The sequence below is a fragment of the Pseudomonas sp. AU11447 genome (assembly GCF_001672555.2).
In the GTDB taxonomy this organism is placed as follows: Bacteria; Pseudomonadota; Gammaproteobacteria; order Pseudomonadales; family Pseudomonadaceae; genus Pseudomonas; species Pseudomonas nitroreducens.
Genome location: NZ_LZDG02000073.1, coordinates 1 through 55,551, shown reverse-complemented (window position 1 = coordinate 55,551; position 55,551 = coordinate 1). Strand labels below are relative to the sequence as shown.

Genomic DNA, 55,551 nt, shown 5'->3' with positions numbered 1-55,551 from the left:
TTCACCGACCGGCCGCTGTACCGTCCGGGTGACTGGGTATCGCTGAAGATTGTCGGCCGCGAGTTCAAGAACTCCCGCGAATCGCAGGCTCCGCAAGCTGCCCCGCTGCGCCTGTCGGTGATCGACGCCGCCGGCACCACGCTGCAGACGCTGGACCTCAAGTACGACGCGAAAAGCGGCACCAGCGGCCGCTTCCAGCTGCCGGCCAACGCCGTGGCCGGCGGCTACGAGCTGCGCTTCGATTACCGCGACCAGACCTATAGCAGCGCCTTCCGTGTTGCCGAGTACATCAAGCCGCATTTCGAGATTTCTCTCGACCTCGCCAAGCCGGACTTCAAGACCGGCGAGCCGGTGAAGGGCAACCTGATCCTGCTCTACCCCGACGGCAAGTTCGCCATCACCTTCGACAAGCCCGGCACCTACAGTGTCGAGTTGCGCGACAAGGCTGGCCAACTGCTTGGCGGTACTGGCCACTCGGTCAGCGGCGACGGCGTGAAGGCCGTGCCGGGCACCGTGGAAATCGTCCTCGACAAGGCCGAGTACAAGGCCGGTGAGGAAGCGCTGGCGCTGATCACCTTCCCCGAGCCGGTAGACGACGCGCTGCTGTCGCTGGAGCGTGACAAGGTCGAGGCCACCGCACTGCTGTCCAAGGGCGGCGACTGGCTGAAGCTGGAGAAGCTCAACCCGACCCAGTACCGCGCGCGCATTCCGGTGAAGGCCGAGTTCTCGCCGAACCTGACCTTCTCCGTGCTCTACACCCGCAGCGGCGACTACAGCTTCCAGAATGCCGGCATCAAGGTCGCTGTGCCGCAGGTGGAAATCGCCGTCAGCACCGACAAGGAACGCTACGAGCCAGGCGAGACGGTCACCGTCAATCTCGACACCACCTACGCCGGCAAGCCCGTCTCCAGCCACCTCACCGTGAGCGTGGTGGACGAGATGATCTACGCGCTGCAGCCGGAGATCGCGCCGGGCATCGACCAGTTCTTCTACCACCCGCGCCGCAATAACGTGCGCACCAGCGCCAGTCTGTCGTTCATCAGCTACGACGTCGCCTTGCCGGGCACGCCCAGTGCCCCCGGCCGCGCCAACCGCAGCGAGCGTGGCGTGAAGGTGCTGGAGCGCCCGCGCCGTGAGGAAGTGGACACCGCCGCCTGGGAACCCGAGCTGGTTACCGATGCCAACGGCAAGGCGCAGTTCAAGTTCCGCATGCCGGATTCCCTGACCCGCTGGCGCATCACTGCCCGCGCCATGGATGACGAAGGCCAGGTTGGCCAGAAGAAGCAGTTCATCCGCTCGGAGAAACCGCTGTACCTGAAGTGGAGCGGCCCGAAACGCTTCCGCAGCGGCGATGCGCCGGCCCTTGGTCTGTTCGTCTTCAACCAGGGCGAGCAGGACACCAAGGCCGAACTGCTGATCCGCGCCAATGGCGAGGAGCAGACCCAGGCGCTGGAACTCAAGCGCGGCGTCAACTACATCGCCCTGCCGAAGCAGCCGCTCAGCGACGGCGACTGGAACGTGGAACTGCGCCAGGACGGTCAGGTTCGCGACAGTCTCGGCGTGCACTTCAGCCTGGTCGCCGATAGCTGGCAGGTATTGCAGTCCAAGCCGTTGCAGGTCAACGCGCAGAACACGCCGCTGCAGCTTCCGGCGGATGCTCGCGATGTGAGCCTGCGCCTGGATGACAGCGCCCAGGCCCTGCTGCGCGGCAACCTGGATTCGCTGCTCGACTATCCGTGGGGCGGCGTCGAGCAGACAGCCAGCCAACTGCTGCCGCTGAGCGTTGCCTACCCGATGCTGGCCAGTGGCGAGCCGCGTGTACGAGATCGCCTGCGCCTGATCATGCAGACCAGCCGCCTGCGCCTGGTGCAGATGGCTGGCCCGGATGCCTACTTCACCTGGTGGGGCGGTGAAGACAACGACGCCTTCCTCACGGCGTATGCCTACTACGCCGACTGGCATGCCAGCCGTGCGCTGGAAATCCAGCTGCCGCCGGACCACTGGCAGCGCGTGCTGGAACTCTATTCCGCGCGTGCCAGCGCCACGCCGCTTCTACAGCGTGCGCTGATCCTGGCCTTCGCCCGCGACATGCAACTGCCGGTACAGACGCTGGTCAGCGGCCTGCTCACCGACCTGGAAAACGCCGGCAACGGCGAGGCAGCGAAGTCGGTGAACGACTTCGACAGCGACGACAGCCTGGTCATGGGCGAACCGGACTCCGAGCTGGGTCTGGCGGTGGCTCGCGTGCTGACCGCCAGCCTGGCCGAGCAGAACAAGGTCGCGCTGCCGCAAGGCTTCGCCAAGCAACTGGATGGTGCACGCCTGAAGCTGAACACCAGTGACCAGCCGTTCGCCCGCGCCGTGCAGCTCTACAGCGGTAGCGTGGACGCCAGTCGCGCCCGTGCACTACTGCTGAGCCTGGCGCCGCAGCAGTCCACCGTCGAACGCGCCCTGGCGCTGACCTGGATGCAGCGCGCCGTAGCCGAGGCCCCGGCCGCTGAGTTGCCCAAGCCGGTGGCGGACTGGAAGGAAAGCCACAGCACCACGGGTGACGCCTTCTGGCAATGGCAGGGCAAGGAGGTGCCAGCGCAGCTGGACCTGAGCGCCGCGCCGTCGCGTCCGCTCAATGCTTCGGTGACCTTCCGCAGCGCCGAAGCGCCGGCCAGCCAGTTGCCGGTGACCATCAAGCGGCGCCTGCTGCGCCTGGTTCCGGGCGAAGACGCCTTCGCTTTCAAGGCCGAGGAGCTGGGTGACAAACCGCTGTCCAGCGACGAGCTGTACCTGGACGAAGTGACCCTCACCACCGACCAGGCGCAAGCCCTGCGCTACGGCATGCTGGAAGTGCCGTTGCCGCCGGGTGCGGATGTCGAGCGCACCACCTGGGGCCTGCAGATCAGCGGCCTGGGCGGCGTCGAGGCGACCAGCCTGGAGCGCGCGCGCAACGAGCCGGGCGACCTGTTCTACGGCGTGCCGGTGGATACCCTGGGCGGCGAATTGCGCTTCCGTCATCTGGTCCGCTTCTCGCAGAAGGGCGAGTTCGTCCTGCCGCCGGCGCGCTACCAGCGCCTCTATGCGCCGCAGGAGCAGGCGCTGGAGCAGCAGCCGGCCCTGGCGAAGATCAAGGTCCAGTAATCCATGCGCGCACGCCTTGCCGGGCTGATCCTGCTGTTGCCGCTGAGCGCCCTCGCGGCGCCCGGCTCGCAAGAGCAGGCGCAGCTGGCCTGGCGCAGCGCGCAGGGCGATGAACTGTTGCGCCTCGGGCCGCAGCAGGTACTGGATCGCCAGCCCTTGCCGGCTGAGCTGAAGGCGCCGCTGGGCAGCCTGTGGAAGCTGTTCGTCTATGCCTGGCTGAACGACACCGGCCAGCAGGAGCCGGCCTATCAGTGCCGTGGCGAGAGCAAGGAAGAAGTCTATTGCTGCACGGCCGGGCAGAGCATCGAACGTGACGCCGCGCTGGTGAAGTCCTGTGGCCTGTACTTCGAGCCGCAGCGGTTGGGTATCGACGGCGCTGTCTGGCAGCAGTACTGGCAGGCGCGCCATGCGCCGGGCTGGATCGCCCAGCTGGACAAGTTGGCACCGCAAACCGAAGTGCCGGTCGCCGAGCTGCTCGATCAACTACAACACCTGCCCGCCCAGGAACAGGCGCAAAAGGTGCTGCTGGATGTCAGCCTCGCTGCCGATGAGGGGCGTGCCCCGGCCGCATTGGGTGGACGTCTGCGGGTGAAGACCTGGAGCTGGGACGAAAATGGCAAGCGCGAAGGCGGTTTTGCCGGTTGGCTGGTGGACGGTACGCCGCTCTGGGCGCGCGGACCGGGCACCAGCAAGACGGTGCTGGCGAAGTACGGCAATGCCATCGGCGCCGCACTGCCGGCGCCCTGGCCGCATGACCCGGGACGTTGCGTGGAGGTCAGCCTGTTCAGTCGCTACCCACTGAAGGAGGTCTACGACGCGCGCAATCAACCGGCTGCCGAGGGGTTGCTGGCAGGCCGGCAGAGCGTACTGTTCGCCAACGGGGTTCGCCTCGACGTGGACAGCAACGGTGATCTGTTCCTGGAACGCGGCCCCCAGGGGCCGCGCCTGACTGCCCGTCTTTCCCGCGAGGAATACGTTGCACGAGTGCTGGATCGTGAGGCGTCGGCCACGCCGCCGGAAGCCGCCAAGGCGCTGGCCGTGACCATCCGGACTTACCTGTTGCAGAACGGCGCTCCGCGCGGCGACTGCCTGAGCATCGACGACAGCAGCCAACGCCAGCGCGTGGCGCCGCGCCCTGCCAGCGAGGCGGCGCGGGGCATCGCCGCCTGGACTGCCGATCTGGTATTGGCTGGCGGCACCGTAACCTATCATTCGGACGAGGCGGGGCAGTCGAAACTCTCCTGGCGCGACGCCCAGGAGCAGGCCGCCAAGGGCCTGCGCTACGACGCCATTCTCGCCCGCGCTTTCCCGCGCACCAGCCTGAGCCGCTGGAGCAACCCGACCGCTGCCTGCCAGCCCCTGCCGGAGGCCGAGCGCTGGCTGCAGGCACAGCGCCGCAACTGGCGGACGCGGCTGGAAGCAGAGGCGGGTTATGAAGAATTGCAGTCCTTCGCCGTGTGCCGACTGAGCAGCGGCCGACCCTACGTCGACCGCGAACGCCAGCGCATCTTCGTGCGTGGTCTGTATTCCCAGCAGGACCGCCTCGACCTGGCTCACGAATACCTGCACCTGGCATTCCAGGCGCACCCCAATGGACAAGACGAGGGCTACGTGGAAAGCCTGGCCCGTCGCCTGATACTGGAATGATCGACATGAAACTTGCCCATGCGCTCCGCCTGTCTCTGCTCGCCAGCCTGATACCGCTGGGCGTGCAGGCCGCCGAATCGCCGATCCGCCTGGATACTCCGCTGGGCGGCTGGCGCGCGGGCGACGGCGACAAGGCCGACTTCCGGCAGACGGTGAACTACCCGGCGTCGTCGGTGAATGCGCGGGAGGACCAGTCCGATACCGCGCGCATCCGTGGCGAAATTCGTGGGTTGCCCAAGGACAGCAAGGAGCCGGCGCGCCTGGTGGTCAACGGCGTGGCCATGCCGATGCGGGTCGAAAACGATGGCAGGTTTGACCGTCCCTTCGCTTTCCCCGCGGGCTCCAACAGTGTCGAGGTCATCAGTCCGGACGGCCAGCAGCACAAGCGCGTGCAGTTCTACCACGGCGGTGGCGGCGGCGAGGTGGCGGCCAAGCTGCGGGTCATGCTGTCGTGGGACTCGGACAACACCGACCTCGACCTGCACCTGGTGACGCCCGATGGCGGGCATGTCTGGTACGGCAACCGCTCACTGCCCAACGGCGCGGCCCAGGACGTCGACGTGACCACCGGCTACGGCCCGGAAATCATCGCCAGCCCGACGCCGCTCAAGGGGCAGTATCTGGTCTACGTGAACTACTACGGCGGTGGCTGGAGCTCGGACGAGAGCTCCGGCGACGTGAACGCGGCCAAGCCGCTGACCACGGCGCAGGTGACCATCGTCACGGAGGAGGGCTCGGTGAACGAGAAGCAGGAGTCCTTCCTGATCCCGATGCGCCAGCCCGGTGAGCTGACGCTGGTGAAGCGGTTCAGTTATCCGTAATGCCCTTGTAGGAGCGAGCTTGCTCGCGAACCAGCCCAGCGGATCCATTCGCGAGCCAGCTCGCTCCTACAGTTGTTCCGGTCAGGCCTTCTGATCGGCCTGCCAGGCGTCGATCACTTCCTGCGCCGCGCGGAAAGCGTCGATGGCCGCCGGGACGCCGGCATACACCGCGCAATGCAGCAGCGCTTCGCGAATCTCTTCCACCGTGCAGCCATTGTTCAGGGCACCACGCACGTGGCCTTTGAGTTCCTGCGGGCATTTCAGTGCGGTCAGCGCGGCCAGGGTGATCAGGCTGCGGGTTTTGCGCGGCAGGCCTTCGCGGTTCCAGACACCGCCCCAGGCGTGCTCGTTGACGAAGTCCTGCAGCGGCTGGGTGAACTCGGTGGCATTGCCCAGGGCACGGTCGACGAAGACGTCGCCCATCACTTCGCGGCGAACCTGCTCGCCGGCCTTGCGGTTGTCGTTGCTCACTTCTGGCTCCTTCAGAGACCTTCCAGGCGCACCCGGGCGGTGCCGGAGCGCAGCATGTTGAGTTGTTCGGCGGCGGCTTTCGACACATCGATGATGCGCCCGCGGCCAAATGGCCCGCGGTCGTTGATGCGCACCACGACGCTGCGGCCGTTGTCGAGGTTGGTGACTTTCACCCGCGTACCGAAGGCGAGCGTGCGGTGCGCGGCAGTCAGGGCGTTCTGGTTGAAGCGTTCGCCACTGGCGGTGCGCTTGCCATGGTGGGCCTTGCCGTAATAGGACGCGGTGCCTTCGGCGCGGTAGCCGCGGCCGGAGACTTCCGAGTCGCTGTCGTAAGACGTGGTGCTACAGCCGGCCAGCAGGGCCAGGCAGCCGACGAGGGCCATGGGTCGCAGCATCGAACCTCCGGACGAAAAAACGCCGGGCAAGCCCGGCGTCGTTGAAGTGTGGGCTCAGGCTTCGAGCTTCTTCTTCAGCAGTTCGTTCACTTGCGCCGGGTTGGCCTTGCCCTTGGCCGCTTTCATGGCCTGGCCGACGAAGAAGCCGAACATCTTGCCGCGCTTGGCTTCGTCGCTGGCGCGGTACTGTTCGACCTGCTCGGCGTTGGCTGCCAGCACGTCGTCCAGCAACTTCTCGACCGCGCCGCTGTCGGTGTTCTGCACCAGGTCCTTGGCCTTGATGATCTCGTCCGGCGAGCCCTCACCTTCGGCCATGGCGGCGAATACGGTCTTCGCGGCCTTGCCGTTGATGGTGCCGTCCTTCAGGCGCAGGATCATCTGGCCCAGGTGCTCGGCGGAGACCGGCGACTGCTCGATCTCCAGGCCGTCCTTGTTGAGCAGGCTGGAGAGCTCGCCCATCACCCAGTTGGCGGCCAGCTTGGCGTCGCCGCAGATGGTCTGAACCTTCTCGAAGTAGTCGGCCATCTCGCGGCTGGCGGACAGCACGCTGGCGTCATAGGCGGACAGGCCGTACTGGCTCTCGAAACGCTCGCGCTTCTGGTCCGGCAGTTCCGGCAACTGGCCGCGCAGGTCGTCGAGGAAGGCGCGCTCGATCACTACCGGCAGCAGGTCCGGGCAGGGGAAGTAACGGTAGTCGTTGGCTTCTTCCTTGCTGCGCATGGAGCGCGTTTCGTTGGCCGCTACGTCATACAGGACGGTTTCCTGGACGATCTTGCGGCCGGACTCCAGCTCGTCGATCTGCCAGGCAATCTCGGTGTTGATAGCGCGCTCGATGAACTTGAACGAGTTGACGTTCTTGATCTCGCGACGAGTGCCGAACTCGGTTTGGCCCTTCGGGCGTACCGATACGTTGCAGTCGCAGCGCAGCGAGCCTTCGGCCATGTTGCCGTCGCAGATGCCGAGGTAGCGCACCAGCGCGTGGATCGCCTTGGCATAGGCTACGGCTTCTTTGGCGCTGCGCATCTCGGGCTCGGAAACAATCTCCAACAGAGGCGTGCCGGCTCGGTTCAGGTCGATGCCGCTCATGCCGTGGAAGTCTTCGTGCAGGCTCTTGCCGGCGTCCTCCTCCAGGTGTGCGCGGGTGATGCCGACGCGCTTGACGGTGCCGTCTTCCAGGGTGATGTCCAGGTGGCCCTTGCCGACGATGGGGTGGTCCATCTGGCTGGTCTGGTAGCCCTTGGGCAGGTCCGGATAGAAGTAATTCTTCCGGGCGAAGACGTTGCGCTCGGCGATCTCGGCGTTGATCGCCAGGCCGAACTGGCAGGCCATGCGCACCGCTTCCTGGTTCAGCACCGGCAGGGTGCCGGGCATCGCCAGGTCGATCAGACTGGCGTGGGTGTTCGGGGCTGCGCCGAAAGTGGTGGCGCTACCGGAGAAGATCTTCGATTGGGTGGAGAGCTGTGCGTGGATTTCCAGCCCGATCACGGTTTCCCATTGCATGTGTGTCGTCCTCAGAATCCAGCCGGTGCTTGTTTATGCCAGTCGGTTGCCAGTTGGTACTGGTGCGCGACGTTGAGCAGGCGGCCTTCCTGGAAGTACGGCGCGAGCAGCTGGACACCTACCGGCAGGCCGTCGACGAAGCCGGCAGGCATGGACAGGCCCGGAATGCCGGCGAGGTTGGCGGTGATGGTGTAGATGTCTTCCAGGTACTGGGCGACCGGATCGTTGTTCTTCTCGCCCAGTTTCCAGGCCGGGTTCGGCGTGGTCGGGCCAAGGATCACGTCGACTTCGGCGAAGGCGCTGGTGAAATCGTTCTTGATCAGGCGGCGAATTTTCTGAGCTTTCAGGTAATACGCGTCGTAGTAACCAGCGGAAAGCGCGTAGGTGCCGACCATGATGCGGTTCTTAACCTCGGCGCCGAAGCCTTCGGCGCGGGAGCGCTTGTATAGGTCCTGCAGGTCCTTCGGGTCTTCGCAGCGATAGCCGTAGCGCACGCCGTCGAAGCGCGACAGGTTGGAGCTGGCTTCTGCGGGCGCGATCACATAATAGGCAGGGATCGCGTGCTGCATGTTCGGCAGGGAGATCTCCTTGACCACCGCGCCGAGCTGCTTGAGCTGCTCGACCACGTTCATCACCGCGTCGGCGATGCGGCTGTCGAGGCCAGCGCCGAAGTATTCCTTCGGCAGGCCGATGCGCAGGCCGGTCAGCGGCTTGGCCAGGGCGGCCAGGTAGTCGTCCACCGGCTGGTCGACGCAGGTGGAGTCCTTCGGGTCGAAGCCGGCCATGGCGCCGAGCATCAGTGCGCAGTCCTCGGCGGTGCGGGCCAGCGGGCCGCCCTGATCGAGGCTGGAGGCGTAGGCGATCATGCCCCAGCGCGAGACGCGGCCGTAGGTCGGCTTGATGCCGGTGAGGTTGGTCAGCGCAGCCGGCTGGCGAATCGAGCCTCCGGTGTCGGTGCCGGTGGCCGCCGGAATCAGGCGCGCGGCCACGGCAGCGGCGGAGCCGCCGGAGGAGCCGCCCGGCACGCGGGAGGTGTCCCAGGGGTTCTTCACCGCGCCGTAGTGGCTGGATTCGTTGGCCGAGCCCATGGCGAACTCGTCCATGTTCAGTTTGCCCAGGCTCACGGTGCCGGCATCCGTCAGGCGCTCGACGACGGTAGCGTCGTAGGGCGAGACGAAGGCGTCGAGGATCTTCGAGCCGCAGCTGGTGCGCACGCCCTGGGTGCAGAACAGGTCCTTGTGGGCGATAGGTGCACCGAGCAGGGCGCCGGTTTCACCTTTGGCACGCCGCTCGTCGGCCGCCTTGGCCTGGGCCAGGGCGATTTCTTCGGTGACGGTGATGAAGCTGTTCAACTGCGGGTCGAGCTGCTGGATGCGCGCGAGCAGGGCAGTGGCCAGTTCCTGGGCAGAGAATTGCTTGTCGGCGAGTCCGCGGGCGACTTCGGCGAGGGTCAATTGATGCAGCATATGTCCGTGTCCTTAGCGCTTACTCGATGACTTTCGGGACGAGGTAAAGGCCGTCTTCCACGGCCGGCGCGATGGCCTGGTAGGCTTCGCGGCGGTTCTCCTCGGTGACTGCGTCGGCACGCAGGCGCTGCGTGGCTTCCAGCGGGTGGGCCAGGGGCTCCACGCCGTCGGTGTCGACCGCCTGCATGGCGTCGATCAGGCCGAGAATGTTGTTCAGGGTGTCGGTGGTACGCGAAATGTCGGCTTCCTCCAGGCCCAGGCGGGCGAGGTGGGCGATCTTTTCCACGTCGGAGCGTTCAAGCGCCATCGGGATCTCCAGCTAGAGCGGCCCGGTTCGAACTGGACCTGGCCGGAAGGAATGAGGGGGCGGGGAACAGAACCCGCGGCAGACGGTCGAAGGCCGCTGGGAAGGGCCTGCAGGCCCGAGAAACGAGGAATCTAGCATAAATTGCCGCCTTGCCCAAAACCCCCGTCATTGTTAGAGTTTGCCGCACTTTTTTACCCGCGCACTTTTCACCCACGCGCCACCTATGGGTTTCTTTCCAATGTTCAAAAAACTGCGTGGCATGTTCTCCAGTGATCTGTCGATCGACCTGGGCACTGCCAATACCCTTATTTATGTGCGCGAGCGCGGCATCGTCCTGAACGAACCGTCCGTGGTCGCCATCCGTAGCCATGGCAGCCAGAAAAGCGTGGTTGCCGTTGGTACCGAAGCCAAGCGCATGCTGGGCCGTACTCCGGGCAACATTGCCGCCATTCGTCCGATGAAAGACGGCGTGATCGCCGACTTCAGCGTCTGCGAGAAGATGCTGCAGTACTTCATCAACAAGGTTCACGAGAACAGCTTCCTGCAGCCTAGCCCTCGCGTGCTGATCTGCGTGCCGTGCAAGTCCACCCAGGTGGAACGCCGCGCGATTCGTGAATCGGCCCTGGGCGCTGGCGCCCGTGAGGTCTACCTGATCGAAGAGCCGATGGCCGCGGCCATCGGTGCCGGCCTGCCGGTGGAAGAGGCCCGTGGTTCCATGGTCGTCGATATCGGCGGCGGTACCACCGAGATCGCCCTGATCTCCCTCAATGGCGTGGTCTACGCCGAATCCGTCCGCGTCGGCGGCGACCGCTTCGACGAAGCCATCGTCACCTACGTGCGCCGCAACTACGGCAGCCTGATCGGCGAATCCACCGCCGAGCGCATCAAGCAGGAAATCGGCACCGCCTTCCCGGGCGGCGAAGTCCGCGAAGTCGACGTCCGTGGCCGCAACCTGGCCGAAGGCGTACCGCGCAGCTTCACCCTGAACTCCAACGAAGTGCTCGAAGCGCTGCAGGAATCCCTGGCGACCATCGTCCAGGCAGTCAAGAGCGCCCTGGAACAGTCTCCGCCGGAGCTGGCTTCGGACATCGCCGAGCGTGGCCTGGTGCTGACCGGTGGTGGCGCTCTGCTGCGCGACCTGGACAAGCTCCTGGCCCAGGAAACCGGCCTGCCGGTGATCGTTGCCGAAGACCCGCTGACCTGCGTGGCCCGTGGCGGCGGCAAGGCGCTGGAAATGATGGATCGCCATTCGATGGACCTGCTTTCCACCGAATAAGGTAGGAAAGCTCTGTAAAGGTCGGTTAACGTTTCGCCCACGCTGGTGAATCTTCAACCGACCTTGCACAGCTAGGAGCCGGTCATCAAACCGATATTCTCCAAAGGGCCCTCGCTGGGCGCGCGCCTGCTGGTGCTCGCCGTCCTGTCGGTCGCCTTGATGGTGGTCGATGCCCGCTTTGATTACCTGAAACCGGTACGCAGCCAGATGGGCCTCGTGCTGAGCCCCTTCTATGGCATCGCCGACATCCCGGTTCGAGCCTGGGAAGGCGTGCGCGACCAGTTCACCAGCCGCAGCGAACTGCTGGCCGAGAACGAGCGCCTGAAGGCCGAGCAACTGCTGATGCAGCGCCGCCTGCAGAAGCTGGCCACCCTCACCGAACAGAACGTGCGCCTGCGCGAGTTGCTCAACTCGTCCGCGCTGGTCGACGACAAGGTGCTGGTGGGCGAGTTGATCGGTGTCGACCCGAACCCCTTCACCCAGCGCATCCTGATCGACAAGGGCGAGAAGGACGGCGTGTTCCAGGGCCAGCCAGTGCTCGATGCCAGCGGTCTGATGGGCCAGGTGGTCGAGGTGATGCCCTACACCGCGCGCGTCCTGCTGCTGACCGATACCACCCACAGCATTCCGGTGCAGGTGAACCGCAATGGCCTGCGCGCCATTGCCGTGGGCACCGGCAATCCGGAGCGCCTGGAGCTGCGCTACGTCGCCGATACCGCCGACATCAAGGAAGGCGACCTGCTGGTGAGTTCCGGCCTGGGCCAGCGCTTCCCGGCGGGTTATCCGGTGGCGGTGGTGAAGGAAGTGCTGCACGACACCGGTGGGCCTTTCGCCACTATTCGTGCCGTGCCGACCGCCAAGATGAACCGCAGCCGCTATGTGCTGCTGGTCTTCAGCGACAGCCGTACGCCCGAACAGCGTGCCACCGATGCCGCCGAAGCCCAGGCCGAAGCCGATCGCAAGGCTGCCGAGTCCGGTGCGCCGGCCCAGCCTGCACCCGGCGCTCCGGCCGCCCAGCCGCATGACAGCGCGCAGCCTGCCGCCCCTGCGGCTCCCGCCGCGCAGCCCGCCCATCCGACCGGCGCCAACGGCGCAGCGCCTGCCGCGCCTGGTGCGCCGGCGTCGCACCCCGATGCAAGGACCCGACGCTGATGGCGGGCCAGGGCTCGAACAATGGCTGGGCCATCTGGCTCACCCTGCTCCTGGCGCTGTTGCTGTCGGTGGCGCCCATGCCCAGTTTCATGGAGATCGGCCGCCCGCTGTGGCTGGCGATGTTCCTCACCTACTGGGTGCTCTACCTGCCGCACAAGGTCGGCATGCTGAGCGCCTGGGTGCTGGGCGTTGCCGAAGATGTGCTCTACGGCAGCCTGCTGGGGCAGAACGCCCTGATCCTGAGCCTGATCATCTGCCTGGTGCTGTCGCTGCACCAGCGCCTGCGCATGTTCCCCATCTGGCAGCAGTGCCTGGTGTTGCTGGTGGTCTTCGGTCTCGCCCAACTGGTCCAGTTGTGGATCAGCGCCCTGACCGGCAATCGTCCGCCGACCCTGGTGTTCCTGCTGCCGGCGCTGGTCAGCGCCTTGCTCTGGCCCTGGGTCTATACATTGCTGCGGGCCCTGCGGTTGCGCCTGAACATCAATTGATCGCCCCCTTGCGGGGGAATCGCCGGGCCGGCATTGAGCGGGCCCGCTTCGGAGTCCCTGATGGCCCAGCTGTACCTCGCCTCCAGTTCGCCGCGCCGCCGCGAGCTGCTCACCCAGATTGGCTTGCCATTCCACATAGTGCCTGCGTCGATTGACGAAACGCCCGAGTCCGGCGAGTCGGCGCATGCCTATGTCGAGCGCCTGGCGCGCAGCAAGGCCCTGGCCGGGCTGAACTTCCTCGCCCAGCGCGCCGATGTCTGCGTGCTGGGTGCCGATACCGCCGTGGTGCTGGATGGTCGCATCCTCGGCAAGCCGCTGGACCGCGACGACGCCCTGACGACGCTTCAGGCCCTGTCCGGCCGCGAGCATGAGGTGCTGACCGCCGTGGCAGTGGCCGATCGCGATCGCTGCGAAGCACGCGTGGTCAGCAGTCGCGTGACCTTCCGCGAGATTTCCGCCGAGGAGGCCGAGCATTACTGGGAAACCGGCGAGCCGCAGGACAAGGCAGGTGGCTATGCTATCCAGGGGCTCGCGGCAGTCTTCGTCAGCCGCGTCGAGGGCAGCTACAGCGCCGTGGTCGGCCTGCCCCTGTGTGAAACTGCGGCATTGCTGGCTGACTTCTCCATCCCTAGCTGGCAGTCTTGATCACGAAGTAGCGCTGGCACGACTCCGGGCGCGATAAGGAAGGGCGCATGAGCGAAGAGATCCTGATCAATATCACGCCGATGGAATCGCGCGTGGCGGTGGTGGAGAACGGCGTCCTGCAGGAGGTCCATGTCGAGCGCACGCTGCGTCGCGGGATCGTCGGCAACATCTACAAGGGCAAGGTCGTGCGCGTGCTGCCGGGTATGCAGGCGGCCTTCGTCGACGTCGGCCTGGAGCGCGCAGCCTTCATCCATGCCGCGGAGATTTCCACCCGCGAGGGCAGTGCGGTGGAAAGCATCGGCGCGCTGGTCCACGAAGGGCAGAGCCTGGTGGTGCAGGTCACCAAGGACCCCATCGGCACCAAGGGCGCACGGCTGACCACGCACCTGTCGATCCCGTCGCGCTACCTGGTCTACATGCCGCGCACCAGTCATGTCGGGATTTCCCTGAAGATCGAGGACGAACACGAGCGCGAGCGCCTCAAGCAGGTGGTCGCCAAGTGCGTCGAGGCCGAGGGCATCGTCGAGCGTGGTGGGTTCATCCTGCGCACCGCTGCCGAAGGCGCCGGCGAGGACGAGATCCTCGCCGATATCCGCTACCTGCGCCGCCTCTGGGACCAGATCGACGCGCAGATCCAGACCGTCGGCGCGCCGACGATGATCTACGAAGACCTTTCCCTGGCCCTGCGCACCCTGCGCGACCTGGTGAACCCGCGCATCGAGAAGATCCGTGTCGATTCCCGGGAGAACTTCCAGAAGATCACGCAGTTCGTCGAAGAGCTGATGCCGGAAATCGCCGACCGCCTGGAGCACTACCCGGGCGAGCGGCCGATCTTCGACCTCTACGGGGTCGAGGACGAGGTACAGAAGGCGCTGGAGCGCAAGGTGCTGCTCAAGTCCGGCGGCTACCTGATCATCGACCCGACCGAGGCGATGACCACCATCGATGTGAACACCGGCGCCTTCGTCGGCCACCGCAACCTCGAAGAGACCATCTTCAAGACCAACCTCGAGGCGGCGACCGCCATCGCCCGCCAGCTGCGCCTGCGCAACCTGGGCGGGATCATCATCATCGATTTCATCGACATGGAAGACGAGGAGCACCGCCGCCAGGTCCTGCGGACCCTGGAGAAGCAGCTCGAACGCGACCATGCCAAGACCAACATCATCGGCATCACCGAACTGGGCCTGGTGCAGATGACCCGCAAGCGCACCCGCGAAAGCCTGGTGCAGGTGCTCTGCGAGCCCTGCCCGAGCTGCCAGGGGCGCGGCATGCTGAAGACTGCCGAGACCATCTGTTACGAGATCTTCCGGGAAATCCTCCGTGAAGCGCGGGCCTACCAGGCCAACTCCTACCTAGTGCTGGCCAACCAGAAAGTGGTGGACCGCCTGCTCGACGAGGAGTCGGGCAACGTCGCGGACCTGGAGCTGTTCATCGGCCGCCCGATCAAGTTCCAGGTCGAGGCCATGTATTCCCAGGAGCAGTACGACGTGGTCCTGCTTTGAGCGGCGGCTCGCACATCCTCGAGATCCGGCGGGAGGCAGCTTTGCCATGGGGTTTTTTGGAGCTTTGCCTGACGCACACTGTCAGACCTGGTTCGACCTTGGATGGCTGGGAGGCCGCTCGATGACCCTTCGCTTCACCTCACAGGCAGCCGCCTAACATGGATCGCGCCGGCCGCCTGCTCTCCACCTCGCTGCGCATCGTCCTCGGCCTCCTGGCGCTGGGGCTGGTGCTGCTGGCCTTGTACGTCAGCCTTGGCCGGCAGTTGGTGCCGTTGGTGGCGGAGTATCGCGACGATCTGGCGCGCAAAGCCAGCGAGCAACTGGGCCTGCCGGTGGCTATTGGCGCCCTGGAAGGGCATTGGCGCGGGTTCAGCCCGATCATCGTGGTGCGCGACATCCAGCTGGGCGAAGGCGCCGATTCGCTGCGCCTGGAGCGCGTGCGCCTGACCCCGGACATCCTCGGTAGTGTGATGGCGCGCCAGCCGCGCATCGACAGCCTGGAGCTGGAAGGCCTGCACCTGACTCTGCGTGAGGACGAGGACGGCAACTGGCACGCCGACGGCCTGCCCAGCCGTGGCGGCGACACCGACCCGCGCAAGCTCATGGACCTGCTGCTGACCCCGCATCGCCTGTCGCTGATGGACAGTCAGCTGACCGTACTGCCGCAACAGGCCAACCCGCTGTCGTTGAACTATGTCGGCATGACCCTGCGCAGCGGCAGCCGCCAGCGCCTGGAGGCACGCTTCAGCCTGCCCGGCGGCGAACCGGTGGCGGCGCGGCTGGAGGCCCGGCTGAACCGCGATGACTGGGCGAAGAGTTCGGCCCAGCTATACCTGAGCCTGCCCCAGGCCGACTGGGCCAAGTGGCTGCCCGAGCGTCTCACTGGCGCCTGGAAGCTGTCCCACGCCAAGGCTGGCGGCGAATTCTGGGCGACCATCGACAAGGGCGTGCCGGTCTCCGCCGCAGCCCGCCTGAATGCACCGAAGATTGATGCCGCGCTGGGCGACCGCAAGCCGGTGAGCCTGAGCGACCTGGGCGTCAGCCTGTTCTTCCAGCGCAACGGCGACGATTTCGATCTGCGTGTCGCCGATCTGGCAGCGAATTTCGGCGAAAGTCGTTGGGGCGAGGTGGAGCTGGAGCTGACTCGCCGGATGAAGGACGAGGAGCATTGGCAACTGCGTGCCGATCGCCTCGACCTGACCCCGCTGGGGCCGACCATCACAGCACTGGCACCGCTGCCGGACAAGGCCATCGAGTGGCTCGAAGGGCTGAAACCGCACGGCGTGTTACACAACGTCAATTTCGATTACTGGCCGCAGCGCGAGGGCGCCGAGCGCGTCGCCTATGCCACCAACCTGGAGAAGGTCGGTGTCAGTGCCTTCCATGATGTGCCGGCCGTGGCCAACGTCGACGGCACCTTCCGCGGCAACCTTGGCGGCGGCACGCTGGACGCCAACGCCCAGGATTTCATGCTGCACCTGGCCACGCTGTTCCCCGAGCCCTGGCACTACCGCACTGCGCGCACGCGGATGTTCTTCCAGCTCAACGACGAGTCCTTCACGCTCGGCAGCCACCTGATGCAGGTGGAGGGCGACGAGGGAACCATCGCCGGCGACATCCTGATTCGCCTGATGCGCGACCCGGCGCAGGAAGACTACATGGACCTGCGCGTAGGCATGAGCAACGGCGATGCGCGCTACACCGGTAAATACCTGCCCACCGTCATCCCGCAGATGAGCAAGGATCTGGCTGCCTGGCTCAAGGGCTCGATCAAGAGCGGGCGCATCGAGCAGGGCTATTTCCTCTGGCAAGGTTCGCTGCAGAAGGGCTCGGCGCCCGAAGCCCATGCCATGACCCTGTACTTCAAGGTCCATGACGGCGTGCTCGACTACCAGCCGGGCTGGCCCGGCCTGAGCAAGGCCGAGGGCGAGGTGCGCGTGGAGGACACCGGCGTCAGCATCAACGCAACCAGCGGGCAGATTCTCAACAGCCAGGTGCGCGATGTCTCGGTGGAGATTCCCCATTCCAATCCGGGGGAAGTCGCCCACCTGCATGTGGACGGCGATATCGACAGCAACCTCGTCGATGGCCTGAAGATCCTCCAGGACTCACCCATCGGTGCAACGCACACCTTCGCCGGCTGGGAAGGCAAGGGTGACCTCAATGGCCACCTCAACCTCGATATTCCGCTGGCCAAGGGCGAGGCGAGCAAGGCGCGGGTGATCGTCGATTTCGACACCGACAAGGCACAGCTGAAGATCGCCAAGCCCGAACTGAACCTCGAACAGGTGAAGGGCAAGTTCCGCTATGACACCGACAGCGGCCTGAGCGGGCAGAACATCTCTGCTCAGGTGCTGGGTAGCCGTATCACCGGCAGCATTCGCGCCGAAGGCCGCAACGGCGCTCCGCGTACACGGGTGCTGGTGGGTGGCCAGGTATCGGTGAAGACCCTGCTCGACTGGGGCAAGGTACAGAAACAGTTGCCGGTCGACGGCCGCGTGCCGTTCCAGCTCAACCTGCTGCTCGACGGCAAGGATAGCCAGCTGCAGGTCGCCTCGAACCTGCAGGGCGTCACCATCGATCTGCCGGCACCGCTGGGCAAGGCCGCGCAGGAAACTCGCGAGAGCGAATGGCGCATGACCCTCGAGGGCGCCGAGCGACGCTACTGGGCAACCTACGGCGATCGCGCCAGCCTGGCCTACGCGGCTCCGGCGGACCAACCGCTGGCCGGCCGCGGCGTGCTGCGCCTGGGTGGCGACCCGGCCGTGCTGCCCAACTGGAGTGGTGTCCAGGTGCGCGGCAAGATCGACGAAGTCGACGCCGACGCCTGGATGGCGGTCGCGAAGAAATACTCCAATACCGGGGTTGAGGGCGCCGCTGGCCTGTTGCGCGGCGCAGACCTGCAGATCGGTCGCTTCAAGGGCTTCGGCCAGACCCTGGAAAATCTCACGCTGGATGTGGTGCGTGTCGACAGTAGTTGGCAGGTCGGCCTGGTCAGCTCGCTGGTCTCCGGCAAGGTCACCCTGCCCGACAGCAAGGTGAAGCCGATCCAGATCGCCCTGGACCGCCTCGACCTGCCCAAGGGTGAGGCCATCGATTCCGCGAAGGCAGTCGAGCAGCCCGACCCGTTGGCGAAGGTCGACCCGCGCAGCTTGCCGCCGATGGACGTGAGCATCCGCCAGGTCCTCAAGGCCGGCAAGCCGGTCGGTGCCTGGAGCTTCAACCTGCGCCCGACGCCTACCGGGGTTGGCTTCAACAATGTGAATCTGGACCTGCGTGGCCTGTCGGTGAAGGGCAACCTGCGCTGGGATGGTCTTGAGGCAAGCGCGCGCAGCACCTTCCAGGGCAAGCTCGAGGGCAAGAACCTGGGCGACGTGCTGAAGGCCTGGGACTTCGCGCCCAGCGTGACCAGCGAGCGTTTCAACGTGGACATCAACGGCAACTGGCCGGGGTCGCCGGCGGCGCTGAATCTGCGGCGGTTCGGCGGTACCCTGGACGCCAGCCTGCGCAAGGGGCAGTTCGTCGAAGTGGAGGGCGGCGCCAATGCCCTGCGGGTGTTCGGCCTGCTCAACTTCAACGCCATCAACCGCCGCCTGCGCCTGGACTTCTCCGACCTGCTGGGCAAGGGCCTGAGCTACGACCGGGTCAAGGGTGTGCTCACCGCCACCGATGGCGTCTACTTCACCCGCGAGCCGCTGCGTCTGGATGGACCGTCGAGCAACCTGGAGCTCAACGGCACCCTGGACATGGCCCACGACGAGATCGACGCCAAGCTGCTGGTGACGCTGCCGGTGACCAACAACCTGCCGTTGGCGGCACTGATCGTCGGCGCTCCCGCCATTGGCGGCGCGCTGTTTGTGGTGGACAAGTTGCTGGGCGACAAGGTCGCACGCTTCGCCAGCGTGCAGTACAGCGTGAAGGGACAATGGCAGAGCCCGACCATCACCTTCGAGAAACCCTTCGAAAAACCTCACTGAACCGGCGGCCAAGCACAATGCCCGGGCATCGGTTAGCATGAAACCCAGGTATTCCCGGAGCTGACCATGTCCATCGCCGTCATCCAGATGGTCAGCCAGGACGATGTCCTGGCTAATCTCGCCACCGCCCGTCGCCTGCTGGAGCAGGCCGCCAACGGCGGCGCGCGCCTTGCCGTACTACCGGAAAACTTCGCCGCCATGGGGCGCCGAGACCTCGCCGACATCGGTCGTGCCGAAGCCCTTGGCGAAGGCCCGATCCTGCCCTGGTTGAAAAGCACCGCCCGCGACCTCAGGTTGTGGATAGTCGCCGGCACCCTGCCGTTGCCGCCGGAGAACCAGCCGGAAGCCAAGGCCAATGCCTGCTCGCTGCTGGTGGACGAGCGCGGTGAAGTGGCGGCGCGCTACGACAAGCTGCATCTGTTCGACGTGGACGTTGCTGATGCCCGTGGTCGCTATCGCGAGTCGGACGACTACGCCTTCGGCCAGCGCGTGGTGGTGGCGGATACGCCGGTCGGGCGGTTGGGGCTGACGGTCTGCTACGACCTGCGCTTCCCCGAGCTTTACACCGCGCTGCGCGAAGCTGGCGCGGAGCTTATCAGTGCCCCCTCGGCATTCACCGCGGTGACTGGCGCAGCGCACTGGGAAATCCTCATCCGCGCCCGCGCCATCGAAACCCAGTGCTATGTGCTGGCGGCTGGACAGGGCGGGACCCACCCCAAAGGACGGGAAACCTGGGGCCAGTCGGCCATCGTCGACCCCTGGGGGCGTATCCTGGCTGAAGAGGCCAAGGGCGAGGCCGTGCTGCTGGCCGAGCGCGACAGCGAGGAACAGGCGGCGGTGCGGCAGCGCATGCCGATTGTCCGGCACAGAAGATTTTTCCCGCCGGTCGAACCACGACCGGCGCGTATGGAGTGAATATGAGCGAACTGTTGTCATCCGTCAGCCAGCACCTGCTGGCCCCCGGTGGTCTGGATATCGACCAGCTGTCGCCGATCCTGCACGAGCTGAGCGGCCCCGGCATCGACGCCGCCGACCTGTACTTCCAGAGCCAGGTCTCCGAGTCCTGGATGCTCGAAGACGGCATCGTCAAGGAAGGCAGCTTCCACATGGACCAGGGCGTCGGCGTGCGCGCACAGTCCGGTGAGAAGACCGGCTTCGCCTACAGCAACGCGATCAACCACGAAGCGCTGATCCAGGCTGCTCGCGCTGCACGCTCGATCTCCCGATCCGGGCAGAATGGCAAGGTGCAGGCGTTCCAGGCCGTGGTGCCGACCCGCCTGTATGCCGGCGAGAACCCGCTGGACGTGATGAGCCGCGCCGAGAAGGTAGAGCTGCTGCAGAAGATCGACGCCGCCACCCGCGCCCTTGATCCGCGCATCCAACAGGTCACCGTCAGCCTCGCCGGTGTCTGGGACCAGGTGCTGATCGCTGCGGCGGATGGTTCGCTGGCTGCGGACATCCGCCCGCTGGTGCGTTTCAACGTCAGTGTCATCGTCGAGCAGAACGGCCGCCGCGAGCGCGGCGGTCATGGCGGCGGCGGTCGCACGGACTACAAGTATTTCCTGCAGGAAGACCGCGCCATGAGCTACGCCCGTGAGGCGCTGCGCCAGGCGCTGGTCAACCTCGAAGCCGTTCCCGCGCCGGCTGGCAGCCTGCCGGTGGTGATGGGCGCCGGTTGGTCCGGCGTGCTGCTGCACGAGGCCGTGGGCCACGGCCTGGAAGGCGACTTCAACCGCAAGGGCAGCTCGAACTACAGCGGTCGCATCGGCGAGAAGGTCGCTTCCAGCCTGTGCACCATCGTCGATGACGGCACCATCGCTGGCCGTCGCGGTTCGCTGTCGGTGGACGACGAAGGTACGCCGACCAACTGCAACGTGCTGATCGAGAACGGCATTCTCAAGGGCTACATGCAGGACAAGCTCAACGCCCGCCTGATGGGCGTGGCGCGCACCGGCAACGGCCGTCGCGAGTCCTACGCGCACCTGCCGATGCCGCGCATGACCAACACCTACATGCTGGCCGGGGAGAGCGATCCGCAGGAAATCATTGCCAGCGTCGAGCGTGGCATCTACTGCGCCAACCTTGGCGGAGGCCAGGTGGACATCACCAGCGGCAAGTTCGTCTTCGCCACCAGCGAGGCCTACCTGATCGAGAACGGCAAGATCACCCGCCCGGTGAAGGGCGCGACGCTGATCGGCAACGGGCCGGAAGTGATGAGCCGGGTGTCCATGGTCGGCAATGACCTGGCACTGGACAGCGGCGTGGGCACCTGCGGCAAGGACGGCCAGTCCGTGCCGGTCGGTGTCGGCCAGCCGACCCTGAAGATCGACGCGATCACCGTTGGCGGCACGGGCGCCTGAGGCCGTTGCCCGTGAGGCTTGGAGAGAGGGACGCGGCTGCTCAGCGCAGGCCGCGTTTGAGCTCGTCCAGTTCGCGGATGTACTTGAAGATCTTCCGCGCCGCGGCCGGAGGCTTGTTGTGAGCGGCCTCGTGCTGGGCGTGGCGGATCAGCTGGAGCAGGTGCTGGCGGTCGCTTTCCGGGTATTCGCCGAAGAACGCGGACAGCGCTGCGTCACCGCCGGTGATCAGGTGGTCGCGCCAGCGCTCCAGGGCGTGGAAGCGTTCGTTGTACTGGCGGGTCGAGGTATCTACCTGTTCCAGCAGGGCGAGGATGGCCTCGACGTCCTGGTCGCGCATCAGCTTGCCGATGAACTGCCGATGGCGTTTCTTGGCGGCGTTGGCCTTGTGCTTGGGTGCTTCTTCCAGCGCGCGGCGCAGCGGATCGGTCAGCGGCATGCGGTCGAGCATGTCGGCCTTGAGCGTCGTCAGGCGCTCGCCGAGTTCCTGCAGCGCGTGCATTTCGCGTTTTACTTGCGACTTGCTCTTCTCATCGAAGGACGAGTCGTCATCGTGAATTTCAGCCATGGCGGGGGTCTCTTTGAAAACGCCGCCATGATAACGAGTCAGGGGCCGCTTGTCCGGCCCGCGCCGGTTGCCGCCGCCTGATGGCGGGGCCGGAACATGAACAGGAGAGGCATGCAATGAGCGAACACAACCCGGCAGTGAGCCCGGAGGTCCTTCCCGAACTGCGCGAGCAGGTCGAGCGGATCATTGCCGAGGCTTCCCGGCAGGGCGCCAGCGCCTGCGAAGTGGCTGTGTCGGTGGAGCAGGGGCTGTCCACCTCGGTGCGCCAGGGAGAAGTCGAGACCGTCGAGTTCAACCGCGACCAGGGCTTCGGCATCACTCTTTACGTTGGCCAGCGCAAGGGCTCGGCGAGCACCTCGGCAACAGGCGCGGACGCCATCCGTGAAACCGTGGCAGCGGCGTTGGCGATTGCCAAGCATGCCTCTGAAGACGACTGCGCCGGCCTGGCGGACCCTGCGCTGATGGCGCGGGACCTGCCGGACCTGGATCTTTACCACGGCTGGTCGATCACCCCCGACCAGGCCATCGAGCGCGCGCTGGCCTGCGAGGCTGCCGCGTTCGCCACCGACAAGCGCGTCACCAAGGCCGACGGCACCACGCTGAACACTCATCAGGGCTGCCGCGTCTACGGCAACAGCCATGGCTTTGTCGGCGGCTATGCCAGCACCCGCCACAGCCTGAGTTGCGTGATGATCGCCGAAGGCGAAGGGCAGATGCAGCGCGACTACTGGTATGACGTGAACCGCCGTGGTGAGCTGCTGGCGACTCCCGAATCCATCGGCCGCCGTGCTGCCGAGCGAGCTGCCAGCCGGCTCGGCGCGCGCCCGGTGCCGACCGCCGAGGTGCCGGTGCTGTTTGCCCCGGAAGTCGCGGTCGGCCTGTTCGGTCACTTCCTCGGTGCCATCTCCGGCGGCAGCCTGTACCGCAAGTCTTCCTTCCTCGAAGGCGCGCTGGGGCAGCGACTGTTCCCGGAATGGCTGACTCTGGACGAACGCCCGCTGCTGCGCGGCGCGCTGGGCAGTGCCTCGTTCGACAACGACGGCCTGGCGACCTATGCCAAACCCTTCGTCGAAGGCGGCGAGCTGGTCTCCTATGTGCTCGGCACCTACTCCGGGCGCAAGTTGGGCATGCCCAGCACGGCCAACTCCGGCGGCGTACACAACCTGTTCGTCAGCCATGGCGACGAGGACCAGGCCGCCCTGATCCGTCGCATGGGACGTGGCCTGCTGGTCACCGAGCTGATGGGGCAGGGCGTCAACCTGGTGACCGGCGATTACTCGCGTGGTGCCGGCGGTTACTGGGTGGAAAACGGCGAAATCCAGTTCCCGGTGCAGGAAGTCACCATCGCCGCCAACCTGCGCGACCTGTTCCGCAATATCGTCGCCATCGGCAACGATGTGGAGTATCGCGGCAACCTGCACACAGGCTCCGTCCTCATTGAAAAGATGATGGTCGCCGGCAACTGATCCACCCACCGCGGCCTTGCTGGCCGCGGCTTTCAGGCCTTCCCCAAGCCCTTCTCCAGACAGGCCGTCCAGCGCATTGCGTTCGGGCGGCTTGTTTTTTTGATTCTCGCAAACAATAATCAATCTCATTATCGATTGAGAGATTGCCATGTTTGTCGAGATCGACAGCTCGATCACCGATCGCTGGTACCGCCTGGGGACCCGCATCCGCTGCGCCCTGGAGCCGGATGAGCCGCGTCTGGTCGAACAGTACTTGTGCGAGGCGCGTTACCTGGCGGCCTGGGAGCCGGTGCCGGCTTGGCGCCTCTTCGAGAAGTGCTTCCAGTTGCTGCTCGACAGCAGCCGCGACATCGCATTGCCCTGGCACTGGCGGGTGCTCTGCCTGGATCACGCCTATCTCCCTCTACGCGAACTGCAACGCCTGGCGACCTCTACCGCCCAGCGCCAACGCCTGTGCCTGCTCGGCCGGCGGATGGCGCAGCAGGAGATAGCGCCTTCCCTGAAGCTGCAAGAAGGAATCGAGAATGACTGACAGCCGTATCGAACGCGACAGCATGGGCGAACTGGAGGTGCCGGTAGCGGCGCTCTACGGTGCCCAGACGCAGCGGGCGGTGAACAACTTCCCGGTGAGCGGCCAGCGCATGCCGCGTCCGTTCATCCGCGCGCTGTTGCTGGCCAAGGCCGCCGCGGCACGCGCCAATGTCAGCCTGGAACAGCTGGACGCGGAAACCGGCGCCGCCATCGTCGCTGCCTGTGAGGAGTTGTTGGCGGGCGACCTACAGCAACACTTCCCGGTGGATGTGTTCCAGACCGGCTCGGGTACCAGCTCGAACATGAACGCCAACGAGGTGGTTGCGACCCTCGCCGGCCGCCGCCTGGGCAAGCCAGTCAACGCCAATGACCAGGTCAATTGCGGGCAGAGCAGTAACGACATCATCCCTTCGACCATCCACATCAGTGCGGCGGTAGAGATCCACCAGCACCTGCTGCCGGCCCTGGATCACCTGCACGCGACCCTGGAGAAGAAGGCCAAGTCCGTGCACTTGTACGTGAAGACCGGCCGCACTCATCTGATGGATGCCATGCCGGTGCGCCTGAGCCAGGTGCTTGGCGGTTGGGCGCAACAGGTGCGCCAGGCGTCTCTGGGCATAGAAGGGCAACTGCCGGCGTTGCAGCAACTGGCTCAGGGCGGCACTGCCGTCGGAACTGGCGTGAACGCTCACCCGCAGTTCTCCGCGCGCTTCTGCGAAGAGCTCAACGGACTGACTGGCCTGGCATTCCGCCCCGGTGACGACTTCTTCGCGTTGATCGGCGCCCAGGATATCGCCGTGGCCACCTCCGGCCAGCTCAAGGCGCTGGCCGTGGCGCTGATGAAGATCGCCAATGACCTGCGCTGGATGAACTCCGGCCCGCTGGCCGGCCTTGCCGAGATCGAACTGGAGGCGCTGCAGCCGGGTTCCTCGATCATGCCGGGCAAGGTCAACCCGGTGATCCCGGAAGCCACTGCCATGGTCGCCGCCCAGGTCATGGGCAACGACACCACCATCGCCGTCGCCGGGCAGTCGGGCAACTTCGAGCTCAACGTGATGCTGCCGGTGATCGCCGACAACCTGCTGCACAGCATCCACCTGCTGGCCAACGTCAGCCGTCTGCTGGCGGACAAGGCCATCGCCAGCTTCAAGGTCAACGAGGCGAGCCTGCGCGAGGCGCTGTCGCGCAACCCGATCCTGGTCACCGCGCTGAACCCGATCATCGGCTACCAGAAGGCCGCGGAGATCGCCAAGCAGGCTTACCGCGAAGGGCGGCCGATCATCGACGTCGCGCTGGAAAACACGGACCTGGACCGCGCCCGACTCGAGCAACTGCTCAATCCCGAGAAGCTCACCGCCGGCGGACTCTGAGTCCGCCCCACCCGCTGGAGGAACCTGCCATGCGCCACTGGCAACGCACCATCGAACTGGGCAACCGCTGCTTCATTCGTAACGAGTTGATCGATGCCCGTGAGCACTACCTCCACGCGCTGGCGCTGGCCCAGGTCCTGCTGGACCGCTGGCACGACCCGGAGGAAGCCGTGATGGCGTTTGTCATCTCCCACCACAACCTCGGTGACCTGCACCTGCAACTGGGCCAGCCGGAGGAAACCGCCGAGTACCTGTGCGCCTGCCACGAACGACTGCTGGTGCTGGGCGAAGACCTGCGCAAATGCTCGGATCTGCGCGCGGCCGCGGTGCAGCACAGCCGCCGTACCTACGTCGAACTGCTCAACTTCATCGGCGAGCACGGTACCTATCCGCGCACCCAGCGCCTGCTGCGTCGCCAAGGCGCGGTCGAGTTGCGCCCGGGGCTGTTCACTGCCGTTCAATCGATGCGCTACCACTGAGCCGATGCGCTACCACTGAAGAAGGTTCGAAGATGCCTCACGTCCTGCCCGCCTTGCCCTATGCCTACGACGCCCTGGAACCGCACATCGATGCGCAGACCATGGAAATCCACCACAGCAAGCACCACCAGACCTACATCAACAACCTGAACGCCGCGCTGGAAGGCACAGAGTTCGCCGAGGCTCCGGTGGAAACGTTGCTGCAGAAACTCGACCGCCTGCCCGAGGCACTGCGCGCGCCGGTGATCAACAACGGCGGCGGCCACGCCAACCACTCGTTGTTCTGGACCGTCATGGCTCCTGACGGCGGTGGTCATCCGCAGGAGGAGTTGGGCCAGGCCATTGACGCCCAACTGGGCGGCTACGAGGCCTTCTGCCAGGCGTTCACCAAGGCGGCCTTGACTCGCTTTGGCAGCGGCTGGGCGTGGCTGAGCGTTGATCCGCAGGGCCAACTGGTGGTGGAAAGCACCGGCAACCAGGACAGCCCGCTGATGCAGGGCAACTTGCCTATCCTCGGGCTGGACGTCTGGGAGCACGCTTACTACCTGCGCTATCAGAATCGCCGGCCGGAATACATTGCCGCGTTTTACAACGTCGTCGCCTGGCCGGAGGTGCTCCGGCGTTACCGCGAGGCACTGCAAGCGCGGGGGCAAGGATGAAACCGAAGACCGTCCCATGCGTCTGATCGTGCAGAGTCTGCGTGAAAGCGGAGGACGCAATTTGCGTTGGTTGCTGGGGTTGATCATTGTCCTCGGCGGCGGTCTGCTGGTGGCCCAGCACCTGATGCTGCTGGCGCGATTGTCGCTTTCCCCGCCGATGTACCTGGCCTTGCATGGCGGCATGCTCTGCGCGCTCGGAACTGCCCTGGGCGCGCTGCCCGTGCTGCTGGTGCGCAGCATGCCGGCGCGAATCGCCGACGCCATGCTGGGCTTCGGCGCTGGCGTGATGCTGGCGGCCACCGCATTCTCGCTACTGCTTCCCGCGCTGGAGGCGGCAGAAGCCTCGGGCCGGGCCACTTGGCTGGCATCGGTGCTGGTCAGCCTCGGCTTGGCGCTGGGTGCCTTCGGTCTCGCTGTGTTCGGCCGAGTACTCGAGGACGCGCAGGCGAACATCCAGGGCGTTGCGGATGGAAAGGTGCCCGCGCGCATCCTGCTGTTCGTTGCTGCCATCGTCCTGCACAACATTCCCGAAGGCATGGCTGTTGGAGTCGCCGCCGGGGGAGAGGTGCAAGGCGCCAGCGGATTAGCGCTGGGCATCGCGCTGCAGGACGTGCCAGAAGGGCTGGCGATTGCGCTGGTGCTGGCCGGGGCGGGCGTGTCGCGCGGCAAGGCGGCATTGGCAGGCGCGGCGTCCGGGCTGGTCGAGCCACTGTTCGCGGTGCTCTGCGCCTGGCTGATCGGTATCTCGCGGATGTTCCTGCCCTGGGGGCTGGCCGCGGCAGCGGGCGCGATGCTCTACGTAGTGGTGCGCGAGATCATCCCCGAATCACAGCGGCGCGGCCATGCGGCGCAGGCCACCCAGGGGCTGATCATCGGCTTCTGTCTGATGATGGTGCTGGATACGTCGCTGGGCTGATCGAAGGCCCGGCGAGTCACTCGCCTTCGTCGAAGTAGTTGTTGATCAGTTCGACCAGCGCCTTGAGCGCCTCGTCTTCCTGCTCGCCTTCGGCAGCGAGGTGCAGATTGGTGCCCTTGCCGGCGGCGAGCATCATCACCGCCATGATGCTCTTGCCGTCTACCGTACTTTCCGGATTGCGCCCTACGCGAACCTGGCAGGGATAACGTCCCGCCACGCCGACGAATTTGGCCGCCGCACGGGCGTGCAGGCCAAGCTTGTTGATGATGGTGATTTCGAGGGCGGGCATCGCGAGGGGCTGTCCTTTTGTTGTCTGTCGCTGCTTAGCTCAGGTCGCGGTGGCGAATCTGTACGTTGGTGAGGGTTTCCTTGAGGGCCTGACCGATGCGCTCGGCAATATAGGTCGAGCGATGCTGGCCACCGGTGCAGCCGATGGCGATGGTCACATAGGCCCGGTTGCTCGCGGCGAAGCGCGGCAGCCATTTGTTCAGGTAGGTGAGGATGTCCTGGTACATCTCTTCGACATCCGGTTGCGCCGCCAGGTATTCCTGGACTTCCGCTTCCAGCCCGGTGTGCTCCCGCAGTTCCGGTTTCCAGTAGGGATTGGGCAGGCAGCGCACGTCGAACACCAGGTCCGCATCCACCGGCATGCCACGCTTGAAGCCGAAGGATTCGACCAGGAAGGCGGTGCCCAGTTCGGGCTTGTTCAGCAGGCGCAGCTTGAGCACGTCGCGCAGCTGATACAGGTTGAGATTCGTAGTGTTGAGCTTGAGATCCGCCAGGTCGGCGATCGGTGCCAGCAGATGCGTCTCGTCGGCGATTGCTTCGGCCAGCGAGCGGCTGTCGGTGGTCAGCGGGTGGCGCCGGCGGGTCTCGGAGAAGCGCTTGAGCAGCGTTTCATCGTCGGCATCGAGGTACACCACGTCACACTGGATGTGCTTGTCGCGAGCTTCCTGTAGCAGCTCGGGGAAACGCTGCAGTTGGCTGGGCAGGTTGCGCGCGTCGATGGAGACGGCGACTTGCGGGTGCAACAGCTCGGTGTGCAGCAGCGCGCGCTGGGCCAGGTCCGGGAGGAGGCTGGCCGGCAGGTTGTCGATGCAGTAGAAGCCGTTGTCTTCCAGCACGTTGAGCGCGGTGCTCTTGCCGGAGCCGGATCTTCCACTGACGATGATCAGGCGCATGATCAGTGCCCGTTGTTCTGGAAGTCCACGACGATCCGGTACAGGTCCTCGCCGTTGGCGGCGTGACGCAGGCGGTCGCGGACGTCGGAGCGGTCGAGCATGGAGGCGATCTGCCGCAGCAGTTCCAGGTGCTCCTCGGTGGCGGCTTCGGGCACCAGCAGCACGAACACCAGGTCGACCGGCGCGCCGTCGAGGGCGTCGAAATCTACCGGGTGATCCAGGTGCAGGATGGCGCTGATCGGCGACTGGCAGCCGGGGAGGCGGCAGTGCGGAATGGCGATGCCATTGCCGAAGCCGGTGGAGCCCAGGCGTTCCCGGGCCACCAGGCTGTCGAAGATGTCTTGGGAATCGAAACCCGGCAGCTCGCGAGCCACCAGGTTGGCGATTTGTTCGAGGACACGTTTCTTGCTGCCGCCCGGCACGTTCACGAGGGAACGGCCGGGGGTCAGGATTTGCTCAAGTCGGATCATAGGGAGGGGTTAACGGACGCCAACACCTTGCTGGCGTTCGAGGTATTTTTCCTTGTGCTTGATCAGTTGGCGGTCGAGCTTGTCGGTGAGCAGGTCGATGGCCGCGTACATGTCTTCATGTTCGGCGCAGGCCACCACTTCGCCACCGGCGATGTGGAGGGTGGCTTCAATTTTCTGCTTCAGCTTCTCGACCTCCATGATGACCTGAACATTGGTGATCTTGTCGAAGTGGCGCTCCAGTCGGCCAAGTTTCTCGCCGACATAGTCGCGCAGGGCGTCGGTCACATCCAGTTGATGTCCACTGATGTTGACTTGCATACCGCTTTCTCCTTGTTGCCCGTGTGTAAGTGGCAGGTTATGGGGCCTGCCGCCGGAACACCTTGGCGTGGATCAACGTCACACCAGCCGCTTGCGCTCGCTCGAGGGAGAGATTCCTAGGGACTCCCGGTACTTGGCGACGGTACGACGTGCCACTTGAATGCCCTGTGCTTCCAGTAAACCAGCGATCTTGCTGTCACTCAATGGCTTTTTCGGACTTTCCGCCGCGACCAGTTTCTTGATGATCGCGCGGATCGCGGTGGACGAGCACTCGCCACCCTCGGAGGTGCTGACGTGGCTGGAGAAGAAATACTTCAGCTCGAAGATGCCACGCGGCGTGTGCATGAACTTCTGCGTGGTGACGCGGGAGATGGTCGATTCGTGCATGCCCACCGCTTCGGCGATGTCATGCAGGACCAGCGGTTTCATCGCCTCCTCGCCGTACTCGAGGAAGCCGCGCTGATGCTCGACGATCTGGGTCGCCACCTTCATCAGTGTCTCGTTGCGGCTCTGCAGGCTCTTGATGAACCAGCGCGCTTCCTGCAACTGGTTGCGCATGAAGGTGTTGTCGGCGCTGGAGTCGGCGCGGCGCACCAGGCCCGCATACTGCGAGTTCACGCGCAGGCGCGGTACCGCTTCCTGGTTCAGTTCCACCAGCCAGCGCTCGTTGTGCTTGCGCACGATGACATCCGGAACCACGTATTCGGCTTCGCCGGATTCGATCTGCGAACCGGGGCGTGGGTGCAGCGACTGGATCAGTTCGATGGTCTCTCGCAGCTCGTCTTCCTTGAGCTTCATGCGTCGCATCAGCTGGCTATAGTCGCGGCTGCCGAGCAGGTCCAGGTGGTCGTTGACCAGGCGGATGGCCTCGGCCAGCAGGTAGGTCTTGGTGGGCAGCTGGCGTAGCTGCAGCAGCAGGCATTCGCGCAGGTTGCGCGCACCGACTCCGGCAGGCTCGAGCTGCTGCACACGGCGCAGGACGACTTCCACTTCGTCCATTTCCACGCCCAGTTCAGGGTCGATGGAGGCGAGGATGTCTTCCAGGGATTCTTCGAGGTAACCGTCGTCGTTGATGCCGTCGATGATGCTCAGGGCGACCAGGCGATCGGTGTCGGACATCGGCGCCAGGTTCAGTTGCCAGAGCAGATGGCTCTGCAGGCTTTCGCCAGCGGAGGTGCGGGAAGTGAAGTCCCACTCGTCGTCATCGTTGCTGGGCAGGCTGCTGGCGCTGGTCTGGTAGATGTCTTCCCAGGCGGTGTCGACCGGAAGCTCGTTGGGGATGCGTTCGGCCCACTGGTCCTCGTCGAGGCTGTCGGCGTTGGGCGTAGTGCTTTCCTGGAAGTTGTCCTGGGAGTTGTTGCTGGTGCCGTTGGCGCCCGATTCGGCGCCGTCGGCCATGGGATCGCTGTTGTCGTAGTCCTCGCCTTCTTCCTGGCGCTCCAGCATCGGGTTGGACTCCAGGGCTTCCTGGATTTCCTGTTGGAGGTCCAGCGTGGAGAGCTGGAGCAGTCGGATGGCCTGTTGCAGCTGCGGGGTCATCGTCAGCTGCTGGCCCATCTTGAGGACTAGCGATGGTTTCATGGCTGGAACTAGGCACCTTGTTCGCTGGCGCAAAGCGCGCCATATCCACGACTACGGACGCCGGGGCGCCGCGAGGAAGCAAATTATATGCCTGAGTTTGGACGCTTTGCCTAGGGGCTGTCGACCTTTCGTTACAACCCGGTTGCGCCAGCGGGGATCCGGCAGCCGGATACGTCATGGCGCAGCCGACAAGCCGCACCATGCAAGGGATGGAAATGAGCTGCCGCGCCCAGGCAGGGCGCGGCTCAGGGCGTCAGAGGCGGAACTCGTGGCCCAGGTAGACTTCCTTCACCAGGTCGTTGGCGAGGATGCTCTCGGCATTACCTTCGGCGATCAACTGGCCGTCATTGACGATGTACGCCGTCTCGCAGATATCCAGGGTCTCGCGGACGTTGTGGTCGGTGATCAGCACACCGATGCCCTTGGCCTTGAGGTGGTGGATGATCTGCTTGATGTCGCCGACGGAGATCGGGTCGACACCGGCGAAAGGTTCGTCCAGCAGGATGAACTTCGGCGAACTGGCCAGTGCACGGGCGATCTCCACGCGGCGACGCTCGCCACCGGACAGGCTCATGCCGAGGTTGTCGCGGATGTGGTGGATGTGGAACTCCTCGAGCAGGCCTTCCAGGGCTTCCTGGCGTCCGGCGCGATCCAGGTCGCTGCGGGTTTCGAGGATTGCACCGATGTTGTCCGCCACCGACAGCTTGCGGAAGATCGAGGCTTCCTGCGGCAGGTAGCCGATGCCGGCGCGGGCGCGGCCGTGCATGGGCAGATGGGTGACGTCCTGCTCGTCGATGCGCACGACCCCCTGATCGGCGCGAACCAGGCCGACGATCATGTAGAAGCAGGTAGTCTTGCCCGCTCCGTTGGGGCCGAGCAGGCCGACGATCTGCCCACTCTCGATGCTCATGCTGACGTCGCGGACGACTTGCCGGCTCTTGTAGCTCTTGGCGAGGTGCTGGGCGGTTAGCGTAGCCATTACTGCGCTTGATCCTGCTTTTTCTTGGGCTGTATGACCATGTCGATACGCGGGCGCGGCGTGGTCACCTGGGAGCCGGTGGCGCGGCCTGCGTTGACGATCTGGCGCTGGGTGTCGTAGACGATCTTTTCGCCTTCGAAGGTGTTGCCTTCCTGGATCACCTTGGCCTGGTCGATCAGTACGACGCGGTTCTGGGTGACGAAGTACTGGATCGTCAGGCCGTAAGCCTGGGTGATCTGCTTGTCCGGCGCCGGCTTCTGCTCGAAGTAGGCGGGCTTGCCGACCGAGGTGACGACTTCAATGTCACCATTCTTGTTCTGCTTGAGCGTGACGGTGTTGCCAGTCAGCTTCATGCTGCCCTGGGTTACCACCACGTCGCCGCGATACACGGCGACGCCCTGCTTGTCATCCAGTTCGGCGCTGTCGGCCTGGACCCGGATCGGCTGTTCCCGGTCGGTGGGAAGAGCCCAGGCTGCACTGCTGCCGATAGCGGCGGCGAGGCTGAAAAGAAGGGGGAGGGTGTTAACGAGCCTCATGCTGACCTCTTACGTTGGACAGCAGGAGCATCCGGCTGTCTTTCAGATACGCTTTCATGCCAACTGCCGTGGTCACACCGTTGGGTTCGGTGATCTTCACGGGCTGGTCAGTCTGCGCATAGTCCTTGTCTGGGAACACCGTCATGCGCGAGGTGTTGAGCAGGAGCGTGCGTTGCTGTGCGTCGGTGCGCGCAACACGCACGTCGTCGATCAGCTCGACCTGCTTGCCTTCGGGGGCCACTTCGGCGTGAACGCTCTGGACATGCCACGGCTGGGGCTCGTTCTCCCGATGGAAGTAGAGGTCAGGCGTGGTGACCAGGGTCACGTCGGTTGCTTTCAGGTGTTCGAGTTTGTCGGCGGTCATCTCGTAGGCGAGGGAGCCGTCGATGCGGTACTGAACGCTCTTGGCGTTGACCACGTAAAAGTCGATGGCGTCGCTGGTCTGCGACTTGAGTTGCCGCTCATTGAAGTCCAGGCGCACGTTCCAGTAATAGCCGAGGGCGATCAGCAGGATGGCGATCAGGGCGAGCAACAGCTTCTGTTGGAGTGTCTTGGGCATGTTCGGCTCTAGAGATACGCGTTCTGGGCAGCTTCGAGGTTGCCCTGGGCGCGCAGGATCAGTTCGCAGAACTCGCGGGCGGCGCCTTCGCCGCCACGGGCCTGGGTTACGCCGTCGGCATGCTGGCGCACGAAGGCATCGCCGCTGGCGACCGCCATGCCCAGGCCGGCGCGGCGGATGGCCGGCAGGTCAGGCAGATCGTCGCCCAGGTACGCGACTTCTTCATAGCCTAGACCGAGTTCGGCGAGCAACTCGTCCAGGGCGACCAGCTTGTCTTCGCGGCCCTGGAACAGGTGGTTGATGCCCAGGTTCTTCGCCCGGCGCTCGACCACCGGGCTCGAACGGCCGGTGATGATCGCGGTGCGCACGCCGGAGTTCATCAGCATCTTGATGCCCTGGCCGTCCAGGGTGTTGAAGGTCTTGAACTCGCCGCCGTCGGGCAGGAAGTAGAGCTTGCCGTCGGTGAGTACGCCGTCGACGTCGAACACCGCCAGGCGGACCGCTTTCGCGCGTTGCAGCAGGTCGGCGGTCATTCAGATGACCCCCGCGCGGGTCAGGTCGTGGACGTGCAGTACGCCGACCGGGTGGTCCGTGTCGTCGACGACCACGAGCACGTTGATCTTGTGGTCGTCCATGATCTTCAGGGCCTCGGCGGCGAGCATGTCCGGGCGGGCGGTCTTGCCATGCACGGTCATCACCTGGTCGATGGTCACCTGGCGCACGTCCAGGCCCTTGTCCAGAGTGCGACGCAGGTCGCCGTCGGTGAAGACCCCGGCGAGCTTGCCGTCTTCGCCGAGGATGACGGTCATGCCCAGGCCCTTGCGGGTCATTTCCAGCAATGCACCGCTGAGCGAAGTGCCGGGAGAAACCTGCGGCAATGCTTCACCCACGTGCATGATGTTTTCCACTTTCAGCAACAATCGACGGCCCAGCGCACCGCCCGGATGCGAGAAGGCGAAGTCTTCGGCAGTGAAGCCGCGTGCTTCGAGCAGGGCGATGGCGAGCGCGTCGCCGATCACCAGGGAAACCGTGGTGGAGGAGGTCGGTGCCAGGTTCAGCGAGCAGGCTTCGTGCTCGACACTGGCATCCAGGTTGACCGCGGCGGCCTTGGCCAGCGGCGATTCGGCGTTGCCGGTCATGCTGATCAGGGTGATACCCAGGCGCTTGATCAGCGGCAGCAGGGTAACGATTTCCGCGGTGGAGCCGGAGTTGGACAGGGCCAGGACGACGTCGTCCTTGGTGATCATGCCCATGTCGCCATGGCTGGCCTCGGCCGGGTGCACGAAGAACGACGGCGTACCGGTGCTGGCGAGGGTGGCAGCGATCTTGCGTGCGATATGGCCGGACTTGCCCATGCCGACCACGACGACGCGGCCCTTGCAGCTCAGCAGCAGTTCGCAGGCCAGCGAAAAATCGGCGCCGATGCGCGGCAGCAGGGCGTCCACCGAGTCACGCTCGAGGCGGATGGTGCGTTGTGCCGACTGGATGAAATCGTGTTTCTGGCTCATGTTCGAAAGGCGCGGGGCAAAATGAAGTGCGAGATTATAACGGGAAAGCGGCAAAGGCTTCATCACTGGCAACTCAATGTTGCTCGCATTTTGCTGAACTGAGCCTTAACGGTGGCTTAGCAGCCCTTGGGGCGCGGCTTCACGGGGTGTTATAGTTCGCGGCCGTTCGGCCTGCCGCGCCGTGTTTCTGCCGTATGACAGACGGGGCAACGGACAGCGCCGTGATGAAAGGAGTTCTATGAGCACCAATGACCAATACGCGGTCGAGCTGAAGGGCCTGAGCTTCAAGCGTGGCACGCGTAAGATTTTCGATAACGTGGACATCCGCATTCCACGCGGCAAGGTCACCGGGATCATGGGGCCGTCGGGGTGTGGCAAGACCACCCTGCTGCGACTGATCGCCGCCCAGCTGCGTCCGGCGAGCGGCGAGGTGTGGGTCAACGGCCAGAACCTCCCCACGCTGGGGCGCAGCGACCTGTTCGACATGCGCAAGCAGTTCGGCGTGCTGTTCCAGAGCGGTGCACTGTTCACCGACCTCGATGTCTTCGAGAACGTCGCCTTCCCGCTGCGCGTGCACACCGAGCTGCCCGAGGACATGATTCGTGACATTGTCCTGATGAAGCTCCAGGCCGTTGGCCTGCGCGGGGCGGTGGAGCTGATGCCCGACGAGCTGTCCGGCGGCATGAAACGCCGCGTGGCGCTGGCCCGCGCCATCGCGCTGGACCCGCAGATCCTGATGTACGACGAGCCCTTCGTGGGCCAGGACCCGATCGCCATGGGCGTACTGGTGCGCCTGATCCGTCTGCTCAACGATGCCCTGGGCATTACCTCCATCGTGGTGTCCCACGATCTGGCGGAAACCGCGAGCATTGCCGACTACATCTATATCGTCGGTGATGGCCGCGTGCTCGGCCACGGAACACCGGCCGACCTGCAGGGTCTCGATGATCCGCGGGTACGCCAGTTCATGAAGGGCATCCCGGATGGTCCGGTGCCGTTCCACTATCCTGCTCGCGATTACCGCGCCGACCTGCTGGGAGAACGTTGATGCGCAAGACTTCTTCGCTCGAGCGAGTTCGCCTGCTCGGGCGCGCGGGCCTCGATGTTCTCGAGTCTCTGGGCCGTTCGAGCCTGTTCCTGGTCCACGCCATCTTCGGCCGCCGGGTGCACAGCGGCGCCTTCCAGTTGCTGGTCAAGCAGCTGTATTCGGTGGGCGTGCTGTCCCTGGCGATCATTGTCGTGTCCGGCCTGTTCATCGGCATGGTGCTGGCCCTGCAGGGCTACAACATCCTGGCGAGCTACGGCTCCGAACAGGCGGTCGGCCAGATGGTTGCGCTGACGCTGCTGCGTGAACTGGGACCGGTGGTCACCGGACTGCTGTTCGCCGGGCGTGCAGGTTCCGCGCTGACTGCCGAGATCGGCAACATGAAATCCACCGAGCAGCTGTCCAGCCTGGAGATGATCGGCGTCGACCCGCTCAAGTACATCATCGCCCCGCGCCTTTGGGCCGGCTTCATCTCGATGCCGCTGCTTGCAGCTATCTTCAGTGTCGTCGGCATCTGGGGCGGAGCCCTGGTCGCCGTGGACTGGCTGGGTGTGTATGACGGTTCGTACTGGTCGAACATGCAGAACAGCGTGCAGTTCACCAAGGACATTCTCAATGGCGTGATCAAGAGCGTGGTGTTCGCCTTCGTCGTGACCTGGATCGCCGTGTTCCAGGGTTATGACTGCGAACCCACCTCCGAAGGAATCAGCCGCGCCACCACCCGTACCGTTGTGTATGCCTCCCTGGCCGTGCTGGGGCTGGACTTCATCCTGACCGCCTTGATGTTTGGAGACTTCTGATGCAAACCCGCACCCTGGAAATTGGTGTAGGCCTGTTCATTCTGGCCGGCCTGCTGGCCCTGCTGCTGCTGGCCCTGCGTGTCAGCGGACTGACCATCGGCAATACGGGCGATACCTACAAGCTGTACGCCTATTTCGACAACATCGCCGGCGTTACCGTCCGCGGCAAGGTCACCATGGCAGGTGTCACCATCGGCAAGGTCACTGCGGTGGACCTGGACCATGACAGCTATCGTGGTCGTGTGACCATGGAGATCAATCGTCAGGTCAACAACCTGCCGGACGACTCCACCGCCTCCATCCTCACTGCCGGCCTGCTGGGCGAGAAGTACATCGGCATCAGTGTCGGTGGCGATGAAGAGCTGTTGAAGGAAGGCGATACCATCAAGGACACCCAGTCGGCACTCGTGCTGGAAGACCTGATCGGCAAATTCCTGCTGAATTCGGTCAATAAAGACGACTCGAAGAAATGAGGGCTCACTCCATGTTGAAAACCTTGCGTCGTGGCTTCCTGGTCCTGCTCGCGATCCTGCCGTTGTTCGCCCAGGCCGAGCAGACTGCTCAGCAGGTTGTGCAGAAGACCGTCGACAGCCTGTTGTCGGACCTGAAAACCAACAAGGCCAGCTACAAGGCCAATCCCCAGGCGTTCTACGACACCCTGAACCGCATCCTCGGCCCGGTCGTGGATTCCGAGGGCATCGCCAAGGGCGTGATGACCGTCAAGTACTCCCGCCAGGCGACGCCGGAGCAGGTCAAGCGCTTCGAGGAAACCTTCAAGAACAGCCTGTTCCAGTTCTACGGCAACGCGCTGCTGGAGTACGACAACCAGGACATCCGCGTGCTGAACAGTGGCAAGCAGGAGCAGGATCGCGCTTCGGTGAACATGGAAGTGGTCGGCAGCAACGGCGCCGTCTATCCGGTGCAGTACACCATGGTCAACCAGGGTGGCGACTGGCGCCTGCGTAATGTGATCATCAACGGCATCAACATCGGCAAGCTGTTCCGTGACCAGTTCGCCGACTCCATGCAGAAGAACCGCAACGACCTGGAGAAGACCATCGCCGGTTGGGGCCAGGTCGTCGCCAAGGCCAAGGATGCCGCCAAGGGTCAGCCGGAAGGCAGTGCAGAATGAGTCAGGGCAGTATCACGGAGCGTAGCGAGGGCGATCTGGTCCTTGCCGGCGTGCTGGACTACAGGACCGGGCCGGCGCTGCGCGAGCAGGGCAGAAACCTGATCGCCGCCAGCAAGGCCGCGGCGCTGCGCCTGGACTGCTCGGCGGTGGAACACTCCAGTAGCGTCGGATTGTCGCTGTTGCTGTCCTACACCCGTGATGCGCGCAAGGCTGGCAAGACGCTGCAGATCTCCGGCATGCCCAAGGACATGCATGAAATCGCCAAGGTTGGCGAGCTTCTCGATATTCTGCCGCTACAGCATTGAAACACTGAGAAAGCCCTCCGTCCGCGACTTCCCCTGCCGGGGTTCGCAGGCGGGGGGCTTTTTTGTATCATGGCCGACCCGCGCGCGTAGGGCGCCGAACGAGGTTGAGCATGCAGGCCGTAGAAGTCAAAAACTTCCTGGAATCGAAACTGCCAGGTACCCAGATCGAAGTGGAAGGCGAAGGCTGCAATTTCCAGCTGAACCTGATCAGCGACGAGCTCGCCGGCCTGAGCCCGGTCAAGCGCCAGCAACAGATCTATGCCCACCTGAACGAATGGATCGCCTCCGGCGCCATCCATGCCGTCACCATGAAATTCTTCAGCCGCGCCGCCTGGGCCGAGCGTTCCTGAGCCCACGGGGAAATTAGCAATGGATAAACTGATCATTACCGGCGGTACTCGTCTCGATGGCGAGATCCGCATCTCCGGCGCGAAGAACTCTGCGCTGCCGATCCTCGCCGCAACTCTGCTGGCGGACACCCCGGTGACCGTCTGCAACCTGCCGCACCTGCACGACATCACCACCATGATCGAGCTGTTCGGCCGCATGGGCGTGCAGCCGATCATCGACGAGAAGCTCAACGTCGAAGTCGACGCCAGCACCATCAAGACCCTGGTGGCACCGTACGAGCTGGTGAAAACCATGCGTGCGTCGATCCTCGTGCTTGGCCCGATGGTCGCCCGTTTCGGCGAAGCCGAAGTCGCGCTGCCCGGCGGCTGCGCCATCGGCTCGCGTCCGGTGGACCTGCATATCCGTGGCCTGGAAGCCATGGGCGCAGAGATCTCCGTCGAAGGCGGTTACATCAAGGCCAAGGCCCCAGCCGGTGGCCTGCGTGGCGCGCACTTCTTCTTCGATACCGTCAGCGTGACCGGTACCGAGAACATCATGATGGCCGCTGCGCTGGCCAATGGCCGCTCCGTGCTGGAAAACGCCGCGCGCGAGCCTGAGGTCGTCGACTTGGCCAACTTCATCAACGCCATGGGCGGTGATGTGCAGGGTGCCGGTACCGACACCATCGTGATCAACGGTGTAAAAAGCCTGGGTGGCGGTGCCAAGTACAACGTCATGCCCGACCGCATTGAAACCGGCACCTACCTGGCTGCGGCTGCTGCCACCGGCGGCCGCGTCAAGCTCAAGGACACTGATCCGACCATCCTCGAAGCGGTGCTGGCCAAGCTGGTCGAAGCCGGCGCGCACATCACCACCGGCAGCAACTGGATCGAGCTGGACATGAAGGGCAACCGGCCGAAGGCGGTGAACATCCGCACTGCGCCGTACCCGGCATTCCCGACCGACATGCAGGCCCAGTTCATCTCCATGAACGCCATCGCCGAAGGCACCGGCGCGGTCATCGAGACCGTGTTCGAGAACCGCTTCATGCACGTCTATGAAATGAACCGCATGGGCGCGCAGATCCTGGTCGAAGGCAACACTGCCATCGTCACCGGCGTTCCGCAGCTCAAGGGCGCACCGGTCATGGCGACCGACCTGCGTGCTTCCGCCAGCCTGGTGATCGCCGCCCTGGTGGCTGAAGGCGACACCATGATCGACCGCATCTACCACATCGACCGTGGCTACGAGTGCATCGAAGAGAAACTGCAACTGCTCGGGGCGAAGATTCGCCGCGTGCCGGGCTAAGGCAGAATCAGACGATGCTGACGATTGCCCTGTCCAAGGGCCGTATCCTCGACGACACCCTGCCGCTGCTCGCAGCGGCGGGCATCGTGCCGACCGAGAATCCGGACAAGAGCCGCAAGCTGATCATCCCCACCACCCTCGATGACGTGCGCCTGCTGATCGTGCGCGCCACCGACGTGCCGACCTATGTCGAGCACGGCGCCGCCGACCTCGGCGTGGCGGGCAAGGACGTGCTCATGGAGTACGGTGGCCAGGGCCTGTACGAGCCGCTGGACCTGAAGATCGCCAACTGCAAGCTGATGACCGCCGGTGCGGTCGGCGCGCCGGAGCCCAAGGGGCGTCTGCGCGTGGCCACCAAGTTCGTCAATGTCGCCAAGCGCTACTACGCCGAGCAGGGTCGCCAGGTCGACGTGATCAAGCTGTACGGCTCCATGGAGTTGGCACCGCTGATCGGCCTCGCCGACAAGATCATCGACGTGGTCGACACCGGTAACACCCTGCGCGCGAACGGCCTGGAGCCCCAGGAGCTGATCGCGCACATCAGCTCGCGCCTGGTGGTGAATAAGGCCTCGATGAAGATGCAGCATGCTCGCATCCAGGCGCTGATCGACACCCTGCGCGAAGCCGTCGAAGCTCGACACCGTCACTGATACCCACCGCGACCCCGGTCGCGGCAGCCTATCCGTGTCATAGCCAAATTTTCTCGGGTGCCCGCACGGAAGGCTTGATAGTCTTGCGGCGCCCGAGATCATGCCAATTAAAGAGGCCAGCTATGACCGCACCCTTCGCTATCCGTCGACTCAACGCCGCCGATCCGGACTTCGCGCGTCATCTGGACCATCTGCTCTCCTGGGAAAGCGTGTCCGACGATGCGGTGAACCAGCGTGTGCTGGACATCATCGCTGATGTGCGCAAGCGCGGTGACGCCGCGGTGGTGGAGTTCACCCAGCGCTTCGATGGCGTCGATGCCAAGACCATGGCCGACCTGATCCTGCCGCGCGAGCGCCTGGAACTGGCCCTGACCCGCATCACCCCGGCCCAGCGCGAGGCGCTGGAGACTGCCGCTGAGCGCGTGCGCAGCTATCACGAGAAACAGAAGCAGGACTCCTGGCGCTACACCGAAGCCGATGGCACCGTGCTCGGCCAGCAGGTTACGCCCCTGGATCGCGCCGGCCTGTATGTGCCGGGCGGCAAGGCATCCTATCCGTCTTCCGTGCTGATGAACGCCATTCCGGCCAAGGTCGCCGGCGTCGCCGAGGTGGTGATGGTAGTGCCGACCCCGCGCGGCGAGATCAATGAAATCGTCCTCGCCGCCGCCTGCATCGCCGGCGTCGACCGCGTCTTCACCATCGGTGGCGCCCAGGCCGTGGCCGCGCTGGCCTACGGTACCGAGAGCGTGCCGCAGGTGGACAAGATCGTCGGCCCAGGCAACATCTACGTCGCCACCGCCAAGCGCCACGTGTTCGGCCAGGTCGGCATCGATATGATCGCCGGCCCGTCGGAAATCCTCGTGGTCTGCGACGGCGGCACCGATCCGGACTGGATCGCCATGGACCTGTTCTCCCAGGCCGAGCACGACGAGGACGCCCAGTCGATCCTGGTCAGCCCGGATGCCGCCTTCCTCGACAAGGTCGCCGCCAGCATCGAGAAGTTGCTGCCGACCATGGAGCGCGCCGAGATCATCCGCACCTCGCTAACCAACCGTGGCGCGCTGATCCTCGTTGCCGATCAGGAGCAGGCCTGCCAGGTTGCCAACCGCATCGCCCCGGAACACCTGGAGCTGTCGGTGGCCGACCCGGAAAGCTGGCTGCCGAAGATTCGCCACGCCGGCGCCATCTTCATGGGCCGCTACACCGCCGAGGCGCTGGGCGACTACTGCGCAGGCCCGAACCACGTGCTGCCGACCTCCGGCACCGCGCGATTCTCCTCGCCGCTGGGCGTGTACGACTTCCAGAAGCGCTCCTCGATCATCTTCTGCTCCGCGCCGGGCGCTTCCGAGCTGGGCAAGACCGCGTCGATCCTGGCCCGTGGCGAGTCGCTGACCGCCCACGCGCGCAGCGCCGAATTCCGCATCCTTGACGGCAAGAGCGAGTAACCCATGAGCAAATTCTGGAGTCCCTTCGTCAAGGAACTGGTGCCCTACGTTCCGGGCGAGCAGCCGAAGCTGGCCAAGCTGGTCAAGCTGAACACCAACGAGAACCCCTACGGCCCGTCGCCGAAGGTGGTTGCCGCGATCCAGGCCGAGTTGAACGACACGCTGCGCCTGTATCCGGACCCCAATGCCGACCGCCTGAAGCAGACCATCGCCGAGTACCACGGCGTGAAGACCTCCCAGGTCTTTGTCGGCAATGGCTCGGACGAAGTCCTGGCCCACGCTTTCCACGCGCTGTTCCAGCACGGCAAGCCGTTACTGTTCCCCGACGTGACCTACAGCTTCTATCCGGTCTACTGCGGCCTCTACGGCATCGAGTCGGAGGCGCTGCCGCTGGACGAGCAGTTCCAGATTCGCGTCGAGGACTATGCGCGCCCGAACGGCGGCATCATCTTCCCCAACCCCAACGCGCCCACCGGTTGCCTGCTGCCGCTCGAAGCCATCGAGCGCCTGCTGCAAGCCAGCCCGGACAGCGTGGTGCTGGTGGACGAGGCCTACGTCGACTTTGGCGGCGAGACCGCGATCTCCCTGGTCAACCGCTACCCCAACCTGCTGGTGGCGCAGACCCTGTCCAAGTCGCGCTCCCTGGCGGGCCTGCGGGTCGGTTTCGCGGTTGGCCATGAAGACCTGATCGAGGCGCTGGAGCGAGTGAAGAACAGCTTCAACTCCTACCCGCTGGACCGCCTGGCCCTGGCCGGTGCGGTGGCGTCCTTCGAGGACCAGGCGTACTTCGAGCAGACCTGCAACGCGGTTATCCACAGCCGCGAGAAGCTGGTGGCCGAGCTCAAGACGCTGGGCTTCGACGTGCTGCCGTCCGCGGCGAACTTCATCTTCGCCCGCCACCCGCAGCGTGACGGCGCCGAACTGGCCGCGGCCCTGCGCGAGGAAGGCGTGATAGTGCGCCACTTCAAGCAGCAGCGGATCAATCAGTTCCTGCGTATCAGCATCGGCACCGAGGAGCAGAACCAGGCTCTGATCGAGGCCCTGCGGCTGAAGCTGTAAAGATATCGCGGTAAAGAAAAACGGCGCCTTCAGGCGCCGTTTTTCATTGCGGTATCAGTTGGCGTTGGGGGCCGGCGGGGGACGCAGGCCGACTTCGGCGTTGAGCGTTACCGGCTTGCCGTTGCGCAGCACTTCGATGGTGATCTTCTCGCCCGGCTTGGTGCGCGCCACCTGGTTCATCGAGCGGCGGCCATCGCTGGCGGCCTCGCCATCGATGTTCAGGATGATGTCGCCCGGCAGCAGGCCGGCCTTGGCGGCGGGGCCGTCGCGGTAGACACCGGCGACGACGATACCAGCCTTGTCCTTGAGGTCGAAGGATTCGGCCAGTTCCGGGGTCAGCGGCTGCACTTCGACGCCGAGCCAGCCGCGGATCACCTGACCGTGCTCGATGATCGACTGCATGACTTCCAGGGCCAGCTTGGTCGGGATGGCGAAGCCGATGCCCTGGGAGCCGCCGGACTTGGAGAAGATCGCGGTGTTGATGCCGATCAGGTTGCCGTTGGCGTCCACCAGCGCGCCGCCGGAGTTGCCGGGGTTGATTGCTGCATCGGTCTGGATGAAGTCTTCGTAGGTATTCAGGCCGAGCTGGTTGCGCCCGGTGGCGCTGATGATGCCCATGGTGACGGTCTGGCCGACGCCGAAGGGGTTGCCGATGGCCAGGCAGACATCGCCGGTGCGGATGCCGTCGGAGCGGCCGAGCATGATCGAGGGCAGGTCCTTGAGGTCGATCTTCAGGACTGCGAGATCGGTCTCGGGATCGCTGCCCACCAGGCGGGCGATGGTCTCGCGGCCGTCACGCAGGGCCACGACGATCTGGTCGGCACCGGAGGTCACGTGGTTGTTGGTTAGCAGGTAGCCTTCGGGGCTCATGATCACCGCCGAACCCAGGCTGGACTCCATGCGCTTCTGCTGCGGCAGGTTGTCGCCGAAGAAGCGCCGGAACAGCGGGTCGTCAAGCATCGAGTTGTTCGGCTTGCTGACCATCTTGGTGGTGTACAGGTTGGCCACGGCAGGCGAGGAGCGGGTCACGGCGTCGGCGTAGCTGACGGGGCCCTGCTGCAGGCGGCTGAGCAGCGGGGCCTGTTGCAGGTGCACTTCCTGCTGCGGAAGGCCGACCCATTGCGGGTTATGCTGGATGATCAGCAGCGCCAACAGGACGCCAACCAGCACGGGCCAGCCGAGGAAACGCAGGGCCTTCAGCATCGAAGAAAATCCTTGGGGTTGCTTGGCCGGGGGATGGCCGATAGGGTGGCGGCCATTATACGGGCGGCGAGCCAAGAAAATAGACGCTCGCAGCCGATGTTGGAGGAATTTCGATGGCAATCGCACTGAGCACGCTGGTCGAGGAAGCTGACCGTTTCCTGGAGGCAGCGAAGATCCAGGATTACTGCCCCAACGGCCTGCAGGTCGAGGGCCGCCCGCAGGTTCGCCGCATCGTTTCCGGTGTCACCGCCAGCCAGGCGCTACTGGATGCCGCCGTGGAGGCGGACGCCGATGTGGTGCTGGTCCACCACGGCTATTTCTGGAAGGGCGAGGATGCCCGCGTGGTGGGCATGAAGCAGCGGCGCCTGAAGACCCTGCTGAACAATGACATCAGCCTGTTGGCCTATCACCTGCCGCTGGATCTGCATGCCGAGGTGGGCAACAACGTGCAGCTTGGCCGTCAACTCGGTTTCGAGATCGAAGGGCCGTTGGAGCCAGGTAACCCGCGCTCCATCGTGCTGGTCGGCTCGCTGACCGAGCCCATGCTGCCGAGCGACCTGGCGCTCCATGTGCGCGACGTGCTGGGCCGAGAGCCGCTGCTGGTGGATGGCGGCCAGCCGATCCGTCGCATCGCCTGGTGTACCGGCGGCGCCCAGGGCTACATCGACCAGGCGATCGCCGCGGGCGTCGATGCTTACCTGACTGGTGAAGTCTCCGAGCAGACCGTGCACAGCGCGCGGGAGAACGGCATCAGCTTCATCGCCGCCGGCCACCACGCCACCGAGCGCTATGGCGTGCAGGCGCTGGGGGATTACCTGGCCAAGCGCTTTGCCATCGAGCACCTGTTCATCGATTGCCCGAACCCCGCCTGATGACGTTCAGGCCAAGCGCCAGGCCATGCAGGGAGACCTGTAGGAGCGAGCTTGCTCGCGAACCCGCCCGGCGCTGAGGCGGCAGGAAACCCCGTTCGCGAGAGCAAGCTCGCTCCTACAAAGAGCCCGCTGCCTGCATCCGGAAACAGACATGAAAAAGGCCGGCTCAATGAGCCGGCCTTTTTGTGCGCGCCTCAGCGGTAGCCGTGACGCTGGCGGTCCACCGCCTTGCCCAGTTCCCACACCGCCATGGCGTAGTGCGTGCTGTGGTTGTAGCGGGTGATCACGTAGAAGTTCGGCAGGCCGTACCAGTACTGGTAGGTGTTGCCCATGTCCAGGCGCAGCAGGCTGGCGGTCTGGTGATTGCCCAGCGAGCCCTGCGGACGCAGGCCGGCAGCAGACAGGGCGCCAATCGAGTACTGGGTCTTGAAGCCGTCTTCCAGCGAGCGGGCCTGGCCGATGGCGGGGATCGCCACCGCATCGCCGGTGACCCAGCCGTGCTGCTTGAAGTAGTTGGCCACGCTGCCGATGGCGTCGCGCGGGTTCCACAGGTCGCGGTGGCCGTCGCCGTCGAAGTCCACCGCGTACTGGGTGAAGGAGGAGGGCATGAACTGCCCGTAGCCCATCGCACCGGCGTAGGAACCGCGCATCTCCAGCGGGTTGTCGCCTTCATTGCGCGCCTGGAGGAGGAACTGCTCCAGCTCGCCGCTGAAGAATTCGGCGCGGCGCGGGTAGGAGAACGACAGGGTGGCCAGCGCGTCGATGATTCGCGTCTTGCCCATCACGCGGCCCCAGCGGGTTTCCACGCCGATGATGCCGACGATGATTTCCGGCGGCACGCCGTAGGTGCGCGAGGCGCGTTGCAGGTCGGCTTCGTGCTGGTCCCAGAACTGCACGCCCTTCTGCACGTTATCCGGGGTGATGAACTTCTTCCGGTAACGCAGCCAGGCGCCGTTCGGGCCGCTGGGCGGGGTGTAGGTCGGCGCCTGGCGGTCCATCAGGCGGATTACCCAGTCCAGTTCCTGGGTCTGTGCAAACAGGTCGTGCAGGTCCTGCCGATTGAAGCCGTGCTTGCTCACCATCATGTCGATGAAGCGATTGGCGTTGGCATTGTTCGCGTAGTCGCCGCGCAGCGGGGTGATCGGCTGCACCGAGCCGAATGCCGGGTGGGCGCTGGGCGTGATCAGGGTGGGCGTCTTCGGCTTCTGGGCCGGTTGTGGTGCGGGAGTCGGTTTGCTGCTGCACGCAGAGATCAGGACGAGTAATGGCAGGGCGAAAGCGATGCGGCGCATGGGAAATCTTCTGGGGCAGGAAAACGTGCCCGCTATGCTAGCGCAGTGCCGCGCGGGCACAAGCCGGGACATTGCGAGACTGTTGCAGGAAAAGTCCTTCAGCCTTGCGACAGCAATGTCGGGCGATGGTATCTCAAGCGTCGATAGGATGGGGTTCAGGGCCTTCCTCAAGCGCCTCCTCACCGGGTGCGAAGTACCGATGGGGACTGAGCGCGGATGGCTATATCGGTATATTTTTTCGGTATAACCCGCTCCCCGGTTAGAGCCTTGTGCTGTGATAGAGTGCGCGCTCGTCTACGGCCCGCCGGCCGTCCATAAGCAATTCCGTGAGTAGCCATGGTCGACAAACTGACGCATCTGAAACAGCTGGAGGCCGAGAGCATCCACATCATCCGCGAGGTCGCCGCCGAGTTCGACAACCCGGTGATGCTGTACTCGATCGGCAAGGACAGCGCGGTGATGCTCCACCTCGCGCGCAAGGCTTTCTTCCCCGGCAAGCTGCCATTCCCGGTGATGCATGTCGACACCCGCTGGAAATTCCAGGAGATGTACAGCTTCCGCACCAAGATGGTCGAGGAACTGGGCCTGGACCTGATCACCCACATCAACCCCGATGGTGTGGCGCAGGACATCAACCCCTTCACCCATGGCAGTGCCAAGCACACCGACATCATGAAGACCGAGGGCCTCAAGCAGGCGCTCGACAAGTACGGCTTCGACGCCGCCTTCGGTGGTGCCCGCCGCGACGAGGAGAAATCCCGCGCCAAGGAGCGGGTGTACTCGTTCCGCGACAGCAAGCACCGCTGGGACCCGAAGAACCAGCGTCCGGAACTGTGGAACGTCTATAACGGCAAGGTGAAGAAGGGCGAGTCGATCCGTGTCTTCCCGCTCTCCAACTGGACCGAGCTGGACATCTGGCAGTACATCTACCTCGAGCAGATCCCGATCGTTCCGCTGTACTTCGCCGAAGAGCGCGAAGTCATCGAGATGAACGGCTCGCTGATCATGATCGACGACGAACGCATCCTCGAGCACCTCACGCCCGAGCAGAAGGCCAGCATCCAGAAGAAGATGGTGCGTTTCCGCACCCTGGGCTGCTACCCGCTGACCGGCGCGGTGGAGTCGACCGCTACTTCTCTGCCGGAAATCATCCAGGAAATGCTGCTGACGCGGACTTCCGAGCGCCAGGGCCGGGTCATCGACCACGACGCCGCCGGCTCGATGGAAGAAAAGAAACGTCAGGGCTACTTCTAAGGTTCTCGCACCATGTCGCATCAATCCGATCTGATCAGCGAGGACATCCTCGCCTACCTGGCCCAGCACGAGCGCAAGGAACTCCTGCGCTTCCTCACCTGCGGCAACGTCGACGACGGCAAGAGCACCCTGATCGGGCGTCTGCTGCACGACTCCAAGATGATCTACGAGGACCACCTCGAGGCCATCACCAAGGATTCCAAGAAAGTCGGCACCACCGGCGACGAGGTTGACCTGGCGCTGCTCGTGGATGGCCTGCAGGCCGAGCGCGAGCAGGGCATCACCATCGACGTGGCGTACCGCTACTTCAGTACCTCCAAGCGCAAGTTCATCATCGCCGACACCCCCGGCCATGAGCAGTACACCCGCAACATGGCTACCGGCGCCTCCACCTGCGACCTGGCCATCATCCTGATCGACGCCCGCTACGGCGTGCAGACCCAGACTCGCCGGCACAGCTTCATCGCCTCGCTGCTGGGCATCAAGCACATCGTCGTCGCCATCAACAAGATGGACCTCAAGGGCTTTGACCAGGGCGTATTCGAGCAGATCAAGGCCGACTACCTGCAGTTCGCCGACAAGATCAACCTCAAGACCAATTCCCTGCACTTCGTGCCGATGTCGGCGCTGAAGGGCGACAACGTGGTCAACAAGTCCGAGCGCTCGCCGTGGTACACCGGCCAGTCGCTGATGGAAATCCTCGAGACCGTGGAAGTCGCGGGCGACCGCAACCTCGACGACATGCGCTTCCCGGTGCAGTACGTCAACCGTCCGAACCTGAACTTCCGTGGCTTCGCCGGCACCCTGGCGAGCGGCATCGTGCGCAAGGGCGACGAAGTCATTGCCCTGCCGTCGGGCAAGGGCAGCAAGGTCAAATCCATCGTCACCTACGAAGGTGAGCTGGAGCAGGCAGGTCCGGGCCAGGCCATCACCCTGACCCTGGAAGACGAGATCGACGTCTCCCGCGGCGACATGCTGGTGCATGCCGACAACCGTCCGCAGGTCACCGACGGCTTCGACGCCATGCTGGTGTGGATGGCTGAAGAGCCGATGCTGCCGGGCAAGAAATACGACATCAAGCGCGCCACCAGCTACGTGCCCGGTTCCATTCCGAGCATCAGCCACAAGGTGGACGTGAATACCCTGGAAGAGACCGCCGCCAGCGAACTCAAGCTCAACGAGATCGCCCGCGTGAAGGTCAGCCTGGATGCTCCGATCGCGCTGGACGGCTACGAACAGAATCGCACCACCGGTGCCTTCATCGTGGTCGACCGCCTGACCAACGGCACCGTCGGTGCCGGCATGATCATCGCCGCGCCGCAGGCCGGGCAAGGGGCTTCCGTCCACCACAGCAACGGCCACGTCGCTCGTGAGGAGCGCGCTGCACGCTTCGGCCAGCAGCCGGCTACCGTACTGTTCAGCGGCCTCTCCGGCGCCGGCAAGAGCACCCTGGCCTATGCGGTGGAGCGCAAGCTGTTCGACATGGGCCGCGCGGTCTATGTGCTGGACGGCCAGAACCTGCGCCACGACCTCAACAAGGGCCTGCCGCAGGACCGCGCCGGTCGCAACGAGAACTGGCAGCGTACCGCCCATGTGGCCAAGCAGTTCAACGAAGCCGGCCTGATCAGCCTGTGTGCCTTCGTCGCTCCGAGCGCCGAAGGTCGCGCGCAGACCAAGGCGCTGATTGGGGCCGAGCGCTTCATCACCGTCTACGTCCAGGCTTCCCCGCAGGTCTGCCGCGAACGCGACCCGCAAGGCCTGTACGCCGCCGGCCAGGACAACATCCCGGGCGAGTCCTTCCCCTACGACGTGCCGCTGGATGCCGATCTGGTGATCGACACCCAGAGCCAGTCGGTGGAAGAGGGCGTCAAGGCTGTCCTCGACCTGTTGCGCCAGCGCGGCGCGATCTGATCGTCGCCACGCTATGAAAAAGCCCCGCCTTCGCGGGGCTTTTTCTTTGGCTCTTCGTAGGAGCGAGCCTGCTCGCGAACCATACCCGGTCGATTGAGTATCCAGCGGTTCGCGAGCAAGCTCGCTCCTATAGGTCGTGCATTTGTGCGGACATGAAAAAGCCCCGCCGAGGCGGGGCTTTTTCTTTGGGGCAGAGGCCTCAGTACTTGCTTTTCAGCCCGTACGTCTCGTCCAGGGTGCCCGGGCCGTCGCCGGTCTTGGGCGCATAGTCCTTGGGCACTTCGTTGTTTGCCGGCGGGGTCAGGCGCTCGCGGCGCTCTGGGTATTCGTCGGCATGCAGGGCCGCCAGCAGGCGCTGTTTGGTCTGTTCGTCCAGGGCCAGGCGCTCGGCGCCCTCGGACAGGTGCTCCTGCACATCCTGATAGCTCTGGGTGAGCTTCTTCATCAGGCTGGCGGAGGTGCTGAAGTGGGTCACCACTTCGCGCTGGTAGCTATCGAAACGATCCTGCATGTCGTCCACTTGACGCTGCAGCTTGTTGGGCGCGGCGTTGGGCAGCAGGCGGGCGATCAGAAAGCCGATGCCGACCCCGACGATCAGGGCGAGTAGCGGCAGCAACCAGGTGGTGAGGGACTGTTCCACGCGAATCCTTCCTCTATAGACGGCTTTGCTTTACGTTAGCGGCTTGCACCTGTGCTTGTATACCGTGGCGAATGCTTCGCCGCCTGCGCAGGTATTGAGCTAGACGAGACGACCCGCCACGGGGTCACGGAGCTGTTGTTTGACCACCCGCGAAATTCCCCTGTTCCTCGATGGCCCCGAGGGCCAACTGGAAGCCCTGCACCTCGCCACGCCTGATGCCAAGGGTGTCGCGCTGATCTGTCATCCGCACCCGCTGTTCGCCGGCACCATGCAGAACAAGGTGGTCGCCACCCTGCAACGCGCCGCACGGGATGCAGGATACGCCACCCTGCGTTTCAATTTTCGTGGCGTGGGTCAGAGCGCCGGCAGTTACGCCGAAGGCCGCGGTGAAATCGACGACGTGCTGGCCGCCGCGCACTGGCTGGCCGGGCAGCATCCGGGTCTGCCGCTGACGCTGATGGGCTTCTCCTTCGGTTCCTGCGTGGCCGGCAATGCTGCCGAGCGCCTGGAAGAGCAGGGCGCAGAACTCGCACAGCTGTTCATGCTGGCGCCGCCGGTGGAGCGCTTCGATGTCGACCTGCCCGAGCGCTGCCCGCTGACGGTGATCCAGCCCGAAGCCGACGAAGTAGTCACGCCCGAGCGTGTGTACGCCTGGAGTGCGGAGCTCACCAAGCCCCACGAACTGATCCGCATCCCCGAGTGCAGCCATTTCTTCCACGGCAAGCTGATCGAGCTCAAGGACCTGATACAGGCCCGGCTCGCCTAGGCCGCCAAGCCGCGTTACCATCCGGCCCGCCATTTCATTTGTGTTGATTCCTGGATTCCCATGACGACCCGTATCCTGACCGGCATCACCACCACCGGTACTCCGCACCTGGGCAACTACGCCGGCGCCATCCGCCCGGCCATCGTTGCCAGCCGCGATCCGCAGGCAGATTCCTTCTACTTCCTGGCCGACTACCACGCGCTGATCAAGTGCGATGACCCGGCGCGCATCCAGCGTTCGCGTCTGGAAATCGCCGCCACCTGGCTGGCCTGCGGCCTGGATGCTGACAAGGCGACCTTCTATCGCCAGTCCGATATTCCCGAAATCCCCGAACTGACCTGGCTGCTCACCTGCGTCAGCGCCAAGGGCCTGCTCAACCGCGCCCACGCCTACAAGGCCTCGGTGGACAAGAACGTCGAGGCCGGCGAAGACCCGGACGCCGGCGTCACCATGGGGCTGTACAGCTACCCGGTGCTGATGGCCGCGGACATCCTGATGTTCAACGCGCACAAGGTGCCGGTCGGTCGCGACCAGATCCAGCACGTGGAAATGGCCCGCGACATCGGCCAGCGCTTCAACCACCTGTTCGGCAACGGCAAGGAACTGTTCACCCTGCCTGAAGTGGTGATCGAGGAAGACGTCGCGACCCTGCCGGGCCTGGACGGTCGCAAGATGTCCAAGAGCTACGACAACACCATCCCGCTGTTCGGCAGCGCCAAGCAGCTCAAGGACGCCGTGGCGCGCATCGTCACCGACTCCCGTGCCCCGGGCGAGCCGAAGGACCCGGACAATTCGCACCTGTTCACCCTGTACCAGGCCTTCTCCACCCACGAGCAACAAGCCGCGTTCCGCGCAGAGTTGCTCGGTGGCCTGGCCTGGGGTGAAGCCAAGCAGCGCCTGTTCGAACTGCTCGACAACGAGCTGGGCGAGGCCCGCGAGCGCTACCACGCGTTGATTACCCGTCCGGCGGATCTGGAGGACATTCTCCTGGCCGGCGCCGCCAAGGCCCGCCGCATTGCCACTCCGTTCCTCGGCGAGCTGCGCGAGGCCGTGGGCCTGCGCTCGTTCCGCGAGCAGGTGCAGGTGGCGACCGAAGGCAAGAAGAAAGCTGCCAAGGCGGCGCGCTTTGTCAGCTTCCGCGAGGAAGACGGCTTCCGCTTCCGCCTGCTGGATGCCGCTGGCGAGCAACTGTTGCTCTCCATCACTTTCGCCGACGGCAAGGCCGCCGGCCAGGTGACCAAGCGCCTGCAGTCCGAGGAAGTGGACCTGCACGCCGAACTGAACGCCTTCAGCGTACGCCTGGATGGCGAAGCCGTGGCGTACAGCCCAGAGTTCTCCACCGACGCGGAGCGCGACGCCGCCATGCAGCGTCTGCGCGAGGCTCTCGCTCCGCAGGAGTGAGGCGCAGCAGGCCGGTCCGACTACCGGCCAATTGCCAAGAAACGGGGGCGCCGCTAAAGTGTGCGCCCCCGTTTTCGTTGCCTTGCTACCGATCATGACGCCTCTTCAGCGCTACCAGGAAGACCTCAAACGCCCCGATTTCTTCCACGACGCCGCGCAAGCGAACGCCGTGAAGCACCTGCAACGCCTCTACGACGACCTGGTCGCCGCCGACAAGGGCAAGTCCGGGCTGTTCGGCAAACTGCTGGGCAAGAAGTCCCAGGAGCCGGTGAAGGGCCTGTATTTCTGGGGCGGTGTCGGCCGCGGCAAGACCTACCTGGTGGATACCTTCTTCGAAGCGCTGCCCTTCAAGCAGAAGATGCGTACGCACTTCCACCGCTTCATGAAGCGCGTCCATGAGGAAATGAAAACCCTCAAGGGCGAGAAGAACCCGCTGACCATCATCGGCAAGCGATTCGCCGACGAGGCCCGGGTGATCTGCTTCGACGAATTCTTCGTCTCCGATATCACCGACGCGATGATCCTCGCGACCCTGCTGGAAGAGCTGTTCAAGAACGGCGTGAGCCTGGTGGCGACTTCCAACATCGTGCCGGACGGCCTCTACAAGGACGGCCTGCAGCGCGCCCGCTTCCTGCCAGCCATCGCGTTGGTCAAGAAGTACACCGAAGTGGTCAATGTCGACAGCGGCGTGGACTACCGCCTGCGCGCCCTGGAACAGGCCGAGCTGTATCACTGGCCGCTGTCCGAGCAGGCCGACCAGGCCATGACCCGCGACTTCAAGGCGCTGACCCCGGAGTGCGCTGCAGCGACCCGTGATGACGCGCTGATGATCGAGAACCGCGAAATCCGCGCGCGCATCACCTGCGATGACGTGGCCTGGTTCGAGTTCCGCGAGCTGTGCGATGGCCCGCGCAGCCAGAACGACTACATCGAGCTGGCGAAGATCTTCCACGCGATCCTGATTTCCAACGTCGAGCAGATGGGCGTGGCCAAGGACGACATGGCGCGCCGCTTCATCAACCTGGTGGACGAGTTCTACGACCGCAACGTCAAGCTGATCCTCTCCGCCGAGGTGGAGCTCAAGGACCTGTATACCGGTGGCCGCCTGGAGTTCGAGTTCCAGCGCACCCTGAGCCGCCTGCTGGAAATGCAGTCCCACGAGTACCTGAGCCGCCCGCACCGTCCGTGACGGCTCGGTGAATGAAAAAGGCTGCCTTCGGGCAGCCTTTTTTGTTGTGGCTTTTCGTAGGAGCGAGCTTGCTCGCGAACATTTCACCGGCAGCTCAGAAGCTGGGCGGTTCGCGAGCAAGCTCGCTCCTGCAAATCAAGAATCAGCGCTGCGCCATCTCCTGCTGCGCCTTCTTCAGCAGTTGCTGAGCATGGGCAACTTCCAGTGCCTCCATGGCATTGATCGGCTTGATTGCCACCGCTTTCTGCAGCTGTTCCAGCGCTTTCTGCTCTTCATCTTCGCCATACACATAACCCAGCGCGTTGGCGTACTCGTAGTGACCGATAGGCAGGTCGTCGGCGGCGCGGAAGGAGCGGGCGAAGTACTGCTCCATTTTGTCCGCGCTGACGCCGTAGGTCATCTTGCCCACCAGCTTGCCGACCTTGCGGATCACGCCGGCTTCGTAGCCGCCGTAGAGTGCCAGGGCGAACGGCTGGTTCGGCTGCTTGGCCAGCAGGGCGTCCAGTTCCTTTGGAATCTCGCTGGTGTAGCCGCGCTTGAGCACCACCGGCACCGGCAGGTCTTCTGCCAGGCGGGCCTTGGCGTAGGCGCGGCCGAACTGAGCGATGGGGTCGGCGTTGAGCAGCGGGCCGGCTTCGTCGGTGTAGCTGATCACTTCTTCCAGCAGGCGTTGCTTATCGTCCTGGTTCGGTGCGAGGAACATGGCGTAGAGCACCTGGGCGAACATCCCCGGAACCTGGCCGCCGACGCCCAATGCCAGGCCGTCCTTCTTGGCCTGCGCGAAGTCGCCGCGGAACACCTTGCGCCACACGTCCTGCAGCTTCTCGGCGTAGACCTGTGCTTCTTCCGGCTTGCCGCTGAAACCGGTGCCGGCGGCGACAGTCTTCTCCAGGGCTTCGGGATGCCGGGTGGCCATGGTCACTACCCAGTCCGCGTCCGGGAACGGGTAGTTGGCGCCGAAGCCTCGGGTCAGTCGCGGCCAGGCCTCGCGCAGCTTGTCGCCGCTGTAGTCGAAGGCCTTCTGGTCGTAGGGGAAGGGTTTCCAGGTGTCGTCCGCCACAGCGTTGAGGCTGAAGACGGTCAGGAGGGCAAGCAGAAAGCGGCGCATGGCGATATCCCGTGAAGTTCTTGTTGTCGGAAGCTGCCCCGATCATAGGGCCGCCCCCGAGTCAGTGAACCCATCCTAGGGATGGCCTGTTTCAGCCTTCCTTCTGCTCGTACTGGCGCCGGTAATGATTCGGCGACAGCCCGGTGTGTTGGCGGAAAAGCCGAGCGAAAAAGCTGGCGTCGTCGTAGCCGACTTCGTAACTGATGGTCTTGATGCTCTTGCGGGTCGTGGACAGCAGGTTGCGCGCGGTCTCGATACGCAGACGCTGCAAGTAGTGCAGTGGCTTGTCGCCGGTAGCCGCCTGGAAGCGCCGCATGAAGTTGCGGATGCTCATGCCGTGCTCGCGGGCCACATCCTCGAAGCGGAACTTGTCGGAGAAGTGCTCCTCCAGCCAGTGCTGGATCTGCAGGATCGCTGGGTCGTGGTGCAGTTTCTGTCCGCCGAAGCCCAGGCGCCCTGGCGTGTAGTTGCGCTGCACCTCGTAGAGGATGTCGCGGGCCACGCCCTGGGCGACGGTGGCGCCGCAGAAGCGTTCGATCAGGTAGATGTACAGGTCGCGCACCGAGGTCAGGCCACCAGCGCTGTAGATGTTGTCAGCGTCGGCGATGTGCTTGTCCTGGTTGAGCAGTACCTTGGGGTAGCGCTCGGCGAACTCGCGGAAGAAGCGCCAGTAGGTGGTGGCTTCCTTGCCGTCCAGCAGGCCTGCTTCGGCGAGCCAGAACACCCCCGAGACCTCACCGCAGAGCACGCAGCCGGCGGCGTGACGCTCGCGCAGCCAGGCCGTTACCTGTGGGTAGAGGGTCAGCAGTTCGTCAAAGTCGCCCCAGAAGGCGGGGAGGATGATCAGTTCCGGCTCGTCCAGGGCGCCGTGCACCGGTAGCAGGTCGCCGCTGAAGCTCATTACCGGCTGGCCGTCGGGGCTGACGATGCGGGTCTCGAAGCTGGGCTGCAGGCCGAGGCCCTGTTGGCGGCCGTGGCGCAGGGCGGCCATGTGGAAGAAGTCCTTGGCCTGCATCAGGGTGGAGCCGAAGACGCCATGGGTGGCGAGGATGCTGACGCGGCGCAGCACCTGGGAAACTGAATTGGGCATCGATTCTTGTACTTCTTATGGATGTCTTTGCATGACGCTAAAGCGGTCATGATGCGGCTGGATCGTCTTATTTTTTGGCGAAAGTGTCCAGTGCAGAGCGGTTCGGGCTGGCCTACAGTCGGCCTTCCAATAATTCCTACAACCGATTCGCAGGTGCACCGCATGATTCCCAGAACCCTGTTCAGTTCCGATCACGAGCTGTTCCGCGACAGCGTCCGCAAGTTCCTCGAACAGGAGGCGGTGCCCTTTCACGCCCAGTGGGAAAAGGACGGCCATATCGACCGTCAACTGTGGAACAAGGCCGGGGAGGCCGGAATGCTCTGCTCGCACCTGCCCGAGGCGTATGGCGGCATGGCGGCGGACTTCCTCTACAGCGCGGTGGTGATCGAGGAGATCGGCCGTCTCGGGCTGACCGGCATTGGCTTCTCGTTGCACTCGGACATTGTCGCTCCGTACATCCTTCATTACGGCAGCGAGGAATTGAAGCAGCG

55 protein-coding genes (1 of these 55 only partly in view) are annotated in these 55,551 nt (G+C 64.7%); 34 read left to right on the top strand and 21 right to left on the bottom strand.

The genetic code is table 11. The annotated features are described in order from the left end of the window. The 3 genes in view from A6723_RS25370 to A6723_RS25360 are tightly spaced (at most 5 nt apart) and all read left to right on the top strand, a layout consistent with a single transcriptional unit that may run on beyond the window. Positions 1-3,132: the 3' portion of an MG2 domain-containing protein gene (locus A6723_RS25370; protein ID WP_064979883.1), read on the top strand. Its footprint begins 1,005 nt before the window's first position; 3,132 of the gene's 4,137 nt are visible here — the last part of the coding sequence; its start codon lies beyond the left edge, outside the window; it ends in the stop codon at positions 3,130-3,132. Positions 3,133-3,135: 3 nt separating this feature from the next. Then, positions 3,136-4,779, top strand: a complete 1,644-nt coding sequence (locus tag A6723_RS25365; protein WP_054906636.1) for a DUF2300 domain-containing protein — start codon at positions 3,136-3,138, stop codon at positions 4,777-4,779. Between the two features lie 5 nt (positions 4,780-4,784). Next, positions 4,785-5,600, top strand: coding sequence for a YfaP family protein (locus A6723_RS25360; protein WP_054906695.1), 816 nt, complete (start codon positions 4,785-4,787; stop codon positions 5,598-5,600). 81 nt (positions 5,601-5,681) lie between these two features. Here the strand turns inward: A6723_RS25360 and A6723_RS25355 are convergent, their stop codons facing one another. The 5 genes from A6723_RS25355 to gatC are packed head-to-tail and all read right to left on the bottom strand — an operon-like array spanning position 5,682 to position 9,739. Next, positions 5,682-6,023, bottom strand: a complete 342-nt coding sequence (locus tag A6723_RS25355) for a carboxymuconolactone decarboxylase family protein (protein ID WP_054906694.1) — start codon at positions 6,021-6,023, stop codon at positions 5,682-5,684. Positions 6,024-6,082: 59 nt separating this feature from the next. Further along, positions 6,083-6,466, bottom strand: a complete 384-nt coding sequence (locus A6723_RS25350) for a septal ring lytic transglycosylase RlpA family protein (RefSeq protein WP_024765927.1) — start codon at positions 6,464-6,466, stop codon at positions 6,083-6,085. A 54-nt stretch (positions 6,467-6,520) separates the two neighbouring features. Continuing rightward, complete coding sequence (gene gatB / locus A6723_RS25345; RefSeq protein ID WP_054906635.1) at positions 6,521-7,966, bottom strand: Asp-tRNA(Asn)/Glu-tRNA(Gln) amidotransferase subunit GatB; 1,446 nt, start codon at positions 7,964-7,966, stop codon at positions 6,521-6,523. Between the two features lie 11 nt (positions 7,967-7,977). Then, the gene (gatA, locus tag A6723_RS25340) at positions 7,978-9,432 is read right to left on the bottom strand and encodes an Asp-tRNA(Asn)/Glu-tRNA(Gln) amidotransferase subunit GatA (RefSeq protein ID WP_139093058.1); all 1,455 of its coding nucleotides are present in this window, start codon (positions 9,430-9,432) and stop codon (positions 7,978-7,980) included. Positions 9,433-9,451: 19 nt separating this feature from the next. Beyond that, a complete protein-coding gene (gene gatC, locus A6723_RS25335) occupies positions 9,452-9,739 on the bottom strand; it encodes an Asp-tRNA(Asn)/Glu-tRNA(Gln) amidotransferase subunit GatC (protein WP_015475813.1) in 288 nt (95 codons plus the stop codon). Between the two features lie 238 nt (positions 9,740-9,977). Between gatC and mreB the strand changes: the two genes are divergently transcribed. The 8 genes from mreB to tldD all read left to right on the top strand — a co-directional run bounded on the left by mreB (position 9,978) and on the right by tldD (position 21,142). Continuing rightward, positions 9,978-11,015: a rod shape-determining protein MreB gene (mreB, locus tag A6723_RS25330; RefSeq protein WP_017518164.1), complete on the top strand. Its 1,038-nt coding sequence runs from the start codon at positions 9,978-9,980 to the stop codon at positions 11,013-11,015. A 132-nt stretch (positions 11,016-11,147) separates the two neighbouring features. Further along, the gene (gene mreC / locus A6723_RS25325) at positions 11,148-12,167 is read left to right on the top strand and encodes a rod shape-determining protein MreC (protein ID WP_371914074.1); all 1,020 of its coding nucleotides are present in this window, start codon (positions 11,148-11,150) and stop codon (positions 12,165-12,167) included. After that, complete coding sequence (mreD, locus tag A6723_RS25320) at positions 12,167-12,655, top strand: rod shape-determining protein MreD (RefSeq protein ID WP_054906633.1); 489 nt, start codon at positions 12,167-12,169, stop codon at positions 12,653-12,655. The genes mreC and mreD overlap by 1 nt, the downstream gene beginning before the upstream one ends. 60 nt (positions 12,656-12,715) lie before the next feature. Beyond that, positions 12,716-13,300 (top strand): nucleoside triphosphate pyrophosphatase, encoded by a 585-nt coding sequence (locus tag A6723_RS25315; protein ID WP_054906632.1) that lies wholly within the window; start codon positions 12,716-12,718, stop codon positions 13,298-13,300. Positions 13,301-13,347: 47 nt separating this feature from the next. After that, positions 13,348-14,805, top strand: a complete 1,458-nt coding sequence (rng, locus tag A6723_RS25310) for a ribonuclease G (RefSeq protein WP_045209573.1) — start codon at positions 13,348-13,350, stop codon at positions 14,803-14,805. Positions 14,806-14,963: 158 nt separating this feature from the next. Next, entirely contained in the window at positions 14,964-18,782 is a 3,819-nt protein-coding gene (locus tag A6723_RS25305; protein WP_054906631.1) for a YhdP family protein, read from the top strand. A gap of 66 nt (positions 18,783-18,848) precedes the next feature. Then, positions 18,849-19,697, top strand: coding sequence for a carbon-nitrogen hydrolase family protein (locus A6723_RS25300; protein WP_054906630.1), 849 nt, complete (start codon positions 18,849-18,851; stop codon positions 19,695-19,697). A 2-nt stretch (positions 19,698-19,699) separates the two neighbouring features. Beyond that, on the top strand, positions 19,700-21,142 hold the full coding sequence (tldD, locus tag A6723_RS25295) for a metalloprotease TldD (RefSeq protein WP_054906629.1): 1,443 nt from the start codon (positions 19,700-19,702) through the stop codon (positions 21,140-21,142). A gap of 40 nt (positions 21,143-21,182) precedes the next feature. On the opposite strand, the gene yjgA is transcribed toward tldD, so the two are convergent. Continuing rightward, complete coding sequence (gene yjgA / locus A6723_RS25290; RefSeq protein ID WP_024766553.1) at positions 21,183-21,707, bottom strand: ribosome biogenesis factor YjgA; 525 nt, start codon at positions 21,705-21,707, stop codon at positions 21,183-21,185. A gap of 116 nt (positions 21,708-21,823) precedes the next feature. Between yjgA and pmbA the strand changes: the two genes are divergently transcribed. The 6 genes from pmbA to A6723_RS25260 all read left to right on the top strand — a co-directional run bounded on the left by pmbA (position 21,824) and on the right by A6723_RS25260 (position 27,128). Beyond that, positions 21,824-23,173: a metalloprotease PmbA gene (gene pmbA, locus A6723_RS25285; protein WP_054906628.1), complete on the top strand. Its 1,350-nt coding sequence runs from the start codon at positions 21,824-21,826 to the stop codon at positions 23,171-23,173. Between the two features lie 148 nt (positions 23,174-23,321). Continuing rightward, on the top strand, positions 23,322-23,705 hold the full coding sequence (locus A6723_RS25280; protein WP_054906627.1) for a hypothetical protein: 384 nt from the start codon (positions 23,322-23,324) through the stop codon (positions 23,703-23,705). Beyond that, positions 23,698-25,074 carry a class II fumarate hydratase FumC gene (fumC, locus tag A6723_RS25275; protein ID WP_054906626.1) on the top strand — a complete coding sequence of 459 codons (1,377 nt, stop codon included), beginning with the start codon at positions 23,698-23,700 and terminating at the stop codon, positions 25,072-25,074. Before A6723_RS25280 ends, fumC begins: the two co-directional genes overlap by 8 nt. 29 nt (positions 25,075-25,103) lie before the next feature. Then, positions 25,104-25,553: a hypothetical protein gene (locus tag A6723_RS25270; RefSeq protein WP_054906625.1), complete on the top strand. Its 450-nt coding sequence runs from the start codon at positions 25,104-25,106 to the stop codon at positions 25,551-25,553. 32 nt (positions 25,554-25,585) lie between these two features. Continuing rightward, positions 25,586-26,212: a superoxide dismutase gene (locus tag A6723_RS25265; RefSeq protein WP_054906624.1), complete on the top strand. Its 627-nt coding sequence runs from the start codon at positions 25,586-25,588 to the stop codon at positions 26,210-26,212. A gap of 22 nt (positions 26,213-26,234) precedes the next feature. Further along, complete coding sequence (locus A6723_RS25260) at positions 26,235-27,128, top strand: ZIP family metal transporter (protein ID WP_371914075.1); 894 nt, start codon at positions 26,235-26,237, stop codon at positions 27,126-27,128. Positions 27,129-27,144: 16 nt separating this feature from the next. Here A6723_RS25260 and A6723_RS25255 read toward each other — a convergent pair whose 3' ends face one another. The 10 genes from A6723_RS25255 to A6723_RS25210 all read right to left on the bottom strand — a co-directional run bounded on the left by A6723_RS25255 (position 27,145) and on the right by A6723_RS25210 (position 34,260). After that, positions 27,145-27,417, bottom strand: coding sequence for an HPr family phosphocarrier protein (locus tag A6723_RS25255; protein ID WP_024766547.1), 273 nt, complete (start codon positions 27,415-27,417; stop codon positions 27,145-27,147). 34 nt (positions 27,418-27,451) lie between these two features. Next, positions 27,452-28,309, bottom strand: coding sequence for an RNase adapter RapZ (rapZ, locus tag A6723_RS25250; RefSeq protein ID WP_054906622.1), 858 nt, complete (start codon positions 28,307-28,309; stop codon positions 27,452-27,454). A gap of 2 nt (positions 28,310-28,311) precedes the next feature. Continuing rightward, positions 28,312-28,779, bottom strand: a complete 468-nt coding sequence (gene ptsN / locus A6723_RS25245) for a PTS IIA-like nitrogen regulatory protein PtsN (RefSeq protein WP_037009823.1) — start codon at positions 28,777-28,779, stop codon at positions 28,312-28,314. 9 nt (positions 28,780-28,788) lie between these two features. After that, the gene (gene hpf, locus A6723_RS25240; RefSeq protein WP_017518151.1) at positions 28,789-29,097 is read right to left on the bottom strand and encodes a ribosome hibernation-promoting factor, HPF/YfiA family; all 309 of its coding nucleotides are present in this window, start codon (positions 29,095-29,097) and stop codon (positions 28,789-28,791) included. Positions 29,098-29,175: 78 nt separating this feature from the next. Then, complete coding sequence (locus A6723_RS25235) at positions 29,176-30,678, bottom strand: RNA polymerase factor sigma-54 (RefSeq protein ID WP_082450425.1); 1,503 nt, start codon at positions 30,676-30,678, stop codon at positions 29,176-29,178. A gap of 253 nt (positions 30,679-30,931) precedes the next feature. Then, on the bottom strand, positions 30,932-31,657 hold the full coding sequence (gene lptB, locus A6723_RS25230; RefSeq protein WP_054906620.1) for an LPS export ABC transporter ATP-binding protein: 726 nt from the start codon (positions 31,655-31,657) through the stop codon (positions 30,932-30,934). After that, positions 31,657-32,193, bottom strand: coding sequence for a lipopolysaccharide transport periplasmic protein LptA (gene lptA, locus A6723_RS25225; protein ID WP_024766543.1), 537 nt, complete (start codon positions 32,191-32,193; stop codon positions 31,657-31,659). The genes lptB and lptA overlap by 1 nt, the downstream gene beginning before the upstream one ends. After that, the gene (gene lptC / locus A6723_RS25220; protein ID WP_054906619.1) at positions 32,180-32,752 is read right to left on the bottom strand and encodes an LPS export ABC transporter periplasmic protein LptC; all 573 of its coding nucleotides are present in this window, start codon (positions 32,750-32,752) and stop codon (positions 32,180-32,182) included. The genes lptA and lptC overlap by 14 nt, the downstream gene beginning before the upstream one ends. Positions 32,753-32,760: 8 nt before the next feature. After that, positions 32,761-33,285, bottom strand: coding sequence for an HAD family hydrolase (locus A6723_RS25215; RefSeq protein ID WP_054906618.1), 525 nt, complete (start codon positions 33,283-33,285; stop codon positions 32,761-32,763). Next, on the bottom strand, positions 33,286-34,260 hold the full coding sequence (locus A6723_RS25210) for a KpsF/GutQ family sugar-phosphate isomerase (RefSeq protein ID WP_054906617.1): 975 nt from the start codon (positions 34,258-34,260) through the stop codon (positions 33,286-33,288). It abuts the gene before it with no gap. A gap of 238 nt (positions 34,261-34,498) precedes the next feature. On the opposite strand from A6723_RS25210, the gene A6723_RS25205 reads away from it, so the two are divergent. The 10 genes from A6723_RS25205 (at position 34,499) to hisC (ending at position 42,334) form a co-directional block, all read left to right on the top strand. Beyond that, positions 34,499-35,308: an ATP-binding cassette domain-containing protein gene (locus A6723_RS25205; protein ID WP_024766540.1), complete on the top strand. Its 810-nt coding sequence runs from the start codon at positions 34,499-34,501 to the stop codon at positions 35,306-35,308. Further along, positions 35,308-36,105 carry a lipid asymmetry maintenance ABC transporter permease subunit MlaE gene (gene mlaE / locus A6723_RS25200; RefSeq protein WP_024766539.1) on the top strand — a complete coding sequence of 266 codons (798 nt, stop codon included), beginning with the start codon at positions 35,308-35,310 and terminating at the stop codon, positions 36,103-36,105. The genes A6723_RS25205 and mlaE overlap by 1 nt, the downstream gene beginning before the upstream one ends. Further along, positions 36,105-36,578: an outer membrane lipid asymmetry maintenance protein MlaD gene (gene mlaD, locus A6723_RS25195; protein WP_054906616.1), complete on the top strand. Its 474-nt coding sequence runs from the start codon at positions 36,105-36,107 to the stop codon at positions 36,576-36,578. Before mlaE ends, mlaD begins: the two co-directional genes overlap by 1 nt. An 11-nt stretch (positions 36,579-36,589) precedes the next feature. Then, complete coding sequence (locus A6723_RS25190) at positions 36,590-37,237, top strand: phospholipid-binding protein MlaC (RefSeq protein ID WP_054906615.1); 648 nt, start codon at positions 36,590-36,592, stop codon at positions 37,235-37,237. Further along, positions 37,234-37,542 (top strand): lipid asymmetry maintenance protein MlaB, encoded by a 309-nt coding sequence (locus A6723_RS25185; RefSeq protein ID WP_054906614.1) that lies wholly within the window; start codon positions 37,234-37,236, stop codon positions 37,540-37,542. The genes A6723_RS25190 and A6723_RS25185 overlap by 4 nt, the downstream gene beginning before the upstream one ends. A 110-nt stretch (positions 37,543-37,652) precedes the next feature. Continuing rightward, a complete protein-coding gene (locus A6723_RS25180) occupies positions 37,653-37,892 on the top strand; it encodes a BolA family protein (protein ID WP_017518139.1) in 240 nt (79 codons plus the stop codon). A 19-nt stretch (positions 37,893-37,911) separates the two neighbouring features. After that, a complete protein-coding gene (gene murA, locus A6723_RS25175; protein WP_054906613.1) occupies positions 37,912-39,180 on the top strand; it encodes a UDP-N-acetylglucosamine 1-carboxyvinyltransferase in 1,269 nt (422 codons plus the stop codon). Between the two features lie 14 nt (positions 39,181-39,194). Further along, a complete protein-coding gene (gene hisG, locus A6723_RS25170; protein ID WP_024766534.1) occupies positions 39,195-39,830 on the top strand; it encodes an ATP phosphoribosyltransferase in 636 nt (211 codons plus the stop codon). 122 nt (positions 39,831-39,952) lie between these two features. Continuing rightward, on the top strand, positions 39,953-41,275 hold the full coding sequence (hisD, locus tag A6723_RS25165; RefSeq protein WP_054906612.1) for a histidinol dehydrogenase: 1,323 nt from the start codon (positions 39,953-39,955) through the stop codon (positions 41,273-41,275). Positions 41,276-41,278: 3 nt separating this feature from the next. After that, positions 41,279-42,334, top strand: coding sequence for a histidinol-phosphate transaminase (hisC, locus tag A6723_RS25160; protein WP_054906611.1), 1,056 nt, complete (start codon positions 41,279-41,281; stop codon positions 42,332-42,334). Between the two features lie 54 nt (positions 42,335-42,388). Here hisC and algW read toward each other — a convergent pair whose 3' ends face one another. Next, positions 42,389-43,537: a Do family serine endopeptidase AlgW gene (gene algW / locus A6723_RS25155; RefSeq protein WP_054906610.1), complete on the bottom strand. Its 1,149-nt coding sequence runs from the start codon at positions 43,535-43,537 to the stop codon at positions 42,389-42,391. 113 nt (positions 43,538-43,650) lie between these two features. On the opposite strand from algW, the gene A6723_RS25150 reads away from it, so the two are divergent. Then, positions 43,651-44,409, top strand: a complete 759-nt coding sequence (locus A6723_RS25150; RefSeq protein ID WP_054906609.1) for a Nif3-like dinuclear metal center hexameric protein — start codon at positions 43,651-43,653, stop codon at positions 44,407-44,409. Between the two features lie 194 nt (positions 44,410-44,603). On the opposite strand, the gene mltB is transcribed toward A6723_RS25150, so the two are convergent. Further along, the gene (gene mltB / locus A6723_RS25145; protein ID WP_054906608.1) at positions 44,604-45,701 is read right to left on the bottom strand and encodes a lytic murein transglycosylase B; all 1,098 of its coding nucleotides are present in this window, start codon (positions 45,699-45,701) and stop codon (positions 44,604-44,606) included. Positions 45,702-46,037: 336 nt separating this feature from the next. On the opposite strand from mltB, the gene cysD reads away from it, so the two are divergent. Beyond that, positions 46,038-46,955, top strand: coding sequence for a sulfate adenylyltransferase subunit CysD (gene cysD, locus A6723_RS25135; protein WP_054906606.1), 918 nt, complete (start codon positions 46,038-46,040; stop codon positions 46,953-46,955). A gap of 12 nt (positions 46,956-46,967) precedes the next feature. Further along, entirely contained in the window at positions 46,968-48,866 is a 1,899-nt protein-coding gene (cysN, locus tag A6723_RS25130; RefSeq protein WP_054906605.1) for a sulfate adenylyltransferase subunit CysN, read from the top strand. Positions 48,867-49,065: 199 nt separating this feature from the next. On the opposite strand, the gene A6723_RS25125 is transcribed toward cysN, so the two are convergent. Beyond that, the gene (locus A6723_RS25125) at positions 49,066-49,506 is read right to left on the bottom strand and encodes a YhcB family protein (RefSeq protein WP_054906604.1); all 441 of its coding nucleotides are present in this window, start codon (positions 49,504-49,506) and stop codon (positions 49,066-49,068) included. Between the two features lie 139 nt (positions 49,507-49,645). On the opposite strand from A6723_RS25125, the gene A6723_RS25120 reads away from it, so the two are divergent. From A6723_RS25120 to zapE, 3 genes are all read left to right on the top strand, one after another. Further along, entirely contained in the window at positions 49,646-50,272 is a 627-nt protein-coding gene (locus A6723_RS25120; protein ID WP_054906603.1) for an alpha/beta hydrolase, read from the top strand. Between the two features lie 60 nt (positions 50,273-50,332). Beyond that, the gene (locus A6723_RS25115) at positions 50,333-51,673 is read left to right on the top strand and encodes a tryptophan--tRNA ligase (RefSeq protein WP_054906602.1); all 1,341 of its coding nucleotides are present in this window, start codon (positions 50,333-50,335) and stop codon (positions 51,671-51,673) included. Positions 51,674-51,767: 94 nt separating this feature from the next. Continuing rightward, the gene (zapE, locus tag A6723_RS25110; protein ID WP_037009786.1) at positions 51,768-52,862 is read left to right on the top strand and encodes a cell division protein ZapE; all 1,095 of its coding nucleotides are present in this window, start codon (positions 51,768-51,770) and stop codon (positions 52,860-52,862) included. 142 nt (positions 52,863-53,004) lie between these two features. On the opposite strand, the gene A6723_RS25105 is transcribed toward zapE, so the two are convergent. Both A6723_RS25105 and A6723_RS25100 read right to left on the bottom strand, forming a co-directional pair. Then, positions 53,005-53,970, bottom strand: coding sequence for a hypothetical protein (locus A6723_RS25105; protein WP_054906601.1), 966 nt, complete (start codon positions 53,968-53,970; stop codon positions 53,005-53,007). A gap of 91 nt (positions 53,971-54,061) precedes the next feature. Further along, positions 54,062-54,961, bottom strand: coding sequence for a GlxA family transcriptional regulator (locus tag A6723_RS25100; protein WP_162484002.1), 900 nt, complete (start codon positions 54,959-54,961; stop codon positions 54,062-54,064). 252 nt (positions 54,962-55,213) lie between these two features. Here A6723_RS25100 and A6723_RS25095 point away from each other — a divergent pair. Then, the coding region (locus A6723_RS25095; protein ID WP_175405588.1) for an acyl-CoA dehydrogenase family protein at positions 55,214-55,551 on the top strand (338 nt) is incomplete at its 3' end.

What these genes read in the sequence shown, in the direction of transcription:
- A6723_RS25365 (WP_054906636.1), top strand. Translation starts at nt 3,136, where the DNA reads ATGCGCGCACGCCTTGCCGGGCTGATCCTGCTGTTGCCGCTGAGCGCC.
- A6723_RS25360 (WP_054906695.1), top strand. Translation starts at nt 4,785, where the DNA reads ATGAAACTTGCCCATGCGCTCCGCCTGTCTCTGCTCGCCAGCCTGATA.
- A6723_RS25355 (WP_054906694.1), bottom strand. Translation starts at nt 6,023, where the DNA reads ATGGGCGACGTCTTCGTCGACCGTGCCCTGGGCAATGCCACCGAGTTC.
- A6723_RS25350 (WP_024765927.1), bottom strand. Translation starts at nt 6,466, where the DNA reads ATGCTGCGACCCATGGCCCTCGTCGGCTGCCTGGCCCTGCTGGCCGGC.
- gatB (WP_054906635.1), bottom strand. Translation starts at nt 7,966, where the DNA reads ATGCAATGGGAAACCGTGATCGGGCTGGAAATCCACGCACAGCTCTCC.
- gatA (WP_139093058.1), bottom strand. Translation starts at nt 9,432, where the DNA reads ATGCTGCATCAATTGACCCTCGCCGAAGTCGCCCGCGGACTCGCCGAC.
- gatC (WP_015475813.1), bottom strand. Translation starts at nt 9,739, where the DNA reads ATGGCGCTTGAACGCTCCGACGTGGAAAAGATCGCCCACCTCGCCCGC.
- mreB (WP_017518164.1), top strand. Translation starts at nt 9,978, where the DNA reads ATGTTCAAAAAACTGCGTGGCATGTTCTCCAGTGATCTGTCGATCGAC.
- mreD (WP_054906633.1), top strand. Translation starts at nt 12,167, where the DNA reads ATGGCGGGCCAGGGCTCGAACAATGGCTGGGCCATCTGGCTCACCCTG.
- A6723_RS25315 (WP_054906632.1), top strand. Translation starts at nt 12,716, where the DNA reads ATGGCCCAGCTGTACCTCGCCTCCAGTTCGCCGCGCCGCCGCGAGCTG.
- rng (WP_045209573.1), top strand. Translation starts at nt 13,348, where the DNA reads ATGAGCGAAGAGATCCTGATCAATATCACGCCGATGGAATCGCGCGTG.
- A6723_RS25305 (WP_054906631.1), top strand. Translation starts at nt 14,964, where the DNA reads ATGGATCGCGCCGGCCGCCTGCTCTCCACCTCGCTGCGCATCGTCCTC.
- A6723_RS25300 (WP_054906630.1), top strand. Translation starts at nt 18,849, where the DNA reads ATGTCCATCGCCGTCATCCAGATGGTCAGCCAGGACGATGTCCTGGCT.
- tldD (WP_054906629.1), top strand. Translation starts at nt 19,700, where the DNA reads ATGAGCGAACTGTTGTCATCCGTCAGCCAGCACCTGCTGGCCCCCGGT.
- yjgA (WP_024766553.1), bottom strand. Translation starts at nt 21,707, where the DNA reads ATGGCTGAAATTCACGATGACGACTCGTCCTTCGATGAGAAGAGCAAG.
- pmbA (WP_054906628.1), top strand. Translation starts at nt 21,824, where the DNA reads ATGAGCGAACACAACCCGGCAGTGAGCCCGGAGGTCCTTCCCGAACTG.
- A6723_RS25280 (WP_054906627.1), top strand. Translation starts at nt 23,322, where the DNA reads ATGTTTGTCGAGATCGACAGCTCGATCACCGATCGCTGGTACCGCCTG.
- fumC (WP_054906626.1), top strand. Translation starts at nt 23,698, where the DNA reads ATGACTGACAGCCGTATCGAACGCGACAGCATGGGCGAACTGGAGGTG.
- A6723_RS25270 (WP_054906625.1), top strand. Translation starts at nt 25,104, where the DNA reads ATGCGCCACTGGCAACGCACCATCGAACTGGGCAACCGCTGCTTCATT.
- A6723_RS25265 (WP_054906624.1), top strand. Translation starts at nt 25,586, where the DNA reads ATGCCTCACGTCCTGCCCGCCTTGCCCTATGCCTACGACGCCCTGGAA.
- A6723_RS25255 (WP_024766547.1), bottom strand. Translation starts at nt 27,417, where the DNA reads ATGCCCGCCCTCGAAATCACCATCATCAACAAGCTTGGCCTGCACGCC.
- rapZ (WP_054906622.1), bottom strand. Translation starts at nt 28,309, where the DNA reads ATGCGCCTGATCATCGTCAGTGGAAGATCCGGCTCCGGCAAGAGCACC.
- ptsN (WP_037009823.1), bottom strand. Translation starts at nt 28,779, where the DNA reads ATGATCCGACTTGAGCAAATCCTGACCCCCGGCCGTTCCCTCGTGAAC.
- hpf (WP_017518151.1), bottom strand. Translation starts at nt 29,097, where the DNA reads ATGCAAGTCAACATCAGTGGACATCAACTGGATGTGACCGACGCCCTG.
- A6723_RS25235 (WP_082450425.1), bottom strand. Translation starts at nt 30,678, where the DNA reads ATGAAACCATCGCTAGTCCTCAAGATGGGCCAGCAGCTGACGATGACC.
- lptB (WP_054906620.1), bottom strand. Translation starts at nt 31,657, where the DNA reads ATGGCTACGCTAACCGCCCAGCACCTCGCCAAGAGCTACAAGAGCCGG.
- lptA (WP_024766543.1), bottom strand. Translation starts at nt 32,193, where the DNA reads ATGAGGCTCGTTAACACCCTCCCCCTTCTTTTCAGCCTCGCCGCCGCT.
- lptC (WP_054906619.1), bottom strand. Translation starts at nt 32,752, where the DNA reads ATGCCCAAGACACTCCAACAGAAGCTGTTGCTCGCCCTGATCGCCATC.
- A6723_RS25215 (WP_054906618.1), bottom strand. Translation starts at nt 33,285, where the DNA reads ATGACCGCCGACCTGCTGCAACGCGCGAAAGCGGTCCGCCTGGCGGTG.
- A6723_RS25210 (WP_054906617.1), bottom strand. Translation starts at nt 34,260, where the DNA reads ATGAGCCAGAAACACGATTTCATCCAGTCGGCACAACGCACCATCCGC.
- A6723_RS25205 (WP_024766540.1), top strand. Translation starts at nt 34,499, where the DNA reads ATGAGCACCAATGACCAATACGCGGTCGAGCTGAAGGGCCTGAGCTTC.
- mlaE (WP_024766539.1), top strand. Translation starts at nt 35,308, where the DNA reads ATGCGCAAGACTTCTTCGCTCGAGCGAGTTCGCCTGCTCGGGCGCGCG.
- mlaD (WP_054906616.1), top strand. Translation starts at nt 36,105, where the DNA reads ATGCAAACCCGCACCCTGGAAATTGGTGTAGGCCTGTTCATTCTGGCC.
- A6723_RS25190 (WP_054906615.1), top strand. Translation starts at nt 36,590, where the DNA reads ATGTTGAAAACCTTGCGTCGTGGCTTCCTGGTCCTGCTCGCGATCCTG.
- A6723_RS25185 (WP_054906614.1), top strand. Translation starts at nt 37,234, where the DNA reads ATGAGTCAGGGCAGTATCACGGAGCGTAGCGAGGGCGATCTGGTCCTT.
- A6723_RS25180 (WP_017518139.1), top strand. Translation starts at nt 37,653, where the DNA reads ATGCAGGCCGTAGAAGTCAAAAACTTCCTGGAATCGAAACTGCCAGGT.
- murA (WP_054906613.1), top strand. Translation starts at nt 37,912, where the DNA reads ATGGATAAACTGATCATTACCGGCGGTACTCGTCTCGATGGCGAGATC.
- hisG (WP_024766534.1), top strand. Translation starts at nt 39,195, where the DNA reads ATGCTGACGATTGCCCTGTCCAAGGGCCGTATCCTCGACGACACCCTG.
- hisD (WP_054906612.1), top strand. Translation starts at nt 39,953, where the DNA reads ATGACCGCACCCTTCGCTATCCGTCGACTCAACGCCGCCGATCCGGAC.
- hisC (WP_054906611.1), top strand. Translation starts at nt 41,279, where the DNA reads ATGAGCAAATTCTGGAGTCCCTTCGTCAAGGAACTGGTGCCCTACGTT.
- algW (WP_054906610.1), bottom strand. Translation starts at nt 43,537, where the DNA reads ATGCTGAAGGCCCTGCGTTTCCTCGGCTGGCCCGTGCTGGTTGGCGTC.
- A6723_RS25150 (WP_054906609.1), top strand. Translation starts at nt 43,651, where the DNA reads ATGGCAATCGCACTGAGCACGCTGGTCGAGGAAGCTGACCGTTTCCTG.
- mltB (WP_054906608.1), bottom strand. Translation starts at nt 45,701, where the DNA reads ATGCGCCGCATCGCTTTCGCCCTGCCATTACTCGTCCTGATCTCTGCG.
- cysD (WP_054906606.1), top strand. Translation starts at nt 46,038, where the DNA reads ATGGTCGACAAACTGACGCATCTGAAACAGCTGGAGGCCGAGAGCATC.
- cysN (WP_054906605.1), top strand. Translation starts at nt 46,968, where the DNA reads ATGTCGCATCAATCCGATCTGATCAGCGAGGACATCCTCGCCTACCTG.
- A6723_RS25115 (WP_054906602.1), top strand. Translation starts at nt 50,333, where the DNA reads ATGACGACCCGTATCCTGACCGGCATCACCACCACCGGTACTCCGCAC.
- zapE (WP_037009786.1), top strand. Translation starts at nt 51,768, where the DNA reads ATGACGCCTCTTCAGCGCTACCAGGAAGACCTCAAACGCCCCGATTTC.
- A6723_RS25105 (WP_054906601.1), bottom strand. Translation starts at nt 53,970, where the DNA reads ATGCGCCGCTTTCTGCTTGCCCTCCTGACCGTCTTCAGCCTCAACGCT.
- A6723_RS25100 (WP_162484002.1), bottom strand. Translation starts at nt 54,961, where the DNA reads ATGGCCGCCCTGCGCCACGGCCGCCAACAGGGCCTCGGCCTGCAGCCC.